General features: G+C 47.9%; 60 protein-coding genes and 2 pseudogenes. 42 read left to right on the top strand and 20 right to left on the bottom strand.

Annotated features, from left to right (window positions below):
- Positions 1-78: 78 nt before the first annotated feature.
- From ACGF5R_RS15245 to ACGF5R_RS15065, 37 genes are all read left to right on the top strand, one after another.
- Positions 79-588, top strand: a complete 510-nt coding sequence (locus ACGF5R_RS15245; protein ID WP_387691583.1) for a transcription termination factor NusG — start codon at positions 79-81, stop codon at positions 586-588.
- A gap of 244 nt (positions 589-832) precedes the next feature.
- Positions 833-1,492 (top strand): hypothetical protein, encoded by a 660-nt coding sequence (locus ACGF5R_RS15240; RefSeq protein WP_387691581.1) that lies wholly within the window; start codon positions 833-835, stop codon positions 1,490-1,492.
- Between the two features lie 130 nt (positions 1,493-1,622).
- Complete coding sequence (locus ACGF5R_RS15235; RefSeq protein WP_387691605.1) at positions 1,623-1,736, top strand: TraR/DksA C4-type zinc finger protein; 114 nt, start codon at positions 1,623-1,625, stop codon at positions 1,734-1,736.
- A 271-nt stretch (positions 1,737-2,007) separates the two neighbouring features.
- Complete coding sequence (locus tag ACGF5R_RS15230; RefSeq protein ID WP_387691579.1) at positions 2,008-3,036, top strand: TcpQ domain-containing protein; 1,029 nt, start codon at positions 2,008-2,010, stop codon at positions 3,034-3,036.
- Entirely contained in the window at positions 3,036-3,461 is a 426-nt protein-coding gene (gene pilM, locus ACGF5R_RS15225) for a type IV pilus biogenesis protein PilM (RefSeq protein ID WP_387691578.1), read from the top strand. The genes ACGF5R_RS15230 and pilM overlap by 1 nt, the downstream gene beginning before the upstream one ends.
- A 15-nt stretch (positions 3,462-3,476) precedes the next feature.
- Positions 3,477-5,117 (top strand): PilN family type IVB pilus formation outer membrane protein, encoded by a 1,641-nt coding sequence (locus tag ACGF5R_RS15220; RefSeq protein WP_387691576.1) that lies wholly within the window; start codon positions 3,477-3,479, stop codon positions 5,115-5,117.
- A 3-nt stretch (positions 5,118-5,120) separates the two neighbouring features.
- On the top strand, positions 5,121-6,395 hold the full coding sequence (gene pilO2, locus ACGF5R_RS15215) for a type 4b pilus protein PilO2 (RefSeq protein WP_387691574.1): 1,275 nt from the start codon (positions 5,121-5,123) through the stop codon (positions 6,393-6,395).
- Positions 6,382-6,927, top strand: a complete 546-nt coding sequence (gene pilP / locus ACGF5R_RS15210; RefSeq protein ID WP_387691572.1) for a type IV pilus biogenesis protein PilP — start codon at positions 6,382-6,384, stop codon at positions 6,925-6,927. The genes pilO2 and pilP overlap by 14 nt, the downstream gene beginning before the upstream one ends.
- A gap of 1 nt (position 6,928) precedes the next feature.
- Entirely contained in the window at positions 6,929-8,446 is a 1,518-nt protein-coding gene (locus ACGF5R_RS15205) for a GspE/PulE family protein (RefSeq protein ID WP_387691570.1), read from the top strand.
- Positions 8,447-8,500: 54 nt separating this feature from the next.
- Complete coding sequence (locus tag ACGF5R_RS15200) at positions 8,501-9,628, top strand: type II secretion system F family protein (protein ID WP_387691569.1); 1,128 nt, start codon at positions 8,501-8,503, stop codon at positions 9,626-9,628.
- 23 nt (positions 9,629-9,651) lie between these two features.
- Positions 9,652-10,260, top strand: a complete 609-nt coding sequence (locus ACGF5R_RS15195) for a type 4 pilus major pilin (RefSeq protein ID WP_387691567.1) — start codon at positions 9,652-9,654, stop codon at positions 10,258-10,260.
- Positions 10,261-10,270: 10 nt separating this feature from the next.
- The gene (locus ACGF5R_RS15190) at positions 10,271-10,744 is read left to right on the top strand and encodes a lytic transglycosylase domain-containing protein (protein WP_387691565.1); all 474 of its coding nucleotides are present in this window, start codon (positions 10,271-10,273) and stop codon (positions 10,742-10,744) included.
- The gene (locus tag ACGF5R_RS15185; RefSeq protein WP_387691563.1) at positions 10,741-11,409 is read left to right on the top strand and encodes a prepilin peptidase; all 669 of its coding nucleotides are present in this window, start codon (positions 10,741-10,743) and stop codon (positions 11,407-11,409) included. Before ACGF5R_RS15190 ends, ACGF5R_RS15185 begins: the two co-directional genes overlap by 4 nt.
- Positions 11,410-11,488: 79 nt before the next feature.
- A complete protein-coding gene (gene pilV / locus ACGF5R_RS15180; protein WP_387691561.1) occupies positions 11,489-12,661 on the top strand; it encodes a shufflon system plasmid conjugative transfer pilus tip adhesin PilV in 1,173 nt (390 codons plus the stop codon).
- A gap of 106 nt (positions 12,662-12,767) precedes the next feature.
- On the top strand, positions 12,768-13,217 hold the full coding sequence (locus ACGF5R_RS15175) for a DotD/TraH family lipoprotein (RefSeq protein WP_387691559.1): 450 nt from the start codon (positions 12,768-12,770) through the stop codon (positions 13,215-13,217).
- Positions 13,214-14,008, top strand: coding sequence for a type IV secretory system conjugative DNA transfer family protein (locus tag ACGF5R_RS15170; RefSeq protein WP_387691557.1), 795 nt, complete (start codon positions 13,214-13,216; stop codon positions 14,006-14,008). The genes ACGF5R_RS15175 and ACGF5R_RS15170 overlap by 4 nt, the downstream gene beginning before the upstream one ends.
- On the top strand, positions 14,008-15,177 hold the full coding sequence (gene traJ / locus ACGF5R_RS15165) for a plasmid transfer ATPase TraJ (protein ID WP_387691555.1): 1,170 nt from the start codon (positions 14,008-14,010) through the stop codon (positions 15,175-15,177). Before ACGF5R_RS15170 ends, traJ begins: the two co-directional genes overlap by 1 nt.
- The gene (gene icmT, locus ACGF5R_RS15160) at positions 15,167-15,433 is read left to right on the top strand and encodes an IcmT/TraK family protein (RefSeq protein WP_387691553.1); all 267 of its coding nucleotides are present in this window, start codon (positions 15,167-15,169) and stop codon (positions 15,431-15,433) included. The genes traJ and icmT overlap by 11 nt, the downstream gene beginning before the upstream one ends.
- Positions 15,434-15,444: 11 nt before the next feature.
- Complete coding sequence (locus ACGF5R_RS15155; protein WP_387691551.1) at positions 15,445-19,338, top strand: DUF5710 domain-containing protein; 3,894 nt, start codon at positions 15,445-15,447, stop codon at positions 19,336-19,338.
- A 15-nt stretch (positions 19,339-19,353) separates the two neighbouring features.
- The gene (locus ACGF5R_RS15150) at positions 19,354-19,836 is read left to right on the top strand and encodes a hypothetical protein (protein ID WP_387691549.1); all 483 of its coding nucleotides are present in this window, start codon (positions 19,354-19,356) and stop codon (positions 19,834-19,836) included.
- 65 nt (positions 19,837-19,901) lie between these two features.
- Positions 19,902-20,579 (top strand): DotI/IcmL/TraM family protein, encoded by a 678-nt coding sequence (locus ACGF5R_RS15145; RefSeq protein WP_387691548.1) that lies wholly within the window; start codon positions 19,902-19,904, stop codon positions 20,577-20,579.
- Entirely contained in the window at positions 20,576-21,592 is a 1,017-nt protein-coding gene (locus ACGF5R_RS15140; RefSeq protein WP_387691546.1) for a DotH/IcmK family type IV secretion protein, read from the top strand. The genes ACGF5R_RS15145 and ACGF5R_RS15140 overlap by 4 nt, the downstream gene beginning before the upstream one ends.
- Positions 21,592-22,800: a conjugal transfer protein TraO gene (gene traO / locus ACGF5R_RS15135; RefSeq protein ID WP_387691544.1), complete on the top strand. Its 1,209-nt coding sequence runs from the start codon at positions 21,592-21,594 to the stop codon at positions 22,798-22,800. Before ACGF5R_RS15140 ends, traO begins: the two co-directional genes overlap by 1 nt.
- On the top strand, positions 22,797-23,576 hold the full coding sequence (locus ACGF5R_RS15130) for a hypothetical protein (RefSeq protein ID WP_387691543.1): 780 nt from the start codon (positions 22,797-22,799) through the stop codon (positions 23,574-23,576). The genes traO and ACGF5R_RS15130 overlap by 4 nt, the downstream gene beginning before the upstream one ends.
- Before the next feature lie 9 nt (positions 23,577-23,585).
- The gene (traQ, locus tag ACGF5R_RS15125) at positions 23,586-24,116 is read left to right on the top strand and encodes a conjugal transfer protein TraQ (protein ID WP_387691541.1); all 531 of its coding nucleotides are present in this window, start codon (positions 23,586-23,588) and stop codon (positions 24,114-24,116) included.
- Between the two features lie 15 nt (positions 24,117-24,131).
- Positions 24,132-24,530 (top strand): DUF6750 family protein, encoded by a 399-nt coding sequence (locus ACGF5R_RS15120; protein WP_387691539.1) that lies wholly within the window; start codon positions 24,132-24,134, stop codon positions 24,528-24,530.
- A gap of 94 nt (positions 24,531-24,624) precedes the next feature.
- Positions 24,625-24,777, top strand: coding sequence for a hypothetical protein (locus ACGF5R_RS15115; RefSeq protein WP_387691538.1), 153 nt, complete (start codon positions 24,625-24,627; stop codon positions 24,775-24,777).
- Positions 24,778-24,780: 3 nt separating this feature from the next.
- Positions 24,781-25,386: a hypothetical protein gene (locus ACGF5R_RS15110; RefSeq protein WP_387691536.1), complete on the top strand. Its 606-nt coding sequence runs from the start codon at positions 24,781-24,783 to the stop codon at positions 25,384-25,386.
- 3 nt (positions 25,387-25,389) lie between these two features.
- Positions 25,390-28,452: an ATP-binding protein gene (locus tag ACGF5R_RS15105; RefSeq protein ID WP_387691534.1), complete on the top strand. Its 3,063-nt coding sequence runs from the start codon at positions 25,390-25,392 to the stop codon at positions 28,450-28,452.
- An 18-nt stretch (positions 28,453-28,470) separates the two neighbouring features.
- On the top strand, positions 28,471-29,691 hold the full coding sequence (gene traW, locus ACGF5R_RS15100) for a conjugal transfer protein TraW (protein WP_387691532.1): 1,221 nt from the start codon (positions 28,471-28,473) through the stop codon (positions 29,689-29,691).
- A complete protein-coding gene (gene traX, locus ACGF5R_RS15095; RefSeq protein ID WP_387691530.1) occupies positions 29,688-30,206 on the top strand; it encodes a conjugal transfer protein TraX in 519 nt (172 codons plus the stop codon). Before traW ends, traX begins: the two co-directional genes overlap by 4 nt.
- 54 nt (positions 30,207-30,260) lie before the next feature.
- Entirely contained in the window at positions 30,261-32,396 is a 2,136-nt protein-coding gene (locus ACGF5R_RS15090) for a DotA/TraY family protein (RefSeq protein WP_387691529.1), read from the top strand.
- A gap of 10 nt (positions 32,397-32,406) precedes the next feature.
- On the top strand, positions 32,407-32,967 hold the full coding sequence (locus tag ACGF5R_RS15085) for a hypothetical protein (protein WP_387691527.1): 561 nt from the start codon (positions 32,407-32,409) through the stop codon (positions 32,965-32,967).
- Positions 32,968-33,125: 158 nt separating this feature from the next.
- Positions 33,126-34,442: a conjugal transfer protein TrbA gene (locus tag ACGF5R_RS15080; RefSeq protein WP_387691525.1), complete on the top strand. Its 1,317-nt coding sequence runs from the start codon at positions 33,126-33,128 to the stop codon at positions 34,440-34,442.
- Positions 34,443-34,452: 10 nt separating this feature from the next.
- A complete protein-coding gene (locus ACGF5R_RS15075) occupies positions 34,453-35,427 on the top strand; it encodes a hypothetical protein (RefSeq protein ID WP_387691523.1) in 975 nt (324 codons plus the stop codon).
- Complete coding sequence (trbC, locus tag ACGF5R_RS15070) at positions 35,414-37,615, top strand: F-type conjugative transfer protein TrbC (RefSeq protein ID WP_387691521.1); 2,202 nt, start codon at positions 35,414-35,416, stop codon at positions 37,613-37,615. The genes ACGF5R_RS15075 and trbC overlap by 14 nt, the downstream gene beginning before the upstream one ends.
- Positions 37,616-37,706: 91 nt before the next feature.
- Positions 37,707-37,907, top strand: coding sequence for a hypothetical protein (locus ACGF5R_RS15065; protein ID WP_387691519.1), 201 nt, complete (start codon positions 37,707-37,709; stop codon positions 37,905-37,907).
- A 39-nt stretch (positions 37,908-37,946) separates the two neighbouring features.
- Here the strand turns inward: ACGF5R_RS15065 and tnpA are convergent.
- Positions 37,947-38,375 (bottom strand): annotated as a pseudogene (gene tnpA / locus ACGF5R_RS15060) (IS200/IS605 family transposase).
- Positions 38,376-38,464: 89 nt separating this feature from the next.
- On the opposite strand from tnpA, the gene ACGF5R_RS15055 reads away from it, so the two are divergent.
- Positions 38,465-39,055 (top strand): DUF2913 family protein, encoded by a 591-nt coding sequence (locus ACGF5R_RS15055; RefSeq protein ID WP_387691517.1) that lies wholly within the window; start codon positions 38,465-38,467, stop codon positions 39,053-39,055.
- A 56-nt stretch (positions 39,056-39,111) separates the two neighbouring features.
- Here ACGF5R_RS15055 and traI read toward each other — a convergent pair whose 3' ends face one another.
- Both traI and mobA read right to left on the bottom strand, forming a co-directional pair.
- Positions 39,112-41,094, bottom strand: coding sequence for a TraI/MobA(P) family conjugative relaxase (gene traI / locus ACGF5R_RS15050; protein ID WP_387691515.1), 1,983 nt, complete (start codon positions 41,092-41,094; stop codon positions 39,112-39,114).
- A complete protein-coding gene (gene mobA, locus ACGF5R_RS15045; protein ID WP_387691513.1) occupies positions 41,091-41,435 on the bottom strand; it encodes a plasmid mobilization protein MobA in 345 nt (114 codons plus the stop codon). Before mobA ends, traI begins: the two co-directional genes overlap by 4 nt.
- A gap of 273 nt (positions 41,436-41,708) precedes the next feature.
- Here mobA and ACGF5R_RS15040 point away from each other — a divergent pair, with 273 nt between their 5' ends.
- Positions 41,709-42,032, top strand: coding sequence for a mobilization protein MobC (locus ACGF5R_RS15040; protein WP_387691511.1), 324 nt, complete (start codon positions 41,709-41,711; stop codon positions 42,030-42,032).
- Between the two features lie 122 nt (positions 42,033-42,154).
- Here the strand turns inward: ACGF5R_RS15040 and ACGF5R_RS15035 are convergent, their stop codons facing one another.
- The 4 genes from ACGF5R_RS15035 to ACGF5R_RS15020 all read right to left on the bottom strand — a co-directional run bounded on the left by ACGF5R_RS15035 (position 42,155) and on the right by ACGF5R_RS15020 (position 45,183).
- Entirely contained in the window at positions 42,155-42,457 is a 303-nt protein-coding gene (locus ACGF5R_RS15035; RefSeq protein ID WP_387691509.1) for a DUF5983 family protein, read from the bottom strand.
- 42 nt (positions 42,458-42,499) lie between these two features.
- Positions 42,500-43,315, bottom strand: a complete 816-nt coding sequence (locus ACGF5R_RS15030; RefSeq protein ID WP_387691603.1) for a DUF932 domain-containing protein — start codon at positions 43,313-43,315, stop codon at positions 42,500-42,502.
- A gap of 444 nt (positions 43,316-43,759) precedes the next feature.
- Entirely contained in the window at positions 43,760-44,497 is a 738-nt protein-coding gene (locus tag ACGF5R_RS15025) for an N-6 DNA methylase (RefSeq protein ID WP_387691507.1), read from the bottom strand.
- A 311-nt stretch (positions 44,498-44,808) separates the two neighbouring features.
- Complete coding sequence (locus tag ACGF5R_RS15020) at positions 44,809-45,183, bottom strand: hypothetical protein (protein ID WP_387691601.1); 375 nt, start codon at positions 45,181-45,183, stop codon at positions 44,809-44,811.
- 562 nt (positions 45,184-45,745) lie between these two features.
- Between ACGF5R_RS15020 and ACGF5R_RS15015 the strand changes: the two are divergent.
- Positions 45,746-45,814: pseudogene (locus ACGF5R_RS15015) on the top strand (hypothetical protein); the annotation flags it as partial.
- A gap of 318 nt (positions 45,815-46,132) precedes the next feature.
- Here the strand turns inward: ACGF5R_RS15015 and ACGF5R_RS15010 are convergent.
- The 5 genes from ACGF5R_RS15010 to ACGF5R_RS14990 form a co-directional block, all read right to left on the bottom strand.
- Complete coding sequence (locus ACGF5R_RS15010; RefSeq protein ID WP_387691505.1) at positions 46,133-46,339, bottom strand: hypothetical protein; 207 nt, start codon at positions 46,337-46,339, stop codon at positions 46,133-46,135.
- Positions 46,336-46,947 carry a plasmid SOS inhibition protein A gene (locus ACGF5R_RS15005; RefSeq protein WP_387691599.1) on the bottom strand — a complete coding sequence of 204 codons (612 nt, stop codon included), beginning with the start codon at positions 46,945-46,947 and terminating at the stop codon, positions 46,336-46,338. The genes ACGF5R_RS15010 and ACGF5R_RS15005 overlap by 4 nt, the downstream gene beginning before the upstream one ends.
- 29 nt (positions 46,948-46,976) lie before the next feature.
- The gene (locus ACGF5R_RS15000) at positions 46,977-47,261 is read right to left on the bottom strand and encodes a conjugation system SOS inhibitor PsiB family protein (protein ID WP_387691504.1); all 285 of its coding nucleotides are present in this window, start codon (positions 47,259-47,261) and stop codon (positions 46,977-46,979) included.
- 38 nt (positions 47,262-47,299) lie between these two features.
- Positions 47,300-49,222, bottom strand: coding sequence for a ParB/RepB/Spo0J family partition protein (locus tag ACGF5R_RS14995; RefSeq protein ID WP_387691502.1), 1,923 nt, complete (start codon positions 49,220-49,222; stop codon positions 47,300-47,302).
- A gap of 213 nt (positions 49,223-49,435) precedes the next feature.
- A complete protein-coding gene (locus ACGF5R_RS14990; protein ID WP_387691500.1) occupies positions 49,436-49,537 on the bottom strand; it encodes a DUF905 family protein in 102 nt (33 codons plus the stop codon).
- A gap of 752 nt (positions 49,538-50,289) precedes the next feature.
- Between ACGF5R_RS14990 and ACGF5R_RS14985 the strand changes: the two genes are divergently transcribed.
- Both ACGF5R_RS14985 and ACGF5R_RS14980 read left to right on the top strand, forming a co-directional pair.
- On the top strand, positions 50,290-50,442 hold the full coding sequence (locus ACGF5R_RS14985; RefSeq protein ID WP_387691498.1) for a hypothetical protein: 153 nt from the start codon (positions 50,290-50,292) through the stop codon (positions 50,440-50,442).
- Between the two features lie 57 nt (positions 50,443-50,499).
- Positions 50,500-50,643: a hypothetical protein gene (locus tag ACGF5R_RS14980; RefSeq protein ID WP_387691496.1), complete on the top strand. Its 144-nt coding sequence runs from the start codon at positions 50,500-50,502 to the stop codon at positions 50,641-50,643.
- 230 nt (positions 50,644-50,873) lie between these two features.
- Here ACGF5R_RS14980 and ACGF5R_RS14975 read toward each other — a convergent pair whose 3' ends face one another.
- The 8 genes from ACGF5R_RS14975 to ACGF5R_RS14940 all read right to left on the bottom strand — a co-directional run bounded on the left by ACGF5R_RS14975 (position 50,874) and on the right by ACGF5R_RS14940 (position 57,081).
- Complete coding sequence (locus tag ACGF5R_RS14975) at positions 50,874-51,257, bottom strand: hypothetical protein (RefSeq protein WP_387691494.1); 384 nt, start codon at positions 51,255-51,257, stop codon at positions 50,874-50,876.
- Positions 51,258-51,471: 214 nt separating this feature from the next.
- A complete protein-coding gene (locus tag ACGF5R_RS14970; protein WP_387691493.1) occupies positions 51,472-52,251 on the bottom strand; it encodes a DUF4942 domain-containing protein in 780 nt (259 codons plus the stop codon).
- A 1,015-nt stretch (positions 52,252-53,266) separates the two neighbouring features.
- On the bottom strand, positions 53,267-53,602 hold the full coding sequence (gene stbC, locus ACGF5R_RS14965) for a plasmid stabilization protein StbC (RefSeq protein WP_387691488.1): 336 nt from the start codon (positions 53,600-53,602) through the stop codon (positions 53,267-53,269).
- A 1-nt stretch (position 53,603) separates the two neighbouring features.
- Positions 53,604-54,320 (bottom strand): StbB family protein, encoded by a 717-nt coding sequence (stbB, locus tag ACGF5R_RS14960; RefSeq protein WP_387691486.1) that lies wholly within the window; start codon positions 54,318-54,320, stop codon positions 53,604-53,606.
- Positions 54,321-54,328: 8 nt separating this feature from the next.
- The gene (stbA, locus tag ACGF5R_RS14955) at positions 54,329-54,709 is read right to left on the bottom strand and encodes a plasmid stabilization protein StbA (RefSeq protein ID WP_387691485.1); all 381 of its coding nucleotides are present in this window, start codon (positions 54,707-54,709) and stop codon (positions 54,329-54,331) included.
- A 586-nt stretch (positions 54,710-55,295) separates the two neighbouring features.
- Positions 55,296-55,739, bottom strand: coding sequence for a hypothetical protein (locus ACGF5R_RS14950; RefSeq protein WP_387691483.1), 444 nt, complete (start codon positions 55,737-55,739; stop codon positions 55,296-55,298).
- 216 nt (positions 55,740-55,955) lie between these two features.
- Positions 55,956-56,561 (bottom strand): hypothetical protein, encoded by a 606-nt coding sequence (locus ACGF5R_RS14945; RefSeq protein ID WP_387691481.1) that lies wholly within the window; start codon positions 56,559-56,561, stop codon positions 55,956-55,958.
- Positions 56,562-56,751: 190 nt separating this feature from the next.
- Positions 56,752-57,081: a hypothetical protein gene (locus tag ACGF5R_RS14940; RefSeq protein WP_387691480.1), complete on the bottom strand. Its 330-nt coding sequence runs from the start codon at positions 57,079-57,081 to the stop codon at positions 56,752-56,754.
- Between the last annotated feature and the right edge of the window lie 590 nt (positions 57,082-57,671).

Raw genomic sequence — 57,671 nt, 5'->3', positions numbered from 1 at the left:
TTCAGCGCAATGCCTGAGTGTATTCACCTAGTTGAATACAGAATTATTCCTACGGGGATCGGTTCGGGCGAAGCTTTCATGAAAATTGAACATCTGCATAACCAACAGTGGTATCTAGCCCAGTACATCACGGGCGGTAAAAACAGAGAGCACCTGTTTGACTGGCTTTCAAATCAGCATATGGTTCCCTGGACACCACTGACAATAAAAAGAGTTAAACGCAGCGATAAACTGTGCTGTTACCGTAAGCGCATTGCCGCCGTGTTTCCCGGTTACTTTTTTCTTAAGGCCAACTTTGACATCCACAATATTGCAACTGTCCGGTGTCATTCTGCATTTTGTGACTTTGTGCATTTCGGTGGAGGAATAAGCCCCGTGCGTCCGCGATTAGTTGAAGCTCTGATGAAGACCTATCCTGAGCCAGAGCTCAACCCAGCGGCCAAGGAAGAAATAATTGCAGCCTCGGACCTTTGGTTAACTAAAGAGCAGTACAACTATCTGCTCCATCTGGAGGAAATTACTCAGCCCATATCCAGAATTTCTATGTTGTACAAACTGGTGTTTCAGGCTGAAGAAACCTGTATTTAAATGCTACACCCTTATCAAGGAAACGAAGTACCTCACGATTGACGGTTCCATTTGCAATTGTCCCTTCATCGAAAAGTTGGGACTTTTTTTAAGATTTTGGACTGGTGACTAGCCGGCACCTTTCATACGAACATTCTTCGTTCTTTTGTCGTGATCTATCTTTGGCCCCGTATACCTTGATGACAGCTGGGATAAACAGGCGCTAGTCCAAAACGCTTCCATCACTACATTCGGTATCTCACGTATGAAACACGAAGAAAATCCTGTATCACATCTGTTGTGGTGCATGCTGATAGCGCTGCGTACCGCGCATGACGATAACCCGTTCACCTCAGAAAATGCTCGCCGAAAATTCCTTAATCAGTGGTTGAGCTGTGCTCGCCGGGTCCCAACGTTCTCAGGGCTACCTCGTGAGTTCAGCACATTACGCGAGCTACTCATAAAGGATAGAAATGTGCCCATTGATGGAGTGTTGTCAGCATTGTGGGAACAGTCGGTATTGAACGAACAGTGCGATTTCATACGCTTTCGAAACGCTAAAAATACGCTGTTCTCCAACAAATGGTGTGGATGCATTTGCCGTTTTCCTGAGGAGACGACACCGGAAACAATGACTCGCTTGCACACTCGTCGTAACCATTTTCTTCAGCTGACACTCCCAGAAGATGGTTTTCAGGCGACAGGACAGATCAAAGCCCCTCTGACCTTCCAGCTAGTTCTCAACAGGCAAAGCGATCAGTTTGAGGAAGCTTTTCACTCATGTGGTTTTGCGGTGATGCAAGGCGCAGAAATTGAGTGCGGACGTTCTTCACTCGTCAGAACCGTTTATATCAGCATGGCGTCTTTACCAGAAGCAGTCTGGGGTGCTCAACCAGCCAACCTCTGGACTCCGCAGTATCACTAGCCCTTCACGCATATTCTTATTGTTGTATTAACCGTTTTTTCATGACAACAGAGAACGCGATGTCTGATATCTGTGATCGTGCAGACGAAGAAATGGAGTTTCTGACCAGTCTTCAGTTTCAACGAACCCCATCCCATCAGCTACACACTGTCACTGCTGCGGTGAACCGATATCTGAACAAAGACGCCGAGCATTGCCGAGTGTCAAGTTGTGTTTGGATTGCAAGTGGCTCAAGGAGCATTAACCCAGGCCGGCATCTGCTGGCTTTTCTATTTCAGAAGGAAACCAATATGCAGCGTAGTTTCTCACTAAAAAAGCAGTCAGCGCAAACTCTGGAATTTCAGGCGATCCGCTCAACTGCAGAATGTAACTTTCCAGTGAGTCCGCGTCATGTGTTATGCGCACTAGTTGAACTCCTACCAACTATCCCGAAAGAACAACTCAATAACACAATTATTGCGATGAACCAGCGCGATGAATCATCACAGAATACTCGTCGCTGACAGGGAGCGCCCATGAAACAACATACCGTGATCTCACTGGGGTTGTTACTGAGCGGCTGCGCCACGATGGAGCATCTGGCACAGCCGGATATACCGGCCGGCGATGTGGTTGGTCAATTAATGTCGGAGCATACTGAAAAAGTAAGCTTTGTACAGCAACAGCTCTCCCGGGTACTCCGTCCCGTGCATCCATCACCATACCAGTCGTTTGTTTCCACAACAAAATCACCGCCCGAGATGGCAACTTCAGCCTCTGTACCAAGCCGTTTAGTAATCAATCCGTTCACTGCATCTGCCACAAAAGCAACACCAGTTCCCTCTTTCCCTAGTCATGCAGTAAAAGCACTGCCGGCACTGACATATATCGGTGAACGCCCTGATATCCCTTCTCTGGCTGTAGCGGGTAAAGCGGCAACATTGAATATGGCGATCGCACGTATCATTCCGAAAGACTGGACGATACATTTCGATATGGGCCTTAAACCCCAGGTTAAACACCAACTAAACTGGAGCGGGAATGACCAATGGCCTTATATTCTTAACAGGCTACTGGTGCACGAAAAGCTGAAGGCTACGGTTGACTGGTCAAGCCGCAAGGTTTCGGTTTCTGATGGAACAGCAACAATCATACTATCAGCTAAATCTACTGCTGATAAAGTGGTAAAACCTGCCAAACGTAACCCATTTGCCTCACAAAGCACACCATCGAAAAAGACCGCTTCAGCGGTTACCGCCAGAATAACCTTACCCGGGGCTGCTGGAACAAGTCGTATATGGGTGATGACCACGGGCAGCACACTGAAGGATTCGTTGCTGACGTGGTCTACTAAGGAAAAATGCTCACTCCCGAATGCTGATAACTGGACAGTACAGTGGTTAACACCAGTGAATTACCGCATTGATGCACCGCTGGTTTTCCGGGGCACTTTTATGGATGCACTGAATGATGTCTTCCGGTTATATCTGAATGCGTCGGTGCCATTGTATGCAGGAACACGCACACAGCAATGTCAAGTGATAGTCAGTGATAAGGAGCCATAATGTCTCACTGGATGATGGCGTTCATGGTAGGACTTCTATTGCTGACCGTTATTCCACCACGACATGCCGAAATAGCCACTCAGTCGAACCAGTCCACGGATACCCAAGCACAAGCTATCGCTACGGTACGCTATATCAATCAGATTAATGACACCCTCTACACCCATCCCCAGAATGAGGGTGTTGTGAATATCACTAAACCGGTGTTGCCTCTGGGGCCTGTCTATAACCTGAGAAATCAGGGCAGAACCTGGGTTTATCAGACTGACTACCCCGGTCTGATGAATGCTCTAACCAATGCTTCCCTGAGTTCGTCTCTGCTGGGTCGAGTAGTCAACCGCCAGTTGCTTGACGACACCGGAAAGGCCACTGGCCTGACCGCCCCTACCACCATTCCAGACGGTGCCATCGTCTATATCAACTAATAAATGGAGACACGCATGTCGCTATTACCAAGGGCGAAACTTGCCCCTGTTTGTGCCTGCCTGTTACTGGCAGGCTGCTCCAGCCTCGATCGTATTAATAACCAACTCCGCGAGACGGAAAAAACTCAGAAAGTCGTTTCCGGCCAGATTGAGGACATGCGAAAAGGCAACGTCGTCAAAGAGCTAAAATCTCAGTGGATTAATCCAACTCCTATCAGTGGTAAAGGCAGCGAAAGAAGCCAACTCCCCGCCTGCACTCCAATCTTCAGCAGAGCCGGTGACGTATCACTTGCTGAAATTAGCGCTTTTATATCCACAACCTGCCGTATCCCGGTGTTTGTCACTCCTGATGTCCAATCCGCAGGTCAATCGAGCGGCGGAACCACCCAGGCGATGAGCGGCACTATTCCCGCACCTGATCCCAACACGGGTATGGTGCCGCTGTCCCAGTTGGGGGCGGCTCAGGCATCAGCAGCGGTGCCGGTAGTCAGTGCCAGAAATACATTACACGGGGTTTTCTGGCAGGGAGGTCTTGAAGGTTTTCTCGATAACATCACCACACGTCTGGGGCTGTCGTGGCGCTATGACCATGGGAAGATCACTATCTTCTATATCGATACACGCACGTTCACCGTCAACTTTATGGATAACGTGACGACGTTTTCCTCCACAACTGTCAGCGGTACAACAACCAGCAACGGCAGTTCTGGAGGCACAAGTTCGTCAGGCGGTATTTCTGGTGACAACAACACATCCCAGTCCACGGAAAGCAAGATCAAAACAAGCCTGTACGAAGACATCAAAACCACTGTCAACGCGATGCTTACGCCGAAGGTTGGTCGCATGAACTTGTCCGCCGGGATGTTGACGGTCAGTGATACACCACAAGTACTGGATGCTGTAAGTCGCTACATAGCTGACCGCAACAAACAATTGAATCGACAAGTCGTCTTTAATGTTCAGGTCTACAGCGTGGAAGCACGCGATCAGGATAATCTCGGATTTGATCTGGCGGGTGTGTTCAGCAGTGGCAGTGTTAAAGGCATGCTATCAGGAACATTTGTGAATGCTGCCGATAATGCCATGAGCAGCGGGGTAACCCTCCTGGATGGTAAAGGCAAGGGTTCTGAAGCTTTCGTAAAAGCGCTGGCAGAGAAGACCAATACCAGCATCGTCACGCAAGCATCAGCCATGACGACCAATATGTCCCCTGTTCCACTTCAGATGGCCCTGCAGCAGGACTTTATCGCTGGGATCACCACATCTCAGACGGCTAACGTCGGTAGCTCAACAGATATTGAGCGGGCCACTATTACTACCGGGTTCAATATGGTGGCCCTACCGTACATGATGCCGGACAGCGATCAGATGCAGTTACAGTTCTCCATCAGCATCTCTGACGATCCAACATTCCGCACAGTCAAACAGGACGATTCCCAGTCTGAGCTGTCAAAAACGCGTCTGAAAACATCCACCTATCGTGTCATCATGAGTTCTGGTAACACTATGCTCTTGACGGCCTTTGACCAGGGTAATAACTCGGCTTCTAAACAGGGCGTTGGCTCTGCGTCTTTCTGGGGATTTGGTGGTGGCGGCAACGCTGAGAAAAACCGCAGCATGTTGCTGATTATGGTAACACCAAACATTGTGGGATAAAAAATGGAAGATACGACACAGACCTTCAACGGTGCCATCCGCCTTCCTGTATCCCCCAATCAAAATTGGCTGGCTGCTTTACAGTGGGAAATTACACCTGCGCCTAGCAAAGCCCAGTTACGACGCCGGGTAGCTCAAGAACACGCAACACATTTCCTCACCACCCGCTTGTCAGACAATGATTTGCTGGCATGCTGGACACAATTGCCAAAAAGTGAAAAGAAAGCTCCCGTGAGTGCGGCACTCGCTGTCGCTCATCAGTTAGAAGATAATTGTTACGCAATATTTGAATTACAGCCCGATCAGTTCTGGTTTATTGCAACCTGTAAAGGGCAGTTATCGGTTCTCAGTGATAAAGTTGGTAACAGGGAAAGCACTTATCGCGCCATTGACTTTTTTCTGACGATGAACAATGGGGTACATAGTTGGAAGGTCATTGCACCGGAGGGATTTTTTGAAGATAGCAGGGACTCACACCCTAAGCCTCTTGTCGATTTTATCCTTTTGTCCGGTGCCGCTAAACGATACGCGCTTCCGGCCATTTCCCTACGCCGTCCTATTCTTCAGTATTCGATGCTCACCCTTGCTGTAGTAGTAGCATTCACGGGACGACATTTCTACCAGGCCTGGCAGGAGGATCAAGTGTTAAAGACCCGACAGCAACAACTGAAGCAATCCGCAGCAGTACAGCCTAAGCCATTACCGCCACCATGGCCTTCCCAGCCAGATGTCCGGGCCATCATCCAAGGCAACAATGAACACACGATCCCCCTGTCTGTCGCAGGATGGATGTTTGAAAGCAAAACTTACACCCGACAACGCGATATGGAGCTGGTCTACCGCCGAACCGGCAATGCCAGCGTCGTGGATTTTAAACGCCGGATTCAGGTTCTGTTCGGTGACAACTCCCAGGTACAGTTTAATATCCCTGGAGGGGCCGATCAGGCGACTGTCATTTTACCCGTCACCTCTTTACCGGGGTCTAGGCAACAGACAGTACTGGGTTTGACAGAAGCCATGATGACATTGACTACATTTGCCCAACGTCAGAATGCGCAGCTACAGCTCGATCCCCAGCCCGCTTCTCAGCTAATTAACGGTGAGGAAGTCACGACAGGCTGGCGTGAAGTGCGTTTCACTTTAATCCTCCCGATATCACCTGACATCTATATCGATTCATTACCGATGCCTGGGCTGCGCATCGCCAGCATCCGCACCGTACGTGAGGATGTCCGCCTCAGCTACACACTCGAAGGAACGCTTTATGTTAATCCATAAAAGTGCCCGCTCCCTGTTTTGCATGTTATTCATCCTAGCCGTTCCGGCTCATGCAGAAACCGAGCCTCCGGCATTATCAACATCTCAGGAAACAACATCAGCCGTACCACTGCCAACTGGCACCCTGAAAGAGCTGGAAAAAATAAACACTCAAACATTGCTGACCGAAGCCCAAGCTCAGTTGGCTAACGCGCGGGCTTCTCTGGCAAAAGCCAGTCAGGAACAATGGCAAAACAGCAATGATCCTGCCTTGCAACCCATCGTACCCGATACTCACCTACCTCCGGGACTCCCCAATCCTGCGGTTAACCAGACTCAGCCAACCAGGTCCAGCACTCCAAAAATTGTGGAAATTAGCGGACAAGGTCGGGCATTATCCGCCCGACTTTCACTGAATAACGGGCTGGCAGTTATTGTTCGCACCGGAAGTAGAATCCCCGGAAGCGATTTAATCGTTACCGCCATCACAGCCAGCTCGATTGAAGTGAAAGATGCCCACGGCGCACGACATACACTGACTTTTGGTGAATAGAATGAAATCTGTTACATCCACTTCAACTCAGGTGCCAAGTTTTGAGTTTAATGCCTTTGCTGCAGAATATTTGTACTGGAAACCTGGCCCACCACCAGTCTGTTATGTATCGATTGACCACTGTAAATTGCCTGTTGTGCAAAGCGAGTTACAGCGCGCTATGACCAACATTTCTGGCCTTAAAGTTGAACAAGTTAGTTTCGATACCGTTTCCCGGTATTGTCAGAAAACTAAGCCCACCGATGACAAGGCAGAAAATCTGCAACCTGAAGTTATAGAACTGTTTAAACAGGCTGGTTCCGGGGGTGCTTCGGACATCCATTTTCTGGTCGGAAATGATGGGATTTCTACCATCATGCGGCGCATCCATGGTGACCTTAATATTATTTCCAGCAAGACTAAAGAAGAGGGCATGGTGCTTCTGCGCTGTATGGTGAATTCAATGTCTGATTCCGGTGCCACGCAGTTCATGGAAAACCAGATCCAGGATGCACGTATCGGTAACAAATACCTACGTCAGGCTGGACTATATGCCGCCCGTTATGCACACATTCCGACTGAGCTGGGTGTTTATGCAGTCGTTCGTTTGATTAAGGACGAAGGCAATAAAATTACTTCGCTTGAAGAACTCGGTTTTCTGGCTCAGCAAATCATGCAAATACGACGCATGCTGCGAACTCCCCATGGTTTCATTATTCTTTCAGGCCCTACCGGCTCTGGAAAAAGTACCACTCTGCGCACGCTGGCCGACATGTATACCCGCTTTACTCGAGGCCTCAAACGGCTGCTGGCAATTGAAGATCCTCCAGAAGGAAAGCTGCCGGGTATTCAGATTCCAATAAAGGCAGATAAAGGGGACCCTAATGCAGTATTTCAGGCGTGGAACAGGACCATTTCTGCTGCTCTGCGTCTCGACCCTGATGCGCTAATTGTGGGTGAGATGCGCGATAAAGAATCTGTTAAAACTGCAATTGCCGGTGCAGAAACAGGTCATGTTTTGATGTCCACACTACATGCGAACGATGCCATCAGCATCATCAGTCGCATGGTGGATACATTAGACGTGCCGCTACCACTGATTACTGACCCTCAGTTAATCGTGGGACTCATAGCGCAGCGCCTGGTGCCTCTGTTATGCCCCAAATGCAAGCAAACCTATGAAGATGTGAAAGACCACCTGGAAGATGATGAACTGGAACTTCTGAATACGTTCTGCGACACCGAGAAGGTTCGTTTCAGGAACCATAATGGCTGCCAACATTGTCATCACGGCTCCGTGGGGCGGCGGGTTATTGTCGAAGTTATCCGGCCTGATGCTCAGTTCATGAAACTTTACCGGACCGAGGGCAAACTAGCAGCTCGTGACTACTGGGTCAACCAGATGAACGGTATTACACGCGGTATGCATCTGCAGCAATACCTTAACCATGGCGAAGTTGATCCCCTCGAAGCCGACCTTATCAGCCCACTGGATGAAGATAAACTGCTTACACTAAGCACGCCGCCTACAGCTGCGTAATCCCTCGTTCTTTTCCGTTTTGCCCTTCCCTCCCCGAACAGTAAGGAATTGCACATGATTTCGTGGTTAAAGACACGTCTGAAAGACCTGTCCCTTTCTGACATGCGTCCACCTAGATGGTTTTCCCGACTCGACTTTTGGATAGCCCGAAAAACATTCTCGATGTCAGAACGACGCCAGTTGTATGAGGAACTGGCCTTTATGCTGGATCACAATATCCAGTTGATTGAGGCCATAACTCAACTACAACACGCCGCCTGCCAGAAAGGTAAAGAACGCAGCTCATTAATGTACTGCCTTAAAGATGTCCATGCAGCGTTAACTGCTGGTCAGACGCTGGATAAGGGCTTATCACGTTGGGTTCCTCATAGTGAAAGCACCATCATTATGTCAGGGATGCTAACCGGTGACCTGAGTGATGCACTTAAGCGCACCATTGAAAACCTTGATACAGTCGGGAAAATTAAAAACAAAATTGCCGGTAGCATAATTTACCCGGTGTTTCTGAGCATCAGTACGATTGTGGCGATGTACTTTCTCAACGAGCGTTATATCCCCACCATTCTGGCATTAATCTCCCGCGAAAAGTTAACTGGCAGTATCGCTATTTTTGTCGGGATCACTGAGTTTGTGATTAACAATCTAACACTGCTGATACCAGGGATTGTTCTGGTTATTATCGCCATACTCTGGAGCATGCCAAATACAACCGGGGAATGGCGTGCAAAACTTCTCGACCGACTATTCCCCTGGAGCCTCTATAAAGATGCAGAAGGGGCGACGTTTCTGCTCAACTACGCCTCCCTGATGCATCCGTCTATCCGAATGGAAACCGCACTTCAGCTTCTGTGTGTGTATGCATCGCCATGGTTATTTGAACGTCTTGACACCACCCGGCACCAGCTTAGTTCTGGTGTCAATCTGGGGCAAGCACTAATAATGACCGGATTCGACTTTCCCTCACGTGACGCCGCAGTTCGACTATCCATTCTGAGCGGTGGGGACAATGCTCAGGGCATTATTAAGTCTTTTGCTCATCTGTGGCAGGAGAAAACTCTCGGGAAAATAACCAAAACCTGTTCGTTCGTTAACTTCTCTTTTTTGATGATTAACGCCGGCTACATCGTTCTGCAAATACTGGCCGGCGTTCAAATTAACGCCCTGGTATCCACACTCCACTAACCTCTATGTTGAAAGGAAAAACCATGAAAAACGCGGTTATGTTTAATTCACCTCAAAAACAATGCATCAGAATTAATAAAGGGACAACGCTGACAGAAGTAATTATGTATATGGTTATTGCAGCCATCGTTATGGGGGCCGTATACACCATGTCAAAAGGGGCATTTTCCGCCAGCGATACCTCCAAAGAGATCAATGCTTACAATGACATGATGGCCAAGACACCTCGTTATCTGAAAAATCAGGGGCAGTATAACTACACCGGCGCGGCTCAGATGACCGGCACCTACATCGTTATGAACGGCGGTGCTCCGGTCGGTCTGAATCTGGTCGGCACTGCATCCTCCGGATCAGCCAGTCTGACCAACACTTACGGTGGTGCCGTCACTCTTGCACCTGCTACCTCATCCGGAGGCCAGAAATCCGGTTTCACACTAACGACTGAAGGTATTCCACAAGAAACCTGCACCAATATCGTTACTACTCTGAGCTCATCCTCCAATGTGGCAACCACCAAGGTGAACGGGACCTCAACTGCAGGTCCGGTGAGATCCTCAACAGCCGTTCAACAATGCAAGGCTGATACAGGGTCAACGGGTAACAACACTCTGGTATTCACCAGTCTGAGCTGAGTGAGGATATATGCGACTTTCCCTTATCACTCTGTTTGCTGGCGTGTTGTTGTGTTTATCTTCACCGGCTCACGCCTGGTGCTTTGATGAAGCTGGTGCCCGATATCACATTAACGCGCGGCTCCTGCGAGCTATTGCGGTGTGGGAAAGCGCGCTTAACCCTAGAGCTATTGGTGTCAACCGTAAAGACGGGAAGATTCTCAGCAGCGATTACGGCCTGATGCAAATAAACAGTGGTCAGCTACCCAGACTTAAACGTATGGGCATCATTAAGAGCGAACAGGATTTACTGACTAACCCCTGCCTTAATATTCAGATTGGTGCATGGATACTGGCGCAACATTTACAGGTCTGTGGTGCAAACTGGTCTTGTCTGGGGTCATATAACGCAGGTTTTTCTCCTGACAGAGAATCACGCCGGCAATGGTATTCAAAAAATGTTTACCGTAAGTATTTGCAACTGGCTGGAGACTCTGGTCGATGATTTCTGGTTTTCTATATGTACTATTCGGCAGTTTACCACTGACATTTTTAATGAAAAATGGTGGTCCGTTACTACAACAGGGAAACGCCTTTCTGCAGAGTTATGACCATTCACCTTATTCAACCCAGTTAACTTATTCCCTTATGGGGCTGGTCTGGATGTTGGGAGGTATAGCCATACTACTTGATGGCCAAACTGCAACTTTATCTACGGCACATCTTCTGCAAACGTTTCTCTTGATGGCATTCAGTATAAACCTGATTGCACTGGATGCTCAGGAACGCTATCTCCCGTTGTGCTTTACCAACAGCTTCTGGCTGGCCGGTGTGTTGCTCACCCAGCTCCCTGGCGCTTCACTTTCGTTTTATGCCGCCGTCATCACCAGTCTGGTCTCTTTCATAATACTGCTTCTACTTCACCGGGAACTTGAGCGAAGACAACCAGACTCATTTGGCCTAGGAGACGTTCATCTCCTTGCAGGCTTGTGTGCATGGCTACCACTTTCCTGGCTCGTATGGGCCATGACTCTTTATGTATTACTGACAGTTAGCTTGTTGGGGAGATCAACGTCGCATCCTCTGGCACCCTGGCTATTGCCAATTGTGCTGCTGATTCACCTTATCCATCCTACCCTGACAACAAAGGGATATCTCTATGTTGAGTAAAAAAATCGCCCAGTATCGCCCTCACGTTAACCGAGGGCTCACAATTACTGAAGTAACGATTGTCGTCACGATCCTATCCATGTTCATGGCTTTCAGCATTCCCCGCGTAGTGGAATACAACCAGGAACGGACCTGGGATATCAGTGCCACAACGCTGTCTGCCGTCAGTGCTGCCGCTAAACGCTATATCAAAGACAATAAAGATACTCTGACATCCAAACTCAATTCAGCCAAAAATGTTGTTATTACCGGCCAGCAGCTGCAGGATGCGAAATATCTTCCCCCCGGCTTCAGCTTGAAGACTGGCGAAGGTCAATCATATCTTGTCGCTGTTACTCAGGACTCAAACGCAAAAAAGAATTTGATGGGGTTTGTTCTGACCACGGCAGGTACGGAAATCCCGCCGAAAGGTTTGCGGTATATCGCACAGAATATCAGTGGCTTGGGCGGTTATATCTGGCCAGTCAACCAGGCAGTAGGTGCCAACGGCAGCTGGAACGTTAACCTCACCCGTTATGGCCTCTCCGGACAACAAGGCCGACTGGCCGTTATGTTGTCCTCTGACACGCTGGGCAGTGACAGTGAAGCCGGCGATCGTCTGTATCGCTTTGCCGTTAACAATCGTCCCGATCTTAACCAGATGCACACGGCATTAGGTATGGGCGGTAATGATATCAACAATATCCGTAACCTCAATGGGCAAAATGGCCAGTTTTCGGGCAACCTGACCGCGCATAACGGCAACTTTTCCGGACCCGTTACTACCAGTCAAGGGGTGACCGCGAACAACGATATCCGCAGCAACAATGGATGGATAGTCACCCGCAACAATAAGGGTTGGCTGAATGAAACCTACAGCGGTGGTTTTTATATGTCCGACAATGACTGGGTACGTAGCGTCAATAACAAAGGAATTTATACTGGCGGGCAGTTGAAAGGCGGCACAGTTAGAGCGGATGGGCGTCTGTCTACCAGGGAGTTTTTGCACCTGGAAGGCACCGCGCAAGCCGGGTGGGGATGTGGCCCTAACGGACTGGTAGGCCGCACCCAGGAAGGGGCGTTACTGTCCTGCCTGAATGGACGCTGGACGTCAGGAGGTAGTCTGGAGCAGCGAGAGTGTCGGCAGGTAGGGAACTGGTGGGGACGGGATTTTAAAGAGTATCGTTGCCCTGTTGGCTGGTATGCCTCTGGCCTGCAATTTGTAGGACACCAGAATGGAGAATCGGCCTACGTCATTACGTGTTGTCATTGACACGGAAAATCACTATCTCCACCCTCGCAAGCACACCATTATCCACATCCACCGCACGCAGACAGTGCGCCACTTACTTTCTTTCAACCCTTAATGAGACAAACTCATGAAACTGCCAATCCTCTTTGGGGCTCTGGTTCCATTACTTGTGTCTGGCTGCCAGCAAGCCCCTGCATCGCAATCCACCAAACAACGGCCAACGATATCCACGTCGGAGATTGAACTAAAACAAAATCAACAACAACTGGCACTAACATTAACCGAAGATGGCTGGTTGCTACCCGGACGTATTACCGCTAACTCACAACGAGTTTCAGTAGACTGGGACGGAGATGCTATGGAACTACTGACACAACTGGCACATCAACGTGGGCTGTTATTGCGTTATTCCGGTGTCCGATTGCCCCTTCCTATCACCATTCATGAGCGTGATGTCACGTTTGAGACCCTGCTGCGGCTCATCCGCACACAAATTGACTGGCGTGCCACCCTGAACCAACAGGCTGATGCGCTTGAAGTTGGTTTTATGCTCCTGCTGAAAGGACGACTGTCATGATAAAACAGGCTTATCTGCTCAGTATTTTGTCATTGATGAGTTTCTATACCCTGGCCGCTACCACCGCTGACGCCCCCCCTCCTGCCATGTCAGCTTATCTAAGTCCTCAAGCATACGATCACGATGGTGTGAACGACACCGTTTATCAGATGCTGACCGAAGCAGGAAAAACGGAAGGTTTTCGGGGCGGCAAGACGCAACGCGCATGGGAGCTACACCAGTCGCTTGAGCAGCAGGCTAAAAAACTCGACAGCCTTTATCTGTTCGCTCCACTAATTAATCGCCAGGGCTGGCTTCCGCCAGTTATTGCCGAAGCGACATCGATGGCCACAATCACCGACAAGCAGATGCGCACAGCCAACCATGTCTACAACATCTTGGTGTCTGAGCGTTTTGTCAGTAACCCGCCCAGTTGGCGCCAGTATCTGTTTGCCGGGTTATCCGTCAGAACGGTACCAGAGGATAACGTGAGCCCTAGCAATCGGGAAGAGCGAACTATCTGGCAGAACGCGATAAAAAAAGGGTGGCAGGAAGGCCGTCAAAGTGCAGATGACACCTTAGCAGCCAACTTTAACCGGCTGACCCGGGATTACACCGGGATGCTGCGTTACTCGTTATTGCTTAAACAGAACATGATTTCGCCACCAGTGGTCAATGAACAACTGCAATCCGTTAGCGGTAATCGTGAACAGCTGATGCTCGGTGACAAAGTTAGGGATCTCAAACAACGAGCTGGTTTTGATCTAGATAAAAAACGCTGGCAGCCTGTTATTCAAACCGGGAGGAACTGATGCCAGAACTGGATAAGTTTGATTTTTCCGTGGGTCTTACCCCTGATACTGTCCGAAGCTTCTTCGTGCATTGCTATCGCCATGGGGCGTCCGATATCCATCTGCAAAGCAACGGTCGGGTGGTTGTCGGACACCATGGTCGAATGCTCCCCTGCTCTGCGTTTGCTCTCGATCACTCGACATTGCTGGCGCTAATTGATGGTATTTTTAGCCCGACAGTAAAAGCCAATATACAGAACGGTAAAGGCGACGATGCATCCCTTCAGTTGGAAGGTGACAGTCAACAACGTTACGGGCTGGCACGGGGAGAACGTATACGCTTTCGTGCCAACTTCATTCAGGCCACTATTCGGGGAATCAATACCGCTATCGCAGTAACACTGCGCGTGATTAACAACCACATTCCACACTTACCCAGCCTGGGCTTACCTGATGACCTGTATCAAACACTGGCACACCTGCCAGTAGAAGGTATTGGTCTGGTCGTGGGTCCGACTGGCTCCGGTAAAACGACGGTATTAACCTCGGTGTACCAGCATCACGGCGAAACCAATCCTAACTGCAAAGTCACCACTTACGAGGACCCTGTCGAAGGACTTCTTGGCGGACCTAACTGGATACTGCAACCGCAGCAATGCGAGATAGGTCGTGATGTACCGAGCTTTGCTGACGGATTGCGCCTCTCTATGCGTCAGGCACCGACCGTAATCGGTATCGGGGAAATCCGTGACGGAGAAACCGTCGAAGGCATGGTCAGCAGCGCACTATCCGGCCACCTGTGTCTGGGAACTGAACATGCCTTTTCCCCTGGGCATGCGTTTTCACGCAGTGTACGAATCCTCCCCGCCGAGAACCGAGAACCGCTGGCGCATGACATGCTGGAGCTGATGCGCTTTATCGTCATGCAGCGCTTGGTGCCAACCACCGATGGCAAACGCAAGGCCGTGCAGGAGTACGTACTGTTTGACGAGGAACTACGTGATTCCCTGCGTATGCATCCCTATACCAAATGGCCCATGTTGCTCAATCAGGACCTAGATAATCGTAACATTCGTATCAGCGACCACGTCTGGAAAATGTGCCAGAACGGTGATGTCAGCGAAGATATTGCACGTAGCTATCTGGGCACGAAGGAGTTCCTGTCGCGGAGGGGGACACATGGCCGATGATTACTACAAAGGTCGCGATGCCTCACCACCAGTGCAAATTTTTGGGATTCCTGCCCTAGCCTGGCTAGTCTTTTCGTTGTGGTTTAAGTGGCCATCTGTGCTGATGTTTCTGTTTTGCATCGGCCTCATCATCTTCTACGCCGTTCTGGCGCACTTCGGTTTCACCGTCACGGTATTAAGTCAGCGTGTATTTCACATTCTGCGTGGTAAGCGTCTGACTGGTCGGCCCTGGTGGTATCGAAAATTCTTTGAATAACGGAGGTTTCTATGGCGACGACCCGTACTTACCTAGCCGTTCCGCACAGCGACAAGGACCTGGCGCGCAAAGTGGCAGGTAAACTGGCTGATGGTAAATCTGCCCTGCAATTCGATAAGAAACACAAGCTCTGGTACACCCTGCCCGGTGCCAATATGGAAGCACTAAAACCCTGGCAACCAGATCCACATGTAGTTGGTGTTACCGCCGGCGATGCTCTGACTCAGTTTGCCGATTTCCTGCGTGCTAATCGCGCCGACCTACAGGGTCAACCGGTAATGGATGGTTCACGACAGCGCATACGCATGACTGACGACAAACCGGGTAAAAAGTCATGCACCTACGTCGGTCACCTTGACGGTCTACCTAACGGCTGGTTCAACGACTTTAGGGATGAGGGTAAGGAGAACCAAAGCACATGGTTTTTCAGCGGTGAAGAACCCGAGCCAAAAGCTGCCCTGCAGCTCAAAGCTATCACGGCACAAAATCAGTGGAACCGGGCAGAAGCCAAACGTCAGTTGCAAGACAAGAAGGCCGGCAACGTAAATTATGTCTATGGCCGATTTGCTCAGGCCGGACACCAACATCCCTACCTCACAAAGAAAGGGGTTCAGGCTGCTAAAGGTGTCCATATCGATGACAAACAGCGACTGCTTATTCCACTAAGAAACATCGGCGGTGCCATTCGCTCAATGCAAACCATCGATACCGAAGGCAACAAGCGGTTGACGAAGGATGCCGAAAAGACCGGTAACTTTTTCGTGGTCGGTGGTTCCTTAAAGAATGGACAGCCCATTGTTTTTGCAGAGGGCTATGCCACAGCCGCAAGTGGTGCGATGGCACTGAGGATACCGGTCGTCATGGCTATCGATTCTGGTAACCTGGTGAAAGTAGCCGAACGCATCCACAAACGTTATCCCTACAGCCCCACTCTGTTCCTGGGAGACGACGATCCGCCGAAACCTAACCGTCCGGGCAACCCCGGTAAGGAAGCGGCAGAAAAGGCAGCACAATTAACCGATGGTATAGCCGTACTTCCCCAGTTCACTCAGGAAGAAAGGGAAAAAGGGCTGACTGATTTCAACGATTTGCATCAGTCGCGCGGCCTTGAGGCACTGACAGAACAGCTGATGCCACACTTACAGGCACTTCGCACACAGATAAGTCTAGAGCCGCTAGCCGAACCGAAGCCTTCCCCTCCGATAACGCCAAACCATCAGGAAAACCAAAACATCATTGGCGAGGGACCGCTGGATAAAGACGGGCAACTGCTGTACGCCGTGGGAGACACAGATGCACAGAGCATCTATACGGCAACAGGGCACCCTGTCGTGGTTGCTGTTAATGGTGCGGACATGCTTTTCCAGGCTAACGAGCTTCATGCCCAGTACCCCAACAGTCAACATGTTTTCCTGACAGACACTGACATCGTGAATGGAAGTCATCTCTCAGCCATTGAAGCCGTTACGCAACATACAGGTGCCGATGCCATTTTCCCCGAGTTCACGCGTGAAGAAGTTGAGCGGGGGCTGAGGACCATTTACGATCTCCACCCATTACGCGGCCTCACCGCATTTAGTGAATGGCTTTCTAATCAACTTAATAAGGCATACACCATGGCAAATTCGAATGATATTCCTCCTCAGGAGGCACCTGATGTTGCAATGACATCAGCAGATAACGTGCCTTTCATTCCTGAGTTAGAAAATCCAGAGGATATGCAGGCAGCCTATGAAGCATGGGCTGCAGAAGTTTCAACCAGTCCAGAACAACCTCTTTCAACACCGGAAATACATATCGATCAGGTAGTCGCTGACAATACGTTGATGACAAATCCCAGCGAAAACTACCCGGAACAGGTTAATGCGGAACAGCCGGAAAACGTGAAAGCCCGGCGCATCCCTCAACGCTTCAAGCCAGAAGTTTTGACTGCCTTATCATCTGAAACGGGTAACACGGCATCGGTGAAGGATGAAACAGCTCCAGCCAGTGTGAAGTCAGATAATGCACCATCCCTAGCCTCCCTACTGAAGAAGGAGAAACCCAGCCCCCCCTCCGGGGAGGATGAGGCATCGGAAACACCATCCCAACCACCGAAATCCACTTCAGGAACTGAACAGACAAACACCGATGCCCCCCCTGAAGCGGATAACACGGCATCGGTGAAGGATGAAACCTCCCTACTGAAGATACTGAAGAACCTGCTGAAGAAGGAGAAACCCAGCCCCCCCTCCGGGGAGGATGAGGCATCGGAAACGCCATCCCAACCACCGAAATCCACTTCAGGAACTGAACAGACAAACACCAATGTCCCGACTGAACCCGACGGCATTAACATCATCTACGACAGCGCGGGTTCTCCCGCTCGTGAACGTATTGATCTGATTGAGCTGGAAAGCGCACTGACAACAACTGATGGTGCCGCACCAGGTAGTCTGGATTTTTATCTCCAGGGGCAACATGCTTTTACCGATTACACCAAAAATGGTCGAATCATCATGGCAAATCCTGCCGCCAGCAAGGATGACAGGATGATTTTATGTGCTCTCATGGTTGCCAAAAAACACCTGATTCTCCGTGGGCACATTGAGCTAACGGGCAGCCCTGAGTTTAAGCAGCGTGCTATAGACCTTATTGCCGAGTACAACCTTCCTCTGGTGCTAAAAAATGAAGAACAACGCAAGATGCTTGAAACAGCTCGAGAAAAGCTGCAATCGGAGCCGCCCTTACCCGATGAACCGACCACGCTGGGCAGCAAAGCTTCACAAATTCTGGTTCACCCTATTGAACCAGAAGTTAAGGCCGAGCGTGTATTGGCGGCGGCAACTGACCTGCCACTGGATATCTTGCCGCAGAAAGCACCAGCAAAGCCACCACGCAATGCCAGCAACAAAGAAGCTAAATCTGGTATTACGGGGACACTCATCGAGCATGGCTCGGCACCCTATAACTTCCAAAAAGAAGAACAGAACAGTTATTACGCACGCTTACGTACCGCCCATGGCGAACGCATTCTTTGGGGTATCGAGTTACGTACAGCCCTGACTGATAGTGGCCTGAAAGAAGGCGACCTGACCACGTTGACTTTACTGGGTAAAAAATCGGTCATTGTTGAGGTTAAACAGAAAGATAAAGACGGTAATTTTATAAAAGATGCTCAGGGAAACGTTATTACAAGCATGGAGGAACGCGAGCGTAATCACTGGCAGGCTAAACCGGCAATCGATCCTACGGTGGTTAATACTAACACTCGCCAGATGACGCCTCCTGGCAAACTGCTAGCCTACTCGCTCCAGGAATATCAAGCACTGCAGGCGACGGTCACTGAACTGGCCAAAAAAGCCGATGCTGCCTTACCACAATGGCCAAACCTGCCAGATGCTCTGTGGATGGAACCCAATGGCAAAGGAATATCAGCCCCGAAACAAGTTCCGGATAACCCTAACTTACCCTCACCTTCTCGACATGCTGGCCAAGTTCTGTTCCAGGCAATGGATGAGACAGATCAGCTCAAGCTTTTGCTGGTCAAGGCACAAGGTGACTTTGTGCAAGGTGTTGTTCGTCATAACGACCGCTATAAACCGGTGCTTGGCCGGATTTGCAAATCAGACAAAGGCAAGCAGTATATGACACTCAATGAAATCACGCCTGATGGGCTGAAATTACTGGGTACGGGCAACCCTGTCAACAATGAAACCGGAGGCTTCAATAACTACGTATTCCGGCTTAAAGATGAGGCAAACCGCTTGTATGCACAAGGTATCAAGCCGGAAAAGCGCGACCCGGCACTGCATAAACAGCTGGGCTTTGAACGGGTGCCGGTGGCACCTGACCAGTCGATAGTTCGCCGGGGACCTGAATCTACCCACCGACAGACCCCTACGGCCCCTCGCCCGGGCCGTTAACTTAAGGACATACTAATGAAACCGATGAAACAGACTGTCACTATCGGTGTCCTGCTATGTGCCATCCTTTTCGTCCCTGCCATGCATGCCGCCAGTTGCGCGGCAACATCAGCAGCAATGGCCGGGGCGCAGGCGGGATACAAGCAAGATCGAAAAGCAGCTGAATCATGGACTCAGCGAGAGCAACAAGCCAGCAATGGGTTTTCGCAGTGTCTGGGTGATATCAGCACCAGTATCACGGTACCGACTTTCCCCGATTTCAGTCACATTTTGGATCAGATAAAAAGCAAGGTTTGCGCAGCGGCACGTGACAAGGTGTCGTCGCTCTTGCCCAGCAACATCGATCCATGGGGGGATTTGGGTCAGGGTTATATCCCAACAACCAATATACCCGTAAGCATTCGCAGTGCCAGAAATGCTGTCAATACTGTCACGTCCTCAGCACCGGCCGCCTCCAGCGCACCTTCTGCAGGTAACGCTTACCCGTTCTCGCTGTAACCCCCTTTTCCTACCTAAGCCCGTTCGATAAATATCATTCGGGCTCATTATCATGGAAGTTTGCTATGAAAAAGCCCCCAGCCTCACCGCCTGTGAAGCCTGATAATCCTTACGCTCCGGCTATCGCACGGCATCAGGAAGCCCAGTTGAATGTCAGCTTCACTCGCCGTAGCCTACAGACCAATACTTGGCAGGCTATCGCGATTGTCCTGTTGATCCTGAGCAACAGCTATTTCGCATGGAAATCAGCAAATCCACCGCAAAGCGTGATTGCCAGCGACCATGGACGCATCATTCCCATTCCGACCATCAACGAACCGGTGTATAGCGATGCCGATATCATGGACTATGGAGCCAGTCATATTCGCGCCGACTTCACCCTCGACTTTGTGCATTTCCGCGAGCAAATCAATGCCCGTCAGGACAGTTTCTCAACGGCGGGTTTTACCAGCTATTACAACGCCCTGGTGAATTCAAACGTGCTGGCTAACGTGCGCGATAAAAAGATGAATCTGTCTGTACTAACATCATCTGGCGTCATCGTCAGCAAAGGCGTTCTCAATAACGGCGCTTACGCCTGGAGAGTGCAATATCCCATCACTCTGCGACTCAATGGACAAACATCCTCACTACCACCGCAGAGCTTCACACTGGTCATGCTGATCACTCGCGCTGACCCTCGCCTTAAAAAAGACGGGCTTGAGGTCATTCAGGTTGTGACAAGGGAGGCAACTGCTCAATGAAATTTCTAATCATCCTGCTGCCTGCTTTAATGAGTAGCATGGCGGTAATAGCCGCTGAAACCTCACCCGCACTTGCCTGGCAATCTGCCCAAACACTCACAGCCCCCCCGAGCGTCTCAGCCCCGACTGCCGCCGCCACTCCGGCAGCACAACCTGCAACAACCAGTACAGGGGAAGCTGGGGCGGCCACCGAAACCGCCAGCCAGAGTCATGCGTTGTTACCACCGGATGCCGCGCTCCCTTACGCCAGGAGCGTGACGACCCCATTACCCCCCCCTGCGGTCAGTCAGTTGCGTTCTGCTCTTGACGAAGTACAACGCAGTGCCGCCATCGAGCCGGTAACTGCCGTGCCTCGTATTCGCTCATTGACTGTCAACCTGAAACCAGGCGCATCTCTGCCGATGGTTCAGGTATTGCCCAATTATCCGGGGATAATGAACTTTACGGATCAAACTGGAGCCCCTTGGCCTATCGCCGCTCCACCTATCAATGGCAATCCGGCGGGTTTCCAAGTGAATTATCTGCCTGACACTCCGTCAATGGCCATTCAGGCTCGTCGGCCTTATGACACCGGCAGTGTAACAGTCTACCTCAAAGGTCTCACAGTACCTGTCGTCGTCAGTATGACCAGCGGAGAGCCCGGCAATCCGCAAGCCTCACAGCCAACTGACAGCCGTCTTGACCTGCGTATTCCTCAACGTGGCCCAGCAGCCCAGTCTATGGCTGCACCGCGCCAGAAGATCGGTTTGTGTGACAACACGCTGCAGGCATTTCTTGATGGTGTTCCTCCCAAAGAAGCTCAGGTCATTAAAACACACGGCGGAGTATCTGATATACAAGCCTGGCAATTAGGGGATGACATTTATCTGCGATCCCGTGCGGATTTACGTGACTCGTTCGACAGTACTTTGTCCTCTGCCGACGGAACTCACGTCTGGAAAATACCTGCCACACCTTACATTACCTTCTCAGTTCAGGGACATAACGTCCCACTTACTCTGGAGTTGCAATAATGTCGATAGAACAGGATGCTGCCAGCGACGGTAAAAAGACTCTGGTGCTGATTATTGGTGTTGTTATTGTCCTCGCTGCCATTACCTATCTCGGATACGGCTGGTTTAATCAATCAGACGTTTCGGACTCACAATATAACCTCAACCGTGTCGCCAATAACGCTCCAGTTACCAGCCAGGAAAGCCACCAGTATCGGGCACTACTGCGACTCTCTAATCAGAAAGGAGCTGAAGAAGCAGAAACTGATGGCAACAGTTTTGTTGCCTCACTCAGTGAGAGCCAGCTGCAAGATGATCCTCCCATTTCAGCAAAGCTGACGGCCAAGCCCGTAGCATTGAAAACTCAAGCTGATACTTCAGCGCAAAATGCAAACACCGGTGCACAAGGGGGCTTAAATGATGAGCAAAAGCAACAGGTCAACAATCTTCTGAAACAACTCAGCGATCGCTGGAAACCAGTAGATATGCAACTGGCATCCTCTTTCTCTGGAAACGGAGAAGAACAGGATGGCCAGATGCAGTCTGCCTTTACGCAATGGGCACAAAGCGTTCCCGGGTTGATGCCACAGCAGACAGCGGCATTGTCAGCCACAGAGACAGCAGCAGTTGTCCCCGCTCGAATCCAGATCCCTGCCCTGTCCCGTTATCCTAGCACCATCGATACCGCTGTAAATTCCGATAGCTCCTCATCACCTGTTCTGGCCAAGATTCCAGCGGGGAAACTGGCCGGTGCCATGCTGGCAGCTAAAAGCGTTCAGTTGGCTGGTGACGGTGTCGTCATTAATTTCAAAACGCTCGAATATGCCGGGATGACCTGCAACGTTGATGCCTACGCTCTGGACGATGAGACACAACGTTCATCGGTGGCCAGTAACGTCAACCATCGCTATGTCACGCGCATTCTCCTTCCTGCTCTGGCTAACGGGATCGGCAAAGTTGGTCAGTTGTATGAAGACAGCAATACGCAAATTCTTTCAACCAACAGCGGCACAATCACCGGCCGAACTGGATCACCTGACGGTAAAGCAGTGGCTGGCGTAATTGCTGGCGGTATCGGACAACAAACTGCCCAAGTCATGACGCAGGATTCATCGAGATTGCCAATCACTCAGGTCAACGTTGATCGTCGGCAGGTTGTCTCAATTCTGTTTATGAAAGCCGTCACTGACAAAGATTGCACCCCAATTTCTGCAGGAGAACCCCGATGAAATCGCACTTTGACCTTGAACAGCACGCGCCCGAGGCGCTCCCCGATGATGACGTAAAGGAGGACACACAACAGATACCATCGAAGACGTCTAAAAAGCGCCCAATATGGGATCAGCCAAAATATCAAGTCGCCGCTCTGGCGATTTTCGCTATTTTGGGGCTAACCTGGAAACTCAGCGGGAGCGCACCTTCCACGCCCTCACAGCCGCAGTTCACAACATACGCCCCAATAAGCGCCCCAGAACAGGAAGCGCCACCTGACATCGCGCTAGCAACGCCATCAGCATCTTCTCTACCGGATATAGTGCCCCCATCGCCTCCGACACTTGATAACCGGGAAATAACAGAGACTTCATCACCACCAGAATCACTGGCGACTGAAGTTTCCCGTGCGATCAATGCCCAGCAGGTTTATGGGGAAAAAACGCGTGAAGGACTCAGCGCGCTAGCTCGTCGTCTAGATGCAGTAGAACAACGGTTGTCGGAATCGCCACAGCTACGCAACACACCAACGACACCTTCCGTTCAGGTACCAGTCACGCAGACGATTGAACCCAAAACAACAGCCACATCAGCACGCAGTAAACCACGAGCCAAGTCGAGCTGGTCAGGACACAAGGCGCAGATTAACAGCCTTTATCCGGGGTTAGCGTGGGTGACCTGGCAAGGTAGCAGTTGGGCATTACGACCAGGAGATCGTTTTGCCGGTGCCACAGTATTAAGCATCGATGAGAGTAAACGGGAAATTGTGACCTCATCTGGTGTGATCCGTTAAGGAGCTGATATGGATTTTGTCCAGATGCTGGTCACTGCCGTTAATAGTCTGGCTGCAGTAAGTACTCAACTGGTACTGGCTATTGCCGGCGTTGGCGGGATCGCTCTGATTATCCTGTATCTGACGGGGCAGGCGGGACGAACCCGTCGTGGTCAACGTACCGATGCGGCGGGCAGTTTCCTGGCCGTTATCCTGCTGGGGTGTTGCATCATCAGCATTGAAAGCGTGGTGAATGCTGGCTCAAACCAACTTGGTCTGGGCGCAGTGACCTTTGATGCCATAGCCTACGTTCCTGAAGCCCGTTATGGTCCCGCTGCTCAGGCCGTAAATGCCGGTCTGACTGCACTCCAGACCATAGGCTGGGCTTTTATACTCAACGGCTTATTACGCTTACGACGTTCCCAAAAAGATGGTCATACCGGCTTATCACGCGGTGATGACATTACCTCCGGCATAAAACGTTTCTTCTGCGGTCTGTTACTGGTCTGCAACCCTCCGGTGCTCAACGCCATTCAAAACACTCTCAATCTTCATTGGTAATTTCTGAGGAACTATATGAAAAACTTAAAGAATATCTCTTTGTGGGTAGCGGTAGAACTTTCCCTGCGCGTTTATCAACTGCGTCTCCGTATGTCACTTTGGCTCACCGGCTTGATTCTAAGTGCCCTAGCCAACCAACCGGCACATGCATCAGGTGATGACCTAGCCGGTATGGTTAGTAATGGCCTTGGCTTTTTTACCGACATCAAGCAGCCGGTACTGGATGCTGCACCCGTCGTGGGGATTATCTTTATCGTTCTGGCGTTGCTGATGATGCGCTGGAAAAAGAACAATCCAAACATTAAGCCCTGGGAAATCGCAGTAATGTTCGGTATTGGTCTGTTTCTGTTAGCCCTGAGCCAGATTGTCAGCCGTGGTCAGAAACAGATGGGCCTAAATCCGGTGGGAACCTGATCCCATTACTCCCCGGCAGACGCCGGGGAGTAATCAGTCTGACACATGACGTTCTCTCAGGAGACTTTAATTTCTGTTCATTTAAAGCGGTCTTATGAAAAAGAAAATCGCAATAGGTGCGCGGCTTTCGCCTACTTGCTTTACCGATAAAAAAGGCCAGCCATTCACCTTTAATCAACTATCAGCCTTTTCCAGCCATACCTTTTTTACGGCCCCCTTCTTCTCGCTTTTCCCCACAGGAGGCTGAGGCATGTTTGAGCTTGACCTTAAAAAAACAGTAGCAGGCGAGCAGATTGCTCCCACAAACCAATCTCAACTGGATGCACATGCACAGTCTCTGGGTTGTGAATGTGAATATTGCGGCTACCCTTCCGGTGAAAATACCGCCCTGTGGCGCGACGGTAACCCACTCAATAACGGTGATGAAAACCTGACTGTCGTAGACCCGTTCTGCCGTGCCTGGCGGGAGCTCGATACGCTCAACGCCGATAATGCCGTGATGGTCATGCTGCCCGGGCTTTCTCCTGAAGACGTTAGCCACTTTCAACGCACGTTACATGTAGCACTCGCTTGCGAAGATAGCGCAATGCGTGATGATGCCCGTAAATTACTCGACTGGCTTACAGAGCATAAAGTGCTAACCGAAAGTGTCTTTGGCACATCCCATCCCGGCGCTTTTTCTCAGGCGCTCCACCGCACTCCACCGGAACAACGCCCGGATATTCGCATTACTTGGCAGAGCATCGCCCCTGTTCTTAATCCTTCCCGTCTGCCTTCTCTCAAAGATAAGACTCAGCTTGAGTCAACACCGGTATGGTGGCCACTGATGTACCAACATTACCTCACACAAAGGTGACGCATGATTATCGACAAAATTGAAGACGCATTGGCCTGGCTGTCACGCTATACGCTAGGACAGAACTTTGCAGACTACTGCGACCTGCGCACGGTCATTGGCCTGACCGATGACGATAAAATCCGTCATCCCTCGATGGATGCCCCTTACATTCAGGTGACACGTAATAATGACTATGTCAGTTGTCTGGAAATTAAAGGGGCTTTTCGCGATTTCAGTTTTGATGAAGTCCCTGAAGGCAAACAGCCTGTTTCCGGTACGTTCCAGTTTTTTATTAAGAGCCTGGCTGAAAAACTCACCGGTGACTTTAAAACGCTCGGTCATAAACTCAGTATCGTGTTTGAACACGATCCGGATCGCGGCACCGAAGAAATGACCGAACTAATGAAACCATTGCGTCGAGGATGGCAGCGTCTGCGTCTGGATATGGATGACATTGCGGAAGAAAGAATTATAAAAATGTCACCATACGTCGCCCGTGAACGCGTTTTTCTGGTGGTCTATACCGCCATCGCTGCTTTGCCCCCGGATGAACTAAAAAGCGAAACTCGTCGTCAGAACGCCTTGGGTAATTTACCCGAAACGCGCTTTTCACAAAATCCGCTGTATGCGGAGTTCGAGGGGCTGAAACTGCGCCACGATGCCTTTATCGATAAGCTGGTTTTTGACATGGATGCCGGTAATAATGGCGTTTCCGTTCGTCTGATGGATGCGCATGAAACCGGCCGAATCATTCGCGATGAGATAGAAAAAAGCAGTACCTCACCACACTGGCAACCATTACTTCCGGGCGATCGCGTTATGCCACACGGGCACCTGCGGGGCGATGGAGAAGATATCAGCGCCTGCCTAGCGCCGCATCTGAACTACCAGTACTGCGACACCGAGATAAATACGGATGGACCTATCGTCGAGGCAGACGGTTTCTGTCATGGTCAACTGGCAATGACACTCTTCCCGCAACGGCCGCAAATCTTCCCGGAACTATTTGCCAATGTACCTCGCCAAGTGCCCTGGCGCCTGCGCTTTGATCTGATGCCTGGTGGTGCCAAGATGTTGGGAAGCAAAAACTTTCTGCTCACATTCCTAGCCATCATGCCTTCACTCCGCCAGCAGTATGATTCTGTACAGTGGTTACTGGAGCGCGACAAAAAAGACACCGTTATTGGCCTCAGCATCACCGCCAGCACCTGGCACCGGGACAAAAAGACCCTGCAGCGCAATCTGACGTTGCTGAAAAAATCCCTACAGGGCTGGGGCATTACCAATATCACCGGCACATTTGGCGATCCGGTTCGCGCATGGGTGTCAACGCTACCGGCAATATCCAGCTACAGCGGCCCAAATTTGATGTTTTCGCCGCTTTCAGATGTCCTTCGGCTGTTGCCCCTGCAACAGCCCTGTAGCCCATGGTCAGCGGGTAATGCCATCTATATGACGCCCGGGCGCAAACCCTTCGTTGTCCAGCTGGCCAGCCCCTTGCAGGAAAAACACACTGAGCTCATCATGGGGCCACCGGGTTCCGGTAAATCAGTATTGGCCAACAGCAACCATCTGTCATTCCTGTCCAACGGCAACACCGAACTGCCGTTCATGTTGTTAATCGATAAGGGATACACCACACAAGGGTTTTACGACATCATTCATGATGCGTTACCAGTTGATGCAAAGCACAAGATTGTCAGCATCATTCTGAAAAACACCGCCGAGCACTGCCGTAACCCAATGGATATCCAGCTCGGCCTGAAAACCCCGCTCAGTACCGAACGCGACTACATCCTCAATCTGCTAAAAAGTCTGTGTGCCGATCCGGAAACGGGAATGCCACCTGACCCGATCAGCTGTGCAGATATTCTGGGGCGTATTGTCGATAGTGCGTTTAAGGAAAAAGGTGAAATTAATCCAACCCGCTATGGACCGGGCCTTATATCTGATGTCGATAAAGCGCTCAAAGAAAGCGAACTGATCCATGCATTCGCACCTGAATGGTGGGAAACCGCCAGTTGGTATGAAGTTCGTGACCTCCTGTTCGATAAAGGGTACGTTAAAGAGGCCACACTGGCGCAGTCCCAGGCAGTGCCATTACTTAACGATCTGCAAAACGAACTCAACAGCAAGGAGCTTAAAGATACTTTTGCCGGTGTTACCCGCCCTGGCACGCAGGAACCTCTACTGAAGTACGTTTCACGCTGTCTGGCTAAAGCGCTTACAGATTATCCACTGCTATCCGGACGAACCCGCCTAGTCTTTAGCCCGGAAACCCGTATTGCGATCGTTGATGTTAATAACGTGGCGGGGAAACCCACACCAGAAGGGAAACTAAAAACTGGCATCATGTACCAGTTTGCTCGTCAGATTGGGTGCGGGAATGACTTTTATTTGCCTCAAATACAGGATGAGCTCTACGCGCATTTAGATCCTCGTTATACCTCGTTACATCGTAAACGTATTGAGCAACTGGATCAGGAAACCAAGCTGATATTCATCGATGAGATGCACAATATCAAAGGTGTTCAGGTGCTATGGGATGCGCTACAGACTGAAGACCGTGAACAACGCAAATTTGGCGTCAGGACGGTCTTTGCCTCACAATATCCCGACGATTATCCGCCAGATCTGCTGGAATCAGCGAACTCAGTGTATCTGATGCGTGTACGTGAACGTGACTTTGCGCTGCTCAGTAAAGCCTATCAGATCCCTGAAATCACGCTGCGCCGTCTGTTAAAAACTCCTCGTGGTGCTGCACCAGACGGTTCCGGCACCACGTTCCTCGGGATATTCCAGACTACCCGGGGCAATGTGGCACAGCTGCTCAAACATGCAGTAGGTCCCCGTGAACTGTGGGCGCTTAACTCAACGCCGGCAGACCGTGCCTTACGAAAGGCGCTGACAGCAAAGCTGGGAACACGTACAGCACGCGAATTACTGGCCGCTAAATTTCCGCGAGCCAGCGCCAGCGCTCAGCTTAACCACATGAAGGAACAGGCCAACAGCGATGACGATGAGAGCGTAGTCAACCGTCTGGCAGATCAACTTCTCAGTGATTACGGCTATCTGCAAGGGTAATCCAGCAAGGAAATCATCATGAAAAAAAACCTCAGTCGTTACATCCGGCCAGCCATCTGCACTCTGTCGCTGGCCTCATTATTAATTGCGGCACCGTCATATGCCTATACCGTTAACGTCAACAGCAGCGTACCGATAACCCGGGACGTCATGCCTCAGCTCAGGACAGCCAACGGAACATTAACTGAAATAGCCAACACCCAACATCAGGTAGGCACGGCGATTAACGCCAACGGAGACAAAGTCGCTAGCATGATTGAACAGTCAGCTCAGGCCAGACAAACGCAGGACAGTTTTGCGCGCCAGACCGAACGTCTCGAGCAGGCACGCCGCAGTTTTGCAGTGCCAGAGACTATCTGCAGTGAATCAACCTCGGGTGCAGCCGCCCGGGTTAACAGTCAGGCTCGGGCAACGCAAAGTAGCTATTCTCGCGGTGGCGGAATCAGCAACAGTAAAATCCGCCAAGCCATCACTAACGCCCCCCCTGCACCTGACCAAGTGCAGTACCAGAGCGCCACCCTCCATGCGCAGTGGTGTGACGAAACTGACTATGCCGCCTATGGCGGCACTGATCTATGCCCGGCTGTATCACAATACCCTGGCGGTGATAAACAGCTTGCATCACTGCTTGATGGCGCGGGTAAGCCAGGTAAAACACCCGACCTGACGTTTACCCAGATGCAGACAGATGCAGCCATGGCCTATGCGTTGAACACCACTGCGCCGATTGCCGGTCGTCAGTTGGGAAAAGGTGAAGTCAAAACAGCTTCCGGGAAGCAGTATGCAGGTCTGATGACACAGTATCAGGGCATTATGGATGCAGCCCGTGAACCTCAGCTGGCCATGATTGCTGCCAGCGCGCCCAACGCAGCGACTAAAGATGCGTTGAGTAATGCACTCAAAGTGCCGTCAGCCAAATCTTACTTTGACCAGACCGCCTCCCAACAGGCACGCCGCAGCGGTGAAATGGCACAACGTGAATTCGAGGCCTTTGAGACAGGACGACGTTATGCCAATACCGATTACCTCTCAGACCTGCAGCAAATGGAAGGTGACAACCTGATTCGTGAACAGATTCGCGTACAAAGCCTGGCGAACTGGCTGGCTCTAGGTCTCAAACGTGAGCAGGAGAAAACCAATATTCTGCTTGGTCAACAACTGGCCTTACTAGCGACTCAGAATTACCGACCGCTGCTGACCAGCAAGATGGAACAAGTTAAAGCGGGGGTTGCACGATGAAACTTCGAACCAGCCTGTATTATCTGGCCAATCTATTCATTCCCTTGTCAGAAGCGCGCTATACCAAAAATCATATCGTTCCTTCTATGGTCAAGCAGTTGCAGCGCATCCGTGTCGCCCGCAAGTTGCTGGCCCGGCACCGCCACCAGCCCGAACTGAATTGGCAAGAGGCAGTAGCCGCCAGTGGTATCAGCCTCACGGAGCTGGAACATCAGCAACTGCGCCGTAAGCGTTTCTTTCTGTTCATGGGGAGCCTCCCAGTCCTGTTGTCCCTGGGATTATTTCTGGCGGCGTTACTTAGCGGGATTTATAACGCATCCCTGCTTATCCAGGTGTTTATCACGCTGTTTATATTGCTAGCACTGGCCAGCATTCCCCTGCTGCAGGCACTGGTTTGTACCTGGCGCCTCTGGCAGTTACGTGAACACCGCGTCAGCATTCAGGAACGTGGGACTTTCAATGACTTCCGCCGTGACACACCCTGGCTACGCATGACTCTCAGCCCCTGGCGCTAACCAACCTGACACCCTTGTATCTTCACTAACCGGTCAGCAGGCCGAGGTTATTCTATGAAATGGTTACGAACCCTTTTTGCCGGCACGCTGGTCAGCCTGTTATGGGCTCCGATCGCGCTGGCCGATACTATCGTCAGCTTCGACAGCATCGAAGCTGCCGCCAAACGTTCTTCAGACCTGTCACGTCAGCTTCTGGTGATGATATTCGGTGACGTTGTCATTAACCCGTTCTCAACTAATGCGACAATGGTCGGACAGTTGTTCTTCATTTTTAACGGTATTGTCTTCGCGCTGGCGATGATCTGGTTCCTGATGATAAGCCTGAAACACATCACGAAGGCCGGTCATACAGGCAAGGTCTTTGGAAATGGAGCCACGCCAATGTCAGTGGTAACCACCGTTGTGGGATTTTTATTCCTGGTGCCAACCGTCTCCGGCTGGTCTATCGCCCAGTTGATCTTCCTTTGGGCAGTCTCAGTGATGGGGATTGGCAGCGCTAACCTGATGACAGATAAAATCGCTGATCTGATGCAAAGCGGGTATTCACTGGTGATGCAACCTGTTGCCCCTCAGACCGTGAGCTCAGCGCGCGCCATCTATGAAATGAATCTGTGCATGTACGGTATCAATACGGAACTGAACAGCATGTACAACCAGTTCGGTCAAAGTAGTACGCCGCTGATGGCCATTAAGTCCGTTCCTGATGGATTCGAGATCACTAATGAAAGTGCAAGTTGTGGCTCGGCCCGACTGCCGGCATCCAGCAAAAACAGCCTAATTGGCTGGCTGTTTTCTCCTGATATTAACACCGACAATATCGAGACAGCACAGCGGAATGCCATGAACCAGATGCAGAATACGTTAAACCAGTCGGCATCCAGCTTCGTGACCTCCATACTCAATAAACAGAAGAATGGCAGTGGCAATATTCCTGATGCCGAAACAGCCATCCAGCAGGCGGCACAAGCCTACGAGAACACCATCAATCAGGTGGCTAATGCTCAGGGAGACGGTAACGAACTTTCGATGGCGATGACCGCTCAACTTAAAAAGAGTGGTTGGCTCTCACTGGGTGCATGGTATCAGACTTTTGCAACAGCCAATCAGAAAGTGAATGATGCCGTAGCACTGAAACCAGTTGTCAGCGGGCAGTCTTCCCTTGGGGATATCGGTGTCAGCAGTACATTAAATGATGTAATGACAGCCTATCACTCACAGCTGCAGAATTCGTCATATACACCGCCATTAGGAACACAATCATCTAAAGAGACTCTTCAAGCATCAAATTCAGATGAATCCTCAGCTGCAATTGTCAGTTTAATTCATAGTCCAATGTTGAAAATAACTAACGCCATAGCAACTACTGATGTTGGCAATAGCCAAGTCAATAGCGATCAGATGAATCCTCTGTTAAAAATGAAAGCTATTGGCGATTATACGTTAGTAACCACTGAAATTATTTACACTGCATTTGCCGTAACAAAAATCGCTAGTGAAACAGCCTCGCAAAATTTCATTCTTAACATTGCCTCACTCGGACTTGTAAAAGTATATCCAGCCGTAATATCAGCCATAACTCCTCTCGTACTTTTTACATGCCTTATTCTCTTAAGTGTTGGATTTAGCCTTTCCATATATCTCCCGATAATACCATTTATCTATTGGATCGCGGCAGCAGCAAATTGGATCGTGAGTGTTTTGGTAGGCGCAACAGGAGGTTCACTGTGGGCAGCAACTCATATAGGTACTGAAGAAGAAAAGGGAAGTAGATCAGCTTACGGATATATATTCCTGATCGATGCTCAAATTAGGCCAATGTTAATGGTATTAGGTTTCACGTTTGCGAGCTTAGTTATTATAGCCATAGGCACGTTACTTAATATGTTATTTGGTCCAATGATTGCTAATGTTCAGTCCAATTCAATAACCGGGATCGTGACTGTAGTAGGCCTGTTAATGGTCTATGCAAGGATTTGTACAACCACAGTAACACGAGTTTTTGCCTTACAAGTAACCATGCCAGATTATATAATTTCATGGCTTGGTGGTCGTGAAGCAGCAAGCATTTTAGGTGGACTCGCTGAGTCAACAAAAAGCATTTTTGCTGGGTTCTCACATGGACTACAACGTACACCGGGTGTACAATACAAAAGTAAGGAAAATAATCCAAATAGTGATGGCATAAAATAAGGATTAGTTTATGAATAACTACCGAGTTCCATTATTAACAACGATTCATCTTCTGGCACTAATCTTAACTATTTTCACTCTCATGGTAATATATAATTACTTTGATACAGGTCGTAATGCAGGCTTCTCTTCGATTATGTTCATCTTGACCTTATCTGTATGGTCTTTGATTCTCTTAACATATAGGAAAAGTGAAGAAAAAATTAAGAATATAACCCGCTCAGTATTTGGAGAAGACACCAACAATATCGTTTCCATTTATAACTCCGTTTCTGGTAGTTTTTTTGGCATCAACAATAAAACAGGTGAAATTCTGTTGATTGCTTTAAACAGAAAGGGAAGAAAAGTTTTCGGATTTGACTACAACACATGGGCTGGATATGAGTTAGAAGGGCATAAGTTAACGCTGAAGTTTAACGATCTCGACATGCCTTACTTTACAATCCAAGATACTACCATTCCAAAATTCAAGCACAAGCTAGATGTTTTGCTTTCTGCAAGCTTCCAGCAGAAAGTTAAACTTGGAAGCAATTTTAGTGCGTTTGTACAGCAAAAAGCCCTGACAGCCTAATCCTCTTTATGCCATCCTTCTGAAAAGGGCTCCTACAGCAGGTGCCCTTTTCATTTTTCAGCTAATACCACCGCATAAACAGACCGACCAGACGAAACTCATTCTGGTATTTCCTCACATCTGTCATGCAGTTCTATCACTGACCGGAGCAGTCCTCAATGTCTACATCAACGCCCCCCAATAACGATCAGGGGACCATGATGCTAATGGCCATAGCACTAATTCTTATAGCCGTGGTCATTTTCCATTCCATCTTTTATTACGCTTGCTGCGTTATGCTCTATTACCTCTGGGGATTTGCCGATTTTTCGGCAACACATGCCCTTGTAACTCAGAAGATGAATATCCTAGCTTGGGCAAGTCGGAAAGTAGATGATCTGACACTCGGCCAGTTCCTTGATGTGATGAATCAGACTGCAAGCATCCTGTATGTTTTTCTGGTTCCCATCACGGTGTATGGGCTTGTTGCTACCCGTAACCATCCACTTAGTCTGACGCGCCGACAAATTAATATTTACACTCTTCCGCGTATTATGGCCACGTTCTCACCAGCAATTATCCCTGCGTTGCAGTACGGAGACCCCAAAACTCAGTTGCTGAATGTAGATCCTCCTGAACACCGCAGCGCCATGACTCCGGAAGAATTCGCGACCCAGCACAAACTAGTGATCGGACACCGGCTTGACCATACCCGCGCCCGCAAGGCTTTCGAAGCTCAACTGGGAACACCACTGTACAACACAAGCAACTTCAGTGCCTGCGAGCGCGCGATTGTCGCCATTGTTGGTCTGCAGGTATTTTGCGATGACAGGTTTGCAGCTCTGGCACTACGTGATGAACTCAATCGCTCCTGCGGCAAACGTCAGCACGAACACAATAATAAACGCGGCTATCCGCAACTCAGCCTAGCGGATAAAGCTTTCCAACGCGTGACAGCTACCGCGAAAGCTCAGGCATGGATACACCAGCACAGCACCACCCGCACAGCATTGTCTGCACTACATGCTCAGGACTTACGTTTGCCGGCAGGTCACTTCCGTTGGCTCAAAGGACTGGACAGAACATTATGGTACGTACTGTCCTCATCCGACCGTAGCAAAGCGTTTGTGGAAGGTGCCGGTGTTGTTACTGCCGCGCAGTGGGAATGTCTGGTATCCAAGATATCGCGGAAACTCCGTGTCGTTATTCCGTCACCTGACAACCTTACAGTTTATGCCGTCCGCGGACTCGAAAATGACCTGCGCAGTATTGCCATGGTGGTCGATGACTACAAACCCGATCCCAACGCCGGCAAAACACCGGAAGAAGATTACTCGCCATTTGATGATCTTGTTTTTCTGCATAATGCACAAGAAAGCGCACCTACAGGAACCTTAACGCCATCTTCATTTGAACCATCAACCTCCACGCATCCTTCGTCTATCCCAAATAACGTTGGTGCAAAAAACCCTATTCGCTTTACTCCTTCCCGATAAGGATCACGTTATGTCACTTACCTATTCCGTTCAGTACAAATGTGGGATGCTGGCCGCATTTGTCGGTAATCAATCCGAACCTTTATTTATGATAATGCCCGACCGCAATACACGATTCTTCTTGCAGGAAAAAGTGCTGTGTCATGACAGCAAAACTCAAACTGTCCAAGAGATTTACCACGCCGACAGTCGTGAAGATGCAATGGCATTACTGAATGCTATCTATCAGGAACACTCCAGACGTCAAAACATTTCCAGCAAAATAGTTGGAGTTTTTCTGATCTTAATGATTGTAGGATTGTTTTTTATATCGAGCCAAATTCTGGCCAACTATTTCATTTCTTACTCCTCTAAGTTAGCAAATCTACCGGCAGGATTAATGTCTGATCCTGAACCAGTGAAACCACAGATAATTCCAGCAGCACCAGTTTCAACCGCGCCGGTGACTGATACTGAAGTGAATTCTTTAGCGATACGTGCCCAAAGTCTTCAAAAAGCAGCCGCCAGCGACCGCTATACCGTTTCATTGTCCAGTGGGCATCCACGCACTCTGTATGTATTTGCCGACCCGTTATGCCCCCATTGCCGTGAAATTGAGCCCACACTTGAAGCTCTTACCCGTGATTACAACGTTGAGATATTCCCGGTGTCAGTGATCGGTAAACAGGCTTCATCTAAAGAAATTATTCCAGTACTGTGCGCAACCCCGGATAAACGAGCAAGTCTGTGGCAATCACTGTTCCCCGGCGATTCCAGACCAGCTTCTAGCCAGAAGCAAGGGAACGTAATGACAACCAGTTGCTCTGAAGGTGAACATGCCCTCGCAATTAATGATCGGGCCTTTGGCTATTACCAGCTCCCGGGTACACCGCAGTTGCTGGCAGATGATGGACGTGAAATCCCCTTCAGCGCTCTGACCAGCGACGACACCCTGACCAGGTTCATAAACTCCCCGGTTGAGGAGCCCGTTTATGGCCAACGGTAATACCCAGCCCGTCGATAAAATACGGGTTCGACAGCGTATTAAATCAACCTGGCTGGAAGATTACCTGTTTGCGCCGGCGACAGTCCAAGTGGGACTGGTTGTTGTCCTCCTGCTGTCGTTCCTGAGAACCTGGATCTTACTTCCTGGTATATTCTCGATAACATTCTGGCTGCTGACATTCTTTGGCCAACAATTCCGTATGCCACTTCGTATGCCGAAAGACATTGGTAGCATAGATATGACAACTGAACGTGAAAATGCGATGGAATTCAAAGGACCTATGGGCCTTTTCCATTTTACCCGCCGTAAACTGACCTGGGAAAAATCTGCCGGCATCATGTGCCTCGGCCACGCACGTCAACGCTTTCTTGGCCGTGAACTCTGGCTGACTCGCGATGACTGTCTTCGCCACATGCAGCTACTGGCTACCACGGGTTCAGGTAAAACGGAAGCCCTTCTGTCACTGCAGCTCAATAGCCTGTGTTGGGGACGGGGTATGACATTCTCTGACGGGAAAGCAGAAACCACATTAGCTTATTCCATCTGGTCACTGATGCGACGCTATGGTCAAGAGGATAACTACTATGTACTGAACTTCCTCAATGGGGGTCGAGATCGGTTCGATGCCCTACTGGGCAATGACCGCACGCGGCCTCAGTCTAACTCCATCAACCTTTTTGGAGAAGCCAACGCAACCTTCATCATCCAGTTGATGGAATCGTTGCTTCCCCAGGTCGGCACCGGTGAAGCCGGTTGGCAGGATAAAGCCAAACCCATGCTCTACGGCCTTGTCTACGCGCTGTATTACAAGTGCAAAAAAGACAATATCCGCATATCTCAGTCGCTTATCCAAAAGCACCTGCCACTGAAAAAAATGGCCGAATTGTATATTGAGGGCAAACAAAATGGCTGGCATGACGAGGCGGTGAATGCTCTGGAAAGCTACCTCAATACTCTAGCTGGTTTCCGCATGGATCTGGTCAGCAATCCGTCCGAATGGGACCAAGGTGTCTATGATCAGCACGGCTTTCTAATCCAGCAGTTCTCCCGCATGCTGACCATGTTTAATGACGTCTATGGCCACATCTTTTCAACCGACGCAGGGGATATCGATATTAACGATGTTCTCCACAACGATCGCACTCTTGTCGTACTCATCCCGGCCCTTGAGTTGTCGAAAAGCGAATCGGCTAACCTGGGTAAGTTGTATATCTCGGCTAAAAGGATGATCATTGCTCGCGACCTCGGCTACCAGCTGGAAGGAAAGCGAGCTGATGTGCTGACCGCGAAAAAGTTCCGCAATCCGTTCCCCTACCCAGATGTGCATGACGAGCTGGGCAGTTACTTTGCACCAGGTATGGATGACCTCGCGGCTCAGATGCGTAGCCTTGGAATGATGCTGGTTATTTCTGCGCAGGATATCCAGCGTTTTATTGCCCAGTTCAAAGGAGAATATCAGACCGTCAACGCCAACATGCTCATCAAATGGTTTATGGCGCTGCAAGATGAAAAGGACACCTTCGAGTTGGCTAAGGCCACGGCTGGCAAAGACTACTACGCAGAGCTAGGTGAAGTGAAACGTACACCTGGCACGGTCAGCAGCAGCTACGAAGATGCCAACACTACCTACATCCGCGAAAAGAACCGCATTTCGCTGGATGAACTTAAAGATCTCAACTCAGGCGAAGGCTTTATCTCGTTCAAAAGTGCGCTGGTTCCCAGCAATGCGATCTATATTCCCGATGATGAAAAACAGTCATCAAAGCTGGCGCTGAAGATTAACCGCTTTATCGATGTTGGCACGCCGACCGAAGCGGATTTGATTGCTCAGAACCCGCAATTGACCAGGTTACTACCACCGTCGGAAATGAATGTCGGTATGGTGTTGCAACGCACCGATGAACTCATCGCTGGCAATGACACACATACATTGCCACCTCTCATGGACCCTATTCTAGCCAGACTGGCCCAAGTCGCCATGGACCTAGATAACCGCTGTGATATCATCTATTCCCCTGTCCAGCGCGGCATTCTGCTTTTTGAAGCGGCACGGGTTGTTATGAACAAACGGGGTAAGAAGTGGTTCACGGTTAAAACCCAGCCGAACCAACTCAAAGTGTCTGATGCGATGGCCAAGAAGCTGGCTGAACGCTCTACGGCATTTATGCATCAGGATACCGAAAAGTAGCAAGGTATCAACCTATTGACCGCCTCATACCCTGACGGAGCAACATCCTATGTAGGCAAGAAAAATCCCCCTGATATTTCACGATCTGGAAATGGAACAGCTCGGTAATGCAATTAGTGAATATCAGATCGTTAATTTCACCACTGATCCCGATTTAATCTCTGGTTTTTTGCATACATCGATTAGAAACCTTCCGGAATGTTACGAGCCGCTTAAATTTGAGTATGACCACATCAGTGGTCGCGGGAACTTTATTCTGATGGATTCTACCGTCGAACCGGTTAGTGATTAACGGACTGAAAGTCCGGATACGCATCGGCTCAACGATGCGTCAATTATCCAGCCTGAAATTATCATTCGGGTTTGGTTCAAAATGATGCTCCAGATAGGCCTTTATCATCTCTTCCGTTAATTGGCCTACCGTCGCACAAAAATAGCCTCTGCCCCAAAAGTGCTGACCCCAGTAACGCTTTTTCAGGTGAGCAAACTCTTCAAACAACTTGTTCGCTGTTCTTCCCTTTATTCGCCTCATGATTTCTGAGGGCGCTAAGGTCGGAGGACAACTCACCAGTATGTGTACAGGGTCTTTGCTCACGACTCCTTCTATTATCCTGATTTCAAACGCTTCACATGTCTGACGAACTCACTCTCTTACCCGTAAGCCAACTTCACCTATCAGTACTTTGTATCTGTATTTCGTTACCCACACGAAATGATACTCAATCTGAAATACCGTGTGGCTGCCATATCTGTAATCCATATTGCACCTCTCGTGCAACAGAGTATCGCAGCTAAAGCTGACCGACTAAAGTCGGTGGTTTTAACCTTTCATATGGAAAAATAAACCTCATGACAACAGACACTACTGAACTTTTAGGACATTTCGCATGGTGTGCCCAAATTGCGCTGGGCATTGCACGCAAGGACAAAAAGGTTACTTCCCCGATTCAGGAACACATATTTCTTATGAACTGGATGAATACAGCCCGAAAGAAAAAATTTTTTCCGAAAGCAATCGCCGCCGAGATCGACTATCTGATTCAGACAGGAAAACAATCCGGACCATTGGTCAACCTGAAGAAAAAGATTACTTATATCTACAAATCCAGCCGTGAAAACGTTCTCAGGCAAAGCGATCTGTTCCGCCTGACATACGCGATTGAATCATTGAAAAATGACGGTTGGTACAGTTATACCGTGTCGCCGGGTGACTGGAAAAAGAGATGGAAAGCACCACATTCTCCGGCACTTTATATGGATAAGAACGCGCTCAATGAAGCCTTCAATTATGAGGGAAAACAACTTAAACCTGTCCCTATCAGGGTAGACGGTGATCATGAGTCCGTCACAATAATGTTTTCGAAGTTTCACATAGTTAAGAAAGGATTGCCCTCTAAGGAGGGTATTTTAATGATTGAACCATGGAGTACTAACAGCTAACCCCTCCTCTAACAAAAACGCCCTACACGGGCGTTTTCATTTCTCGCCTTCACATCCTACCGCGGCCGCCAAGTGTTTCTGGTTGCCGTGTTCTTATCCTCCAACCGTTCTTCATCAACAGTAGTGTTCTTTCCATAAATCTGACAATACGTTTGCTCATCCATAACTCTGGGCGTAATGGTCGGGCTTGCTGGCTTATCGTAACCGGCCAGAACACGTTGCTGAGGATCTGTCAGCGGTAAAGGCTTATCGCTTCCCTCGTTAAACCATGGCACCAGACTGCAGGCTGACGCCACAAAAGCATCATCACCACTGAACACTATTTTCTCCCCACATTTATCCTCAGCCAGTAACATGGCATCCGCGATATGAATCCCGTTCTCCCTGTACGGATCTGCAATTTCGATGCTCTCACCAGTATCCTGAAGTGTCACCTTACCCGCCTGCAGATACTGTATTGTCCCGTCTCTGTTCACCCGGGTTTCGAACCCCTGAACATTCACCGGTGCAATATCATCAGCGACAGAACACACAATCGCATTCTCAGATAGCGAAGCAGTACGATACTGACGCTTGAGCTTATATGCTCTACCACGTAAACGGGATATCGCGGCCTGATCCTGTTTCGCTGCCTGCTGCTCTACCCACTGCCAGTAATTCAGTCGGCGGTTTTCTGGTGCAGAATAAAATACCTTCCTCTCCAACTTAACCTGCTGACTCAATACCTCAAACTCCTTTTGCCGTTCTGCCTCAAGTGTCCGGTAAACCAGCTTACGGATTAAAGGATCATCAAACACTTTTCGCACCTGAGCTTTCTGCCAGGAGTAACGATTTGACAATGCTTTATACTGAAGACGAATGCGATCGTTCTCCATTTTTGGCCGAACCCAGTCATTCTTGTAGGCTTTGTAACGCTCGTCTAAATCTTCACGCGCTTCAGCGCGGGTCAGACGCCGTTCACTACGCGCCCCAATGTCGCGAACATGAGCCCGCGCATCATAGACAAACTCCTGAGCGTAGTTACTGCCAATATAGGCACCATCGTCATTGAACTGGTTAATAACTTCCGGGCAAGGTTCAAACTCACCCAGCCATGGCTCAAGACAATGACGTGCCAAATCAGGGTGAAGTGTACTAGCTTTAATCGGAGTAACCGACTCATCATGACGAGAATAAATGGCCAATCCTTCACCTTTTGGTTTCAACTCCAGCCCGGCACGAATTAACTCAGCGTGCAGTTTTTCCCAAGTTGCTTCACCACTTCCTAAGATGATGCCAATACGTTCACGGCACTCATTTACTGCGTAAGTATACAGGCTTTCTTTGTCGCTATGGTATTCCAGTTGGCGCGCCTTACGTGGAATAGATTTAACGTCATTTTTGTTGCGAATAATGTCGCCGTTCTCATTAACCCAGGCGCCATTATCCGGTGTATAGCCGTATTTCAGCTCCAGCCGTCGGCAGACTTTATGAAGACGATCAATATCGTTGTAAAGATTCACCGCACGGTAAGCAATAGGATTGATACGGTTAGCGGCGATGTGGCAATGCACATTATCAGTATCGCGATGGATAGCAGTAACATACTGATGCTCCTGCATCCCCAGCGTTTTCAGTGCTGAACGCGCACACGCAAAAATATCCTCATCCCAGGGCTTATCCTGCTCAGGCCAGGAGAGAATGACGTGGTAAACCGGATCAACGCAACGTGTGTTTTGCGCAGCGACCATATTCATTTCAGCAGATGCGGTATCAAGACTGAAGCAGTTTGTCTCACAGACAACATTGCCGGAAATCACCTGCTGACGACCATCAGGAAACTCAGTGACAACGACCTGAGCCTCTAATGCGGCGCTGCGATCGATATAGTCAACAAGCCTGTCAAAAATGGCCTCATTGGATCTTGAAAGTCGCATCACGGGGGCATCAGATGAAACAGACTCATCCAGTTTGACGTCTTCTCTTAGAGAAAGATAAGACACCAGCTGTAAAAAGCTGCTTCTGCCATCGCGACGTTTCTCCGGAACAATCGGGATCATGATGATGCCTTATCAGATGGTGTCACACCGATATCAAGAGCAACGACCGCTTTGCGGATTTCCACCAGAACCTCAGAGAAATGGCGGCTTAACTCTGGTGTCATCTGACTTTTCATTTCGGTATAGAGATGTTTTTGCAGCCCACCAAGGCGAAGAAGTTCCTTCATCAGTTTGACATCTGTGCGAACCGATATTTTCCTGTCGAGAGCACAGCGACGCAGAAACTCACCGACGCTAAGGCCAGAAGTTTTCGATTTTTCCTGGATAGCTGCCTTTTCTTCCGGCAGGCAGCGAATACCCAAGAGTAGCTCCGTTCTGTTACGTTTTTCGCTTTTGCTCATGGCGTCTTAAAATACCCTTCGTCTGGTGTTTGCCTAGTTTTTATCTCATCAGGGGTGTCGGGGCTTCGCCCTGACCAGGACGTTTTGTTAGGACTGACTGCTTGCGGGCGGTTCAACAAAACATATCCTGTCCCTTCTTTTAATTCAATTATGCCTTGAATAATTGAATTTGTCATTACACCATGAATAGGTAAACGTAATAGCAACGGGTTTTCTATTTGAGGTATAATATCGCCATCAGATTAATCATAAATATTTCAAGGAAATGCGCGCATGGCAGCAAACACCTTCTACACAAAAGAACAGATTAAAATAGCAAAGCTTCAACTCGAAGAGTTGCCAGATTTGACTGAGACAAGACTGACCGGGAAAGATGTTCTGGAAAATCTGAAAACACAGATATTCGAGCTGGCAACCAAAAAGGGATACTCAGTTAAAGATATTAAATCTGCACTCGGGACCTGTAAGATAAACGTCAGTGAGCGCGCAATAAAGGACGTTCTGAATTCGCCAAAAGGCAATAAGAAGAAAATCATCCGCCGTCTTTCTACACAAGATAAGACACCTCAGAAGCCAGATAAGGTATCTCAGGACTAACAGACAGCGAACAGAGTTTTAATGATTCGATGTCATTAAAACACCGCAAGATACAGGAACGGATTTACAGACCGACATACTCATCCTGATCGTGCTCGATGCGCGATCAGGATGAAAGTCACTCACCAGTTAAAAACAGTATAGCCATCAATGCTATCAGCATCTCTGTCAAACATCAGCAAATCGCAATGATGCATCCGATACATATTAAAGACAAACTGATACAGTTCATTTGATAACCCAAGATTCTTTATATGCTTCATATTGTTACGAATCCCTAACAGATTAAAAATCCAGCCATATTCGAATGAGTAGAGCCAATAGTTTTCATCGATTATCAGCTTTTTAAGCAAGCTGTTATCAGCTGATGTCATATGCCCTGTCGAACAAACAAGACATTTTTTGAATTCAAAATTCTCTCTCATGATTCCCCCTGTGGCGGCAGCCTAGCTGCCACCGTGATAACATTACTTTTTAAGTGTTTTCATTTCTTCAGCCAATGACCAAAGCGCATTATTCAGCTTTACATCACCAGTGATACCGTTGACTGCACGTGTCCGTGTTCGCTGTCCTTTCACCGTTCTTCCAATTAGTCCGCCTTTGATCAGGTTTTCCTGAACGCGATGATAAGTCGTCCACAAATCATTTCTGTCATCATGACGTCTGTTAGGTAATAACACCTGTTCAGGTGTCACCGGCACATGTTCATCGTACTTATAACCAAGCGCATGTTTTGCATAAATGCACTGTTCGTCTTTATCCAGCGTGATAGATTTCATCTCATCACGCGATTCAATCACCTTGTCAAAGAATCCGAGAACCTCATACGCCCCTTCGATCACCTGACCGACAACATCACCTTTATGGGGAATGCGGATATCACCAAACGTTTCGCCACAAACCAAACCGTTATGGCAAACAAAACGAAACATTCCCGGAATCATCTGGTAGCTCGATGAACCGTCATGTGAATTGAGCAGAATAATTTCCGGTACTTCATCAGTATCGCGAAAACTATCTCGACGCAGTCGGAGCATATGACGGGTATGCCTACGTCGGTCTTCATCCTTCACTTTTGTCTGGCAGGCGAAAAATGGTTGAAAACCTTCGCTGCGAAGTTTATCCAACAGAGTGATCGTAGGAATATAGGTATAACGTTCACTGCGAGATTCATGTTTTTCTCCAGAAAAAATGCTTGGAACGACAACCATCAGCTCATCATTAGTCAATGGGCGTTCTTTCCGGATCAGGTTGGCCTGACGAAAACCACGGTACATACACATCATCTTGTTTCTCCTTCTGACTTCTTTCTGGTGTATCCCTTTCAAGCTTTACTTGGCGCGGGATGTTCGGCGCTGTGACATCAAACCGGCAGGGTCAATCAGCACACGAAACAAGGACGCCAACGAAGACGCAGCGCAAGCGGGCGACCATAGGGAGCACGCGCGAACGTATGAAGATGGCGGCGAAGCCTACCTTGTTTTGTGGGCCGACCCTGTCAGCGTCTGTCACGGCGAAGTACATCCAGTGCAGAAACAAGAAATCAGGATAGACACCAGAAAGAAACCAGATTTATCTGGCAGCTTAAGCGGTCAGCTTGCTGACCAGTGAGAGCGGCGCGGGCGCAAGCCTGCTGCAAGCGATGCATTTTTTCGAGAAGCGGGGGCTCAATGCCGCTGCTTCTCGACCGCGCACAAAATAAGGCAGGGTTCCCCCTGCCCGTCAGCTCATGCGGCATTTGATACAGTAAACTTTCGCATCAGTTCAACGCGTTGCCGGAACGCTAGACGCTCGCGCCAGCTATTGATATAAAAAACAGGGGTATATCTGACGCGGTTAAACTGCATCGTCAGGGTGTTGCCAGTGACGATTTCGGCGGGGATACCCAGTAAACTAAGCTGAATAAACGCCATATCAGCAGCAATCGGATCAATGTCTATACAACTGACATACAGCTGTTCTGATGGGTTATACCCTGCCTCAAGCATGTATTCTGCAAAGGCAATGACCATACCCGCAGCGCCGCAGGTGGGTTCACTAAGCTCGATCCAGCCTTGCTTTTTGATAACACCATCAATTTCGCTTGCCAGCATTCTGGCCATAAGCGACTGCAAATCATAGGGGGTGAAGAATTGCCCCATATCACCTGAACCTAGCTCAAGTTCCATAAATATGGCACCCAGAAAATCGTGAAACTTACCATCAAGGGCAGCAACCATCAACGAAAACAACTTTTTCAGGTTTTCGAGATCAGCAGCGTCATAGCGATCGCAAATTCTCCGGCTGTTCTCAATGTTTTCTGTCGTTCTTATGCGGGCCATATCCAGCTCGCTCGCGGCAAGCGTAATAAAATCACTGAACACACTCCAGCGCCCCAAATGGCGTGCCGTATGGCGAAATATGCTGATAAACTGCTTACGCGCCACATTCAGCGTAACAATAAGTGGAATCGTTTTTTCTGACATTTAAAAAAACCTCAATCCTGTGGAATGCCGCACCGTCAGGGGCGGCAGAATTAAATCAGGCATAAACCCATTTCATTTCCAGAGCACGCAGAACGTGCCCCTACTCGCTGGCACGCATGGCCGGATCGAGGTCACGCGCGGCGATATCGTCGCGCGTGACGCACTTATGCGCTTTTTCTTTACATGCTGCACACTTAGCGCAATAATCGAAACTTCAAAAGTCATAGCTTATTCTCCATGTAAGTTATTGACAGCCGGTGCCACTTCCTAGGGCGTCACCGGCAGAGAGAGCAGGCGCAAGCCTGCTTTATTTACATCTGGGTATTACCGTCCTCCTTCATTGCCTCCTTAACGCGTTCAACGATCTCCACGTGGCTCAGATGGCTGTAATCGCGCATACGGAAGTAACGCGCCCCAATGCGGGTGAAAATCTCAGTCACATTCCCGCAATACATTTCCTGCATCATGAAGGTTTCGGTGTCCTGTCCGTTGCTTTGCCAGTTCATCGGGTACACATGTCCGGTCATCGGGTACATACGTCCGGCAGCTTCGTGAAACGCGGTCACGTCGATTTCTTCCGGGGCCGCAACTGCGGATTTTTCACGCGCCAGCCAGTACGCATGCTCTGTCTCGGCATCCCAACTCATGCGCTGCTCTGCGGGGGCAGAAACCATCATCTTATTCATCATTTTTCTCCTGTGAAGCCTCTGGCTTCTTTCTGGTGTCATTCCCTTCCGGTTGTACCGGCTTCGGGGCGTTTTCGTGGGAAGACGTTACGCGGCAGGAGCGGCGGGAAAGTCCACAGGGGGCGCGTTAATTTTTTGGCTGAACTCGTGAGGACAAAAAATTCATGCGACCAGCGCCTGGCGCGGCCTGTTGACTTTTCCGTCCCCTGATGCAGGCTGACCCGCGAAAATGAACCGTAGCCGGAACGGCAGCCAAGGATGACGCCGGAAAAAACCAGATTTATCTGGCTGCCTTAGCGCCCGACAGCATGCTGTCGGGCAGTGAAAGCGGCATGGCCATCAGGCCATTGCCAGCGGCCGTTGACTCAGGCATCGGTTGGCACCCGCATGGGCGGAGACGCGCCTCGCGTGGCTCCGTAAAACCTGGCTGACTAAAGTCAGACTGGTTGTCGCCAGGCGACGACCCGACCGCAGGGCGGGGAGCCGAAGGTGCCCCAGGTGGTAAAATTTGAAAAATTTCATTATCATTTAAGTGTCATTTTGGCATTTTTCAGAGGTTTAAATATCAGGATTCGAACTCAGACTCTGGCGAAGAGAATTTGGCTGGGATCAGGAAAGAGCAGCTGAAGAACTGGGCGTCAGCCTCAGAACCTACAAGCGTTATGAAAGTCGAAAACAAATCGAAAAACTGGTCGAACTGGCGGCAGAAGCGTTAACCAGACGATACAGCTGAAGAATGGCGAAAGGAAAGGAGCTATCCTGATGTTGACTAGACATGTGGATCGCCTCATTGGTTAATGAAAATTAACTACGGGGCTTTTTTCTTTCTGCCTCACAACAGGTAATAAACCACCTGACAGTAACGTCATGAGGCAAAAAGCCTCAAGCGCCGCGTTAACTATACCGTACCAACCATCAACTTGCCTAGCCACGCGAACAGTTAATTGGTTCAATCTTCGCGTCCTTTTTCCTTTTCATATTGCGCATAGTCCAACTGCTCAATAACATAATCCGCAGCCCGATATAGCTCCTCATAAGCCATCACGATGCCCCCGTCCAGTCCCTCCCAACATGGGCTTAGATCCTCAATTAGCAGCTTCAGGGTCTTCATTCTACGTCTGTGACAGGCTGCCAGCCGTTTTTCCGTCAGGCTCATGACCAGACCTCCCGCAGCGTGATTTTGTTTGGCACCATCCAGAGCGACAGGTTCGACAGTGATGGGCAGCGTTCAATCCAAGACCAGAGCATTTTCTCCATGTCATACTGTCGTATATCGTGCTGCGACCAGTGCAGATACCAAGCACGCAGCGTCTCAGGTGTCTGAAAAGCCAGATCAGTTGCAGTCCGACCAACCAGATTCTGATAGCGAGCCTCGCGCTCCTGTCGGCGCTTCGTTTCCTGGCGAGAATACTGATGTCCCTCCCGCTGCCAACGCTTTTCCTGACGATCATGACGACTGAACATCACTTCCGGAAAAATATGGCAAGCCAGATCAAACGGCAGTGGTGATGGGCAGCACTGCCCTTGGCTACCGATAAACACATCGAATGCCTGTTCGTAACGCGCCAGCGCGATTTTATCTTCCTTACGCCAGTAAACTCCCATTACCTGATTAATGGCACGCCCCGTAATTTTGCTGCTGCCGCACAAAAATCGGAAAAATGCCTGCGCGTAAGGAGATGAATGACACTTCCAGTACGGGTCTTTTGCCCGTTTTTCTTCGACGTGGATGACGGCCTTTATAGCTGCCTGTCGTTCTGGCATCAGTGGTACTAGTGCATGGCTGTTCGGGATCATGCAGCACCCCCTCTGCCGGCACTGGACAAGTACCAGTCAGTGTCAGGATTCTCGTTATTCCGACAATAAAATTGCAGCGGTACCGGGTGCAGGCCACCAAATTCACAGCGGTATTCCACGTCCATATGCCAGTTTTCAGACACCTGAATCAGCTTAAGTACAGAGCACGACAGCACATGGCGATAATCGGGACCGCGTTCACCGTACTGTTCCAGTTCGTCGGCATCCATCGCGGCTAACTCGGCCAGGCTAACCAGATTATGAATCAGTTTTGTTATCATCGCGTTAAACCGCTGCCCTTTCGGGCAGCGTCTCCTTGTCAGGCGGCAATCGGGTGGATAGTGCCGTCAGTTTCAGCGGCAAGCTGTGCGGCGGCGGTCTTATCATTCAGCAGACAGGCCGGAACCCAACGGGTTTTGCCGATCACATTTTCAGCCAGCTCAGCAGCGGCACCTTTCTTCATTTTGTCCACATCAACCGCCGCTCTGCTGCAACCGGCATCCATCAGAGAATCGGTGATCGTGTTTTTACTGACGCGACCAAAGAAGTTAGCTTTTTTAGGTTGCCACCAGTCACGGATATTGAAGGGCAGCAGCGCTTCAACACCTTCCAGCTTCGACCCCACCTTACCCTCAATATTAACCTGTTCGGTTACGCCGTCGATCGCTCCTGCAATGCAGTAAGCTAACATGGAGAGTTGCTCGGCCAGCGGCCATGTCATCAGCCAATCATAGCTGTGTTGCCAATCTTCCGGTAATTTGGCTTCCCAGTCGCGGTGCGCTTTGTCCAGCTGCATCATGGCAAGATCGTCAGTTGCTGTAGGCGCATTATTCAGCAACCCGTCTCGGGTTTTCGTCAGACTCACATGCAGGGGTTTTTCCACCCGTCCGGTATAGAAAGTCTGTACGACCAAACTGTGCAGCATGACGACCAGCGCGATCTCGGGTTCAGACGCCAGCGCAGCCTGTACAGCAAGGGTTCGTTCTGATGACAGGCTTTTCACCAGTGCCGCTGACAACCCTTTCTTGGCAGATTTAGCATCATCTTGTTCTGAATTCTCATCGCGGGTATTGTCCGCCCCAGCTGACGTTTCATGGTCGGTTTCTTCGGTACGCAAAACAATACCACGTTGAATGTGAGCATCACCGGCAACCAGCGCAACAACCACACCAGCCTGTGCTTTCATATCCTGCGACCATGTACGATGTGTCGCGGTCTGGCACAGCTCGTCCAGTTCGTACTCACAAAGATTGCTCTGATCGGTAAGGCTGGTTAGATCGGCGTCTTCGTGCAGCGCATCACATTCACTCTCCAGTTCGGCCAGTGTGGTCTGTAACACTTCCATACGCTGAACCTCTTCGTCGGTATAAACAGGTGACGGTGTTCTCAATACCCGATAAAGCTGTGCATCCTCACCCCATGTTTTAACCGTGTTCAGCCGTCCTTCTCCCCACGCCCAACCTTCCTCTGCGCTGATGTGTTTTGCGATATCATGCAGTTTTTCCTGAGCCAGACGCTCAAGCAATGCCGGTTCAGTGATAAACCCCTGATCGGTAAACAGGTCAAAGCGAAACGCACCGCCGTTCTTCTCGTAAACATCGCGCCCGATAAATTCCAGCATCGGATTATTTTCGGCAGAGACTTCCCCCTGCAAAGCGGCACCGCGCAGCTGTTGGGGCTGACGCAGATATAAATTACTGGCATTCGTCCAGATATTGAGCTGGCGTTGGTGATCTTCGGTGGCAGACAAGGCTTGCAGCTGATCGAGGGTGATCTGGTCCTCTTTCAGCGCATCAACCAACGCCGTAGCCATCCCAGCCACTCTCAGACATTTCTGTACATGACGGGTACTGTAACCCAGCAAAGCACTAATCTCGGCTAGAGTCTTGCCGGATTCACTCATCTGGCGAAATACTATCAACTGCTCGTAGGGATGCATGTTTTTACGCTTCCCGTTTTCAGTAGCAGACGCCACAACGCCCAGCTCACGAGGAATAGGCTTATACGGAACCATGAACGTTTCGGTATCGACCACGCCATCAGCTACCAAAAGGCCGGTAGCTTTAGTGCGCCCACCACCTGCAACCACTTCCAAACGTCCATCAGGCAGCTCGATTGCTACAAGGTTTTGCAGAATCCCAACAGCTTTAATACTGTCAGCTAGTTCCCTAAGTTCTTCATCCGTGTGCGGGATCAAACGAACGTTGAGTTCGCTGATAAAAAATTGTGAAAAGGGTGCCATCTTCACGGCTGTATTTTCTAAGGTTTTTACCAACACCTCAGAGACAACATTGTTCTTCTTTTTAGGGCTGGATTTTTTTATCGCCTTAGCTTTAAACTCTGATACTGACATAGTTGATACCTCGTATGTATTGATTTTGTCTGCCGGACGCCCATCGTCCGGCACCTCTCACTGCTTACTACTTTTTCACGCCATAGCTGGCGATGGATTTGTTTATGGCTTCACCGCCATCCGGCAGGGATGACGACTCAGGACAAGACGAAAATGCGTACCCTGATAGTCTTCAAGGGTCATATTGGTATACTGCGCGGCCACAGCTTCGGCCTACTCCTTCTGGCTTTTTTCTGGTGTATTTCCCCCTGCCAGAGTTCTCCGGCGCTGGGGAGTTTTCGTGGGAAGACGGAAGGCGGCAGGCGTGACGAAGAAGTCCACAGGGGACGCATAAATTTTTGGGCGAGCGAGGACAAAAATTTATGCGTCCAGCGCGTTGCGCGGCCTGTTGACTTCGATGTCCCCTGACGCAGGCTGACACACGAAAAGGAACAGCGCAGGATACAGTGTCACGGGAGAAACACCGGAAGAAGGCCAGAGAATCTGGCCGCCTTAGCGCACTGCGGGGGTATCGCAGGGCAGTGAGAGCGGCATGGCCGCAGGCCGCTGCTAGCGTGCCGTTGACGTCAAGCATCGGTTGGCACCCGCATGGGCGGAGACACGACTGAGTGGCTCCGTAAAACCCGTACTGGCAGCAGTTTGCCAGTATGCGGTTGTCGCTAGGCGACAACCCGGACTTCAGGACGGAGAGCCGAAGGTACCCCCAAATGCACCAGTCAGTAAACCATTACCATAACCACTGGCCGAAAAATAAAGTGACAAACAGCAGCAAAAAATAAAGAAAATAAGCGGATAAAAAACAATCAAATAAGTGATTTTTTTAGCCCTTGCCACTGATACCGTAGGCGTGCAATTTACCTTTGTTTTCTGAACAGGGATGGTGCTACACACAGCCCTCCGCGTGAGAACTCACCGAGAGATAAGTCACAATGGTCAAGAGAATGAACACACCCGCCATGTCGGAACGACGTGGCAACCTTAGCGGCGCGGCTTTAGCCGCTGCAAGCGCTAAGGAGTTGACCTTAGGCATCGCTTGCTATCCGAATGGACAGAGACACGCTCGCGTGGCTCTGCGGAAGCTGGCCTGTGCGACTGCACAGGCCAGGTAGAGTGCAGGCGACGACCCGTCCGCCTGCGGGCGGGGAGCCGAAAGGGGCCCCAGATAATTGAACAATCAAAAGCAACTAAAAAGCGGAACGCTTTTAATTGCTCTGGCGAAAAAAGATCTATCTACTTACGGCTATACAATAGCTCTTCAAAAGAGTTTTTCTAAAGTCATCAAAGATGCTACTGTGAAGATGAAAAAATAACTGGAAAACATTAGTAAAAAATAATAAACAGTCCACAAACTAATTCTAACCAAATATTACTATATGTAATAATAAAAATCCTGAGTTGGTAATCAGGATTTTTACTTCTCTAATTTTATTATTTAATACTAAACAAATTTATTTTAGATTACTAGTCTGAGAGCAACGACAACCCCATATTCTCCAAAGTATTTTTAACCTAGCATAAACGTCTTATTTACCCCTGCCCATTATAACTTACATGCTGCAAGATAAGATCCTTTTACCTCTTCAGTAAAACAAGCATACTCAGATATTGCTACAGGAAGCCACTTTATCAGTATATCTGCTAATTTTCTAGCTGCCTGCTCTTTCAACAACAATATATTTTCAGTCACTAATAACGACCCAAAATTTTCAACAACATCATAAAGCCAGCATCCGGGAAAGTCATAGCCTTTTTCATTGAGCATATTAGCTACGGCGTCAACAGCTTTCGCATGATTGATTAACATAGACATTAAATCTATCTCTCCTCCTATTTGTTCTGTACGTATAATTTTAATAAAGTTTTCCCAATTTTCTTTTGCAGCTACTGCTAGATATATAGCTGTCAATGTAATTTCTTCGTCCATTTTCCACCTATTCTCACGTCTGACAGGGATACAATTATTATGCCTGTTACCTTGGATTAATTGATCAAATCTAAAATGAGAAACACAACCTAACAGAATTTTTATTATTATTTTTAATTGCAGATTAATCTTCGTCAGTTTAATTTTATTCTAATTATTAAACTCGTTCAGGCAATGCGTTTGGATAATAGCGTACAATGATATCATTTAACTTTTACAACAAATCTAATCTATTAAATAATATATGACCAGTTCCTTTCTTAAAATAACGAATACTAAAATAATCACCTTTGTACTCAGTTGCTTCTTTCGAATTTCTTAAGTGATCATAAAATAACATCCCAATGTTATTTCGATGATCTTTAAAATTTATGCCGTCAAGAATATTAAATACTCTCTCAAGATCATCTAATTTATTACTACCAGACGAACATATACTAAAGCCCCAATAATTATTATATTTAACTAAGTTATTCATAATAATCTTTTTTCCAAACTTACATGGAATATTAGTTTTATAGTCCCATGACAATTTTTTAAAAAAATTTATAACTCCTCGCTCAAAAATCTCATTTTTTTCTTGACTCAATTTTTCAAACGATGCTTCAATATTTTCCATTGTTATCTCAGGAAAATCCCCTTTATCCAAATTTCTTTCCCAGTCGTCTCTAGCCTGTTCATCCATCAAGCTAAACATGCCCGACTTATACATTAAGCTACTCCAAATAATGCGATCATTTATTTTCGTAATTCTTTTTAAGATATCCTCTTTACCATATCCGCCAAACCTTATTTCCCAATCAGATAATTTACCACCACCTATTTCAAGTGATAAAGACTGAGATTGATTTAATATATCAATCGCTTGATCAATTAACTTCAACATATGGTCACGATAAGAAATAATTTTCTCAATAGAAATAGAGAATATAATTTCTTCTTTACGATCCACATAATTCACTTGTTCAGATGTAAATCTAACAGAGCTTTTCATAATAAAATTCTTTTTTATATTAACCCCTACTCTATCATCTGTCATGAATGAGTAAGGATTTATTATGTAACACTAATGCTAAAACGAACAATTAGCAGAATATATTTAACAAATTATTTATTCTAATTTTAGAATATAAAATACCAAATTCCATATGCGAGGTATAGTTTTTGAGTTTGTGTATTAGTAGTTGTTTTCAAGTGTAGCTCCTTTGAGTCTGGCATTTCGCCTGTAATAAAAGATGGCCTTCCATCTCTATGTCTTCATTATACAACAAATTACAATTATATATCAATGTATGTATATAATAAATTTATGATCTTTATAAAAAAGCATTTGGATTGATAGTTACGCCGGGGAATCTCATGGTTTCCCTTATTGGGAGTAAGCAAAATTGACAAGCTAACTGGGGATAATGACCGAATAGCTGCGATAACCAGTAATTTTTCTGTGAAAAAACATATTAAAGTCCGAGAGTAGTGATTATTCTTTTTCATAAGTAATCTATTTAGATACACTCATCAGTAATCGGCACTCCTTCGCTGATTACCCTCAGGAGGCCTGTTACTGCCGTAGCTGGCCTCCCTTTCCCAAAGGTATCAACTCTAAATCAGAAAAGGGCAAGATCAAGAACGGCCAATAGCTAATATATATGTATTAGCTATTGGCTTTACTTAGTAGCCAACGAGTCAGCGATCAGTTTTTTAACTTCATTTGAATATAATTGTTGCGCAGAAAGGAGCACTATACTAACGGAAGTAATGATAAACGTTGTGAAACATGATATAATGGGATTCATCAATAAATTTGATGAAATGCAAAATAAAATTGCAATATTGATATGGCAGACCGGACAAATGTTTTGCGCGATTTGATTTATTAACCGAGATTCTCGGCTACATGCTCACCATTCCCAAGCTAACTACCGAATATATTCTTTTTGTCCATATATTTCACTGTAACAGTCACGTTTTGTTATTCAAAAAAAGCCGGGCATTGCCCGGCATCTGGTGACTTATTTCAGGATAAGGGCAATCAGTGCAAACACGATGGCCGCACCAACCACAGAACAAACAGCCGTCACGATCACAACGCGGTTGATGATGTTTCTGGCGCTGGTTCGCTGAGCTGCTTGCCACCGGGACAAAAACTCAGCCCGCGCCTTACTTTCTTCCTTCATGTCACGTCTGACTTCTTCTGCCGCAGAAACCAGATTTCCGTTCAATTCTTCGAGGTGTTGAAGTAACTCAGCCTGTTTTTTTAGCATGGCCTCTTGCGCTTCGTTGATTTCCTTCGCATCCCCTAAAAACCATCCCATCAACACGTCTAATTTATCGGGCTGCTTATCCATATCACTCTCCGATTAACAGGCTGTATGTTTTATCCAGATTGTTTTTAACCGGAATGGCCTGCTTCATATAAGTATAACGGCGGGCCATTTTACGGCGTTCATCAGCATCGGTCGATTGTTTGGCTCTTGCTTTAAATTCTTCTGCATCTTCAGCCGTCAGAGTTTCAAACGAAATCTTATGATGCGCCAAATATTCGTAAACCTCACTATCGTAGATTACAGAGTTTTTATTGATACTACCAATTCTCGTTTCTTTCACGAAATTAAAAACAGGGCGTAATACTTCATCCACATCATCACCGAGTACAACGCGGTTTGGTACGAAAATAATTTTTTTATTGTCCACACCAGCTTTACGTAAAGTATGCGCTGTTTTAATACTTTCTTTAATAGCTTTGTCTTCGGGAGTAACAGGAATGAAGTACAAATCAAATTCATTCGCGCCACCATCAAAACGGGACATAGCCATTAAAAAAGGTTCTACGTTAGATGCTCCAATATCGATAATTGCGGCATCTTCAAATACCATATCTTCAATCAGTTTGGAAAAATCATCTCCTTTGAAACTGGTTACATTCTCAATACCTAAATCCGACGCCGACTGGTTAATAGTTTCAATAGCGAAAAACTTCGCATCTTTCATACGAGGGGCAAAAAGATAGGTTGATAATAAAGTTTTCCCTACGCTGCCACTGTAATTAATTACCACTACTTTCATTTATTACCTCAGTACTTATCTACATATTTTGTTGGATCAAACAAATCGTTGATTTCATCGAAAAACTCTTTCCCAATAATACCTGGATTATTGCTGGCGTTTTCTTCCTCCTTTTGTACATCCTCTTGTGCTTTGTACAATACACGATTTCTTGGGCTGGTTATCACTTCATCTGTATTGTGCAATCTAGATGATGCGTTACCAAGCTTCAGCCTATTTTGTCTCGCCCGGTATAGCGCAGTATCGAAACTTCTGACATTGACGTTTTCGAGGCCAAACCGATCTGAAACAGCTTTGAATACGTCCTCTCTCGATACTCCCAGAGACAACATTTCTTCCACTTCGGGCAACATCATTTGAATGGCTGCCCTGATGCTTTTGGGCTTCATATTATATTACTCTCGCTCAAAATGAAGTAATTTTGATGCAATAGTGACGTGCATATGACACAATCACTAAAACATGGCGTAATAATGGTGTAATTATGTTGTATTGTCAAGATTATTTTGTCGTAAAAATGATGTAATTATGATGTATTCAAGGCGATAGCCCTTCATGCATGCAAGCATGAAGGGCAGACAAGTGTACACTTTTCGATTAATTTACCTTTAACCTGCAATATGACGGAACAGGACAAAAATAATGAAGATCCGTGCGCTGCTGATGAATACGCTCAAGGCATGAATAGAAAAACGGGAATTTACCCAAGGTTATAAACACCTGCAAGACCTGATTTTCTGATACAAAAGTGAACTAATAATCAGAAACAGGAAATAACAATTTTAATAGTCAATCCTCCGTGCTTTTTAGTCAATTTGTCACAAATGAAATATTTGCATTATTAAGCCCAGTTTCTGCAATTATAGTATCGATATCTACGCAACCCTAGCCGCTATTAAATAAATCTAAAGAATAAAATGAATGTAAAAGCATCACTTTTACAAGCTGTAATGATTTTTTCCAAATCTCGGAAAGTCACATTGCTATCCTTTTACTTTTTATTATTTTATAACATTCATCTTCTTCGATAGCAGCACTAATCCAACCGGCTGCAATTGGTTTATCAAACTTCGCTGGCAATGCATCAAGCAATTCGTCTAAATCTTTTGATTTCTGCATTTTAACAAAAAGGGAAGCAAAACCAGCCCATTCTTCATTGTTCTGCGGAAACCATCCATTTTCTAGTAGTAACGTTAACGCAGCAAGGGCAGCCCATAAAGGAGTAGAGTGTTTTTTAGACCACTCGGCCAATGCAGAACCAGGAACTGGCTTTTCCCGCCGAATAAACCCATTTTCTAGTGCAACTTTATGAATGAGTTCTGCCCCTGTAACAGCACTTAAGCCAGAGGACATTATCCATGTTTTAACTAGCCGAACACGAAAAGCACAAGACAGCATAGAAAAAGGCGTGTTAGTCATTTTATCCCTCTTTAATCCAACTAATGCCACTGAAAAAGCGGCCTACGAATGGATTATTTTGCACGATATTCCTTTATGAACCTAGCCTTCTTCTGATAATTTATCCGGTGACATGCACCGGATATACATTTATTGATCTTTCCACCACTTACATCTTCGGTAATTTTTCAAGTGCCGATTTTACTACCCGCTCAAATGTTACATGAGCGTTCAGAGTCATAAAGTCTTGCGGATAATTTTATTAGCGCCAACCATTTTTGTGTGACTATTCTCCAATTGGGCAATTTCTGTTATCAGTAACTCGGATGCATTCGGAGTATTTAATAAAATATTTGTACCATCACCAAATGGAATAATTCTTCTCAAAAAACGCTCTGGTGCCTTTTTAGCATATTCATCAATCTGAATGTACTTGTCCTCGGCAATACGGCCTCTTCTACGCATACGCTCAACAGGGAAGTTAGCCGATCCTGTTATCACCGGATTAGCGCAACTACTCATCGTTGATAGATAGCTTTCAAATGCGGTTTTCATACGATTACGAAACGATTTAAACCAGTTGTCAAATTGTAGTTCCCAATCTTCAGCAACTATTTCACCTCTTTGCTGAGCTGTCTCAATGCGTTTTAGTATTAGATTTTTCTGATTGCATAAACGCCAAGCATAATCTAATTGACACCATAATACTCGACTTTCTGGATCAAAAGAAAGATTATTAAAAGCATTAGCTGTCTTTTCAAGATAAATATCATCAATAAACTCTGCTAAGGCATAATTAGTTTTCAGAATTTCTATTTTACGAGTAATTTCACTATTGAACATATCTATACACTCCTTTGAGTCTGGCCTTTGCCAAGATGAAGAAAAACGGCCTTCCGTTTTTCTATATTACCTATTATATATACCCAATATAATAAATCAATACAGATATATAATAATCATTAAAATAAGTATTTTCCAAATGCCAAAAACATCCATTTCAAGAATCTAGAATAATAGATTCACGTGTTGCTCATTCAGCAGTTATTGATGCTTTCTTTCCGCTGAAAATGTAAGAATGAAACAGCGCCAGTGCTTTATCCTGATGGTTAGCCTTAAATACAGTACGTACATCATTCCCTTCTTCAATGTGAAGGATTATAACATATTCCAGAAGACTAGAAATCAGATCCATCAAATAACCAGCCGTTGCTCTGCTATCGCGCAGTACATAGCAGAAGGTAATCATATTCCGTCCATAATTGCTAAGACCTTCCACAGCATCATAATATGAAAGTTTCAGGCATCGGTTAACTTGAATATCAGAAAGAAATTGTATTGCAGCATATTTTAAAGTTTTCATTTTACTAAATCCTCTTATTCTACAATCAGAATATTCTAATCGATGTTAAAAAAATGACAAACGATTATTTAATTTCATCGTCTTACTTGATCCGTATTTCTCTCTAATTTCGTCTATTGATAACCGTTTTCTGTTAAATCATCTTTTTTATTCTTCTGGGCAGTAATACGAATACTTCCTCTTTAAGGATCAGTAACAGATGAGTTAGTTCAATATTTCTTTGTGCCATTTAGTGTTACCAATAATCTAAATCCAATTGCCTAATACTTCAAAAAGAAAGCCATTAAGACTATTTAAAACCTCTTCTAGTTCCTTGCTATATGAGCAATAAACATAATGATATTTTTGATCATATGATTGATATTTATTTTATCAATATTTTTTATCAAAAATTAATAATAATAGGCAGATTCGACTAATAAGTGCAATTTTTCAGAAGGGCGGTCAGTTGCTATAGTAGGCATCTTTCTCGCCAAAGGAAATCTATGGTCTTCCCCGTTTTTGCAACACTAATTTTGATGTATGGTTGGCTTGCTTAAATCTATCCGGCGTCTCTATGAGTATGGATACCCGCGCCACGATGAGTTCCG

Source organism: Photorhabdus sp. RM71S, assembly GCF_042879355.1.
GTDB classification, from domain to species: domain Bacteria; phylum Pseudomonadota; class Gammaproteobacteria; order Enterobacterales; family Enterobacteriaceae; genus Photorhabdus; species Photorhabdus kayaii.
This window is presented reverse-complemented; position numbering and strand designations above follow the sequence as displayed.

Coding starts and splice junctions, on each gene's coding strand:
- ACGF5R_RS15205 (WP_387691570.1), top strand. CDS start 6,929: ATGAAATCTGTTACATCCACTTCAACTCAGGTGCCAAGTTTTGAGTTT.
- ACGF5R_RS15075 (WP_387691523.1), top strand. CDS start 34,453: ATGTCACTTACCTATTCCGTTCAGTACAAATGTGGGATGCTGGCCGCA.
- stbC (WP_387691488.1), bottom strand. CDS start 53,602: ATGGATAAGCAGCCCGATAAATTAGACGTGTTGATGGGATGGTTTTTA.
- trbC (WP_387691521.1), top strand. CDS start 35,414: ATGGCCAACGGTAATACCCAGCCCGTCGATAAAATACGGGTTCGACAG.
- ACGF5R_RS15170 (WP_387691557.1), top strand. CDS start 13,214: ATGATAAAACAGGCTTATCTGCTCAGTATTTTGTCATTGATGAGTTTC.
- ACGF5R_RS15190 (WP_387691565.1), top strand. CDS start 10,271: ATGCGACTTTCCCTTATCACTCTGTTTGCTGGCGTGTTGTTGTGTTTA.
- ACGF5R_RS14970 (WP_387691493.1), bottom strand. CDS start 52,251: ATGAAAAGCTCTGTTAGATTTACATCTGAACAAGTGAATTATGTGGAT.
- ACGF5R_RS15230 (WP_387691579.1), top strand. CDS start 2,008: ATGAAACAACATACCGTGATCTCACTGGGGTTGTTACTGAGCGGCTGC.
- traI (WP_387691515.1), bottom strand. CDS start 41,094: ATGATCCCGATTGTTCCGGAGAAACGTCGCGATGGCAGAAGCAGCTTT.
- ACGF5R_RS15005 (WP_387691599.1), bottom strand. CDS start 46,947: ATGCCAGAACGACAGGCAGCTATAAAGGCCGTCATCCACGTCGAAGAA.
- pilV (WP_387691561.1), top strand. CDS start 11,489: ATGTTCATGGCTTTCAGCATTCCCCGCGTAGTGGAATACAACCAGGAA.
- traX (WP_387691530.1), top strand. CDS start 29,688: ATGAAACTTCGAACCAGCCTGTATTATCTGGCCAATCTATTCATTCCC.
- ACGF5R_RS15200 (WP_387691569.1), top strand. CDS start 8,501: ATGATTTCGTGGTTAAAGACACGTCTGAAAGACCTGTCCCTTTCTGAC.
- ACGF5R_RS15245 (WP_387691583.1), top strand. CDS start 79: ATGAAAATTGAACATCTGCATAACCAACAGTGGTATCTAGCCCAGTAC.
- ACGF5R_RS15145 (WP_387691548.1), top strand. CDS start 19,902: ATGAAAAAGCCCCCAGCCTCACCGCCTGTGAAGCCTGATAATCCTTAC.
- ACGF5R_RS14985 (WP_387691498.1), top strand. CDS start 50,290: ATGTCGGAACGACGTGGCAACCTTAGCGGCGCGGCTTTAGCCGCTGCA.
- pilM (WP_387691578.1), top strand. CDS start 3,036: ATGTCTCACTGGATGATGGCGTTCATGGTAGGACTTCTATTGCTGACC.
- ACGF5R_RS15140 (WP_387691546.1), top strand. CDS start 20,576: ATGAAATTTCTAATCATCCTGCTGCCTGCTTTAATGAGTAGCATGGCG.
- pilO2 (WP_387691574.1), top strand. CDS start 5,121: ATGGAAGATACGACACAGACCTTCAACGGTGCCATCCGCCTTCCTGTA.
- ACGF5R_RS15120 (WP_387691539.1), top strand. CDS start 24,132: ATGAAAAACTTAAAGAATATCTCTTTGTGGGTAGCGGTAGAACTTTCC.
- ACGF5R_RS14975 (WP_387691494.1), bottom strand. CDS start 51,257: ATGGACGAAGAAATTACATTGACAGCTATATATCTAGCAGTAGCTGCA.
- ACGF5R_RS15115 (WP_387691538.1), top strand. CDS start 24,625: ATGAAAAAGAAAATCGCAATAGGTGCGCGGCTTTCGCCTACTTGCTTT.
- pilP (WP_387691572.1), top strand. CDS start 6,382: ATGTTAATCCATAAAAGTGCCCGCTCCCTGTTTTGCATGTTATTCATC.
- ACGF5R_RS15085 (WP_387691527.1), top strand. CDS start 32,407: ATGAATAACTACCGAGTTCCATTATTAACAACGATTCATCTTCTGGCA.
- ACGF5R_RS15240 (WP_387691581.1), top strand. CDS start 833: ATGAAACACGAAGAAAATCCTGTATCACATCTGTTGTGGTGCATGCTG.
- ACGF5R_RS14940 (WP_387691480.1), bottom strand. CDS start 57,081: ATGAAAACTTTAAAATATGCTGCAATACAATTTCTTTCTGATATTCAA.
- traW (WP_387691532.1), top strand. CDS start 28,471: ATGAAAAAAAACCTCAGTCGTTACATCCGGCCAGCCATCTGCACTCTG.
- ACGF5R_RS15025 (WP_387691507.1), bottom strand. CDS start 44,497: ATGTCAGAAAAAACGATTCCACTTATTGTTACGCTGAATGTGGCGCGT.
- ACGF5R_RS15155 (WP_387691551.1), top strand. CDS start 15,445: ATGGCGACGACCCGTACTTACCTAGCCGTTCCGCACAGCGACAAGGAC.
- ACGF5R_RS15090 (WP_387691529.1), top strand. CDS start 30,261: ATGAAATGGTTACGAACCCTTTTTGCCGGCACGCTGGTCAGCCTGTTA.
- ACGF5R_RS15080 (WP_387691525.1), top strand. CDS start 33,126: ATGTCTACATCAACGCCCCCCAATAACGATCAGGGGACCATGATGCTA.
- ACGF5R_RS15195 (WP_387691567.1), top strand. CDS start 9,652: ATGAAAAACGCGGTTATGTTTAATTCACCTCAAAAACAATGCATCAGA.
- ACGF5R_RS15035 (WP_387691509.1), bottom strand. CDS start 42,457: ATGAGAGAGAATTTTGAATTCAAAAAATGTCTTGTTTGTTCGACAGGG.
- ACGF5R_RS15000 (WP_387691504.1), bottom strand. CDS start 47,261: ATGATAACAAAACTGATTCATAATCTGGTTAGCCTGGCCGAGTTAGCC.
- ACGF5R_RS15030 (WP_387691603.1), bottom strand. CDS start 43,315: ATGTGTATGTACCGTGGTTTTCGTCAGGCCAACCTGATCCGGAAAGAA.
- ACGF5R_RS14950 (WP_387691483.1), bottom strand. CDS start 55,739: ATGACTAACACGCCTTTTTCTATGCTGTCTTGTGCTTTTCGTGTTCGG.
- traJ (WP_387691555.1), top strand. CDS start 14,008: ATGCCAGAACTGGATAAGTTTGATTTTTCCGTGGGTCTTACCCCTGAT.
- icmT (WP_387691553.1), top strand. CDS start 15,167: ATGGCCGATGATTACTACAAAGGTCGCGATGCCTCACCACCAGTGCAA.
- stbA (WP_387691485.1), bottom strand. CDS start 54,709: ATGAAGCCCAAAAGCATCAGGGCAGCCATTCAAATGATGTTGCCCGAA.
- mobA (WP_387691513.1), bottom strand. CDS start 41,435: ATGAGCAAAAGCGAAAAACGTAACAGAACGGAGCTACTCTTGGGTATT.
- ACGF5R_RS15040 (WP_387691511.1), top strand. CDS start 41,709: ATGGCAGCAAACACCTTCTACACAAAAGAACAGATTAAAATAGCAAAG.
- ACGF5R_RS15175 (WP_387691559.1), top strand. CDS start 12,768: ATGAAACTGCCAATCCTCTTTGGGGCTCTGGTTCCATTACTTGTGTCT.
- stbB (WP_387691486.1), bottom strand. CDS start 54,320: ATGAAAGTAGTGGTAATTAATTACAGTGGCAGCGTAGGGAAAACTTTA.
- ACGF5R_RS15065 (WP_387691519.1), top strand. CDS start 37,707: ATGGAACAGCTCGGTAATGCAATTAGTGAATATCAGATCGTTAATTTC.
- ACGF5R_RS15020 (WP_387691601.1), bottom strand. CDS start 45,183: ATGAATAAGATGATGGTTTCTGCCCCCGCAGAGCAGCGCATGAGTTGG.
- ACGF5R_RS15185 (WP_387691563.1), top strand. CDS start 10,741: ATGATTTCTGGTTTTCTATATGTACTATTCGGCAGTTTACCACTGACA.
- ACGF5R_RS15105 (WP_387691534.1), top strand. CDS start 25,390: ATGATTATCGACAAAATTGAAGACGCATTGGCCTGGCTGTCACGCTAT.
- ACGF5R_RS15110 (WP_387691536.1), top strand. CDS start 24,781: ATGTTTGAGCTTGACCTTAAAAAAACAGTAGCAGGCGAGCAGATTGCT.
- ACGF5R_RS15010 (WP_387691505.1), bottom strand. CDS start 46,339: ATGAGCCTGACGGAAAAACGGCTGGCAGCCTGTCACAGACGTAGAATG.
- traQ (WP_387691541.1), top strand. CDS start 23,586: ATGGATTTTGTCCAGATGCTGGTCACTGCCGTTAATAGTCTGGCTGCA.
- traO (WP_387691544.1), top strand. CDS start 21,592: ATGTCGATAGAACAGGATGCTGCCAGCGACGGTAAAAAGACTCTGGTG.
- ACGF5R_RS14945 (WP_387691481.1), bottom strand. CDS start 56,561: ATGTTCAATAGTGAAATTACTCGTAAAATAGAAATTCTGAAAACTAAT.
- ACGF5R_RS15055 (WP_387691517.1), top strand. CDS start 38,465: ATGACAACAGACACTACTGAACTTTTAGGACATTTCGCATGGTGTGCC.
- ACGF5R_RS15220 (WP_387691576.1), top strand. CDS start 3,477: ATGTCGCTATTACCAAGGGCGAAACTTGCCCCTGTTTGTGCCTGCCTG.
- ACGF5R_RS15130 (WP_387691543.1), top strand. CDS start 22,797: ATGAAATCGCACTTTGACCTTGAACAGCACGCGCCCGAGGCGCTCCCC.
- ACGF5R_RS15150 (WP_387691549.1), top strand. CDS start 19,354: ATGAAACCGATGAAACAGACTGTCACTATCGGTGTCCTGCTATGTGCC.
- ACGF5R_RS14995 (WP_387691502.1), bottom strand. CDS start 49,222: ATGGCACCCTTTTCACAATTTTTTATCAGCGAACTCAACGTTCGTTTG.